General features: G+C 41.4%; 52 protein-coding genes, 6 tRNA genes and 1 other RNA gene (1 of these 59 running past the window's edge). 22 read left to right on the plus strand and 37 right to left on the minus strand.

Translation table 11 applies throughout. The features are described from left to right. The 4 genes from G4420_RS11595 to G4420_RS11610 form a co-directional block, all read right to left on the minus strand. Positions 1-363, minus strand: a 363-nt coding sequence (locus tag G4420_RS11595) for a transposase (protein ID WP_163323816.1), incomplete at its 3' end; no start/stop codon positions are given. 81 nt (positions 364-444) lie between these two features. After that, positions 445-981 (minus strand): hypothetical protein, encoded by a 537-nt coding sequence (locus G4420_RS11600; RefSeq protein ID WP_163323817.1) that lies wholly within the window; start codon positions 979-981, stop codon positions 445-447. Positions 982-1,155: 174 nt separating this feature from the next. After that, positions 1,156-1,230 (minus strand) — tRNA-Pro (locus G4420_RS11605). Positions 1,231-1,242: 12 nt separating this feature from the next. Continuing rightward, positions 1,243-1,329: transfer RNA gene (locus tag G4420_RS11610), tRNA-Ser, on the minus strand. Between the two features lie 399 nt (positions 1,330-1,728). Here G4420_RS11610 and folE point away from each other — a divergent pair. After that, positions 1,729-2,442 (plus strand): GTP cyclohydrolase I FolE, encoded by a 714-nt coding sequence (gene folE / locus G4420_RS11615; protein WP_163323818.1) that lies wholly within the window; start codon positions 1,729-1,731, stop codon positions 2,440-2,442. On the opposite strand, the gene G4420_RS11620 is transcribed toward folE, so the two are convergent. From G4420_RS11620 to trhO, 4 genes are all read right to left on the minus strand, one after another. Next, positions 2,439-3,686: an outer membrane protein assembly factor BamB family protein gene (locus G4420_RS11620; RefSeq protein ID WP_163323819.1), complete on the minus strand. Its 1,248-nt coding sequence runs from the start codon at positions 3,684-3,686 to the stop codon at positions 2,439-2,441. The two genes, folE and G4420_RS11620, sit on opposite strands and share 4 nt — an antisense overlap. A 72-nt stretch (positions 3,687-3,758) precedes the next feature. Beyond that, on the minus strand, positions 3,759-4,175 hold the full coding sequence (locus G4420_RS11625) for a DUF3795 domain-containing protein (RefSeq protein WP_163323820.1): 417 nt from the start codon (positions 4,173-4,175) through the stop codon (positions 3,759-3,761). A gap of 166 nt (positions 4,176-4,341) precedes the next feature. Then, positions 4,342-5,316, minus strand: coding sequence for a tRNA dihydrouridine synthase (locus G4420_RS11630; RefSeq protein ID WP_163323821.1), 975 nt, complete (start codon positions 5,314-5,316; stop codon positions 4,342-4,344). Positions 5,317-5,356: 40 nt separating this feature from the next. After that, entirely contained in the window at positions 5,357-6,385 is a 1,029-nt protein-coding gene (trhO, locus tag G4420_RS11635) for an oxygen-dependent tRNA uridine(34) hydroxylase TrhO (RefSeq protein ID WP_163323822.1), read from the minus strand. Between the two features lie 161 nt (positions 6,386-6,546). Here trhO and G4420_RS11640 point away from each other — a divergent pair, with 161 nt between their 5' ends. After that, a complete protein-coding gene (locus G4420_RS11640) occupies positions 6,547-7,620 on the plus strand; it encodes a serine hydrolase domain-containing protein (RefSeq protein ID WP_163323823.1) in 1,074 nt (357 codons plus the stop codon). Positions 7,621-7,667: 47 nt separating this feature from the next. Here G4420_RS11640 and G4420_RS11645 read toward each other — a convergent pair whose 3' ends face one another. From G4420_RS11645 to G4420_RS23570, 5 genes are all read right to left on the minus strand, one after another. Further along, positions 7,668-8,879: a S8 family serine peptidase gene (locus G4420_RS11645; RefSeq protein WP_163323824.1), complete on the minus strand. Its 1,212-nt coding sequence runs from the start codon at positions 8,877-8,879 to the stop codon at positions 7,668-7,670. Between the two features lie 114 nt (positions 8,880-8,993). Beyond that, on the minus strand, positions 8,994-9,500 hold the full coding sequence (locus tag G4420_RS11650; protein WP_163323825.1) for a TlpA family protein disulfide reductase: 507 nt from the start codon (positions 9,498-9,500) through the stop codon (positions 8,994-8,996). Between the two features lie 107 nt (positions 9,501-9,607). Continuing rightward, positions 9,608-10,558 carry a phosphoribosylaminoimidazolesuccinocarboxamide synthase gene (locus G4420_RS11655; RefSeq protein ID WP_163323826.1) on the minus strand — a complete coding sequence of 317 codons (951 nt, stop codon included), beginning with the start codon at positions 10,556-10,558 and terminating at the stop codon, positions 9,608-9,610. Positions 10,559-10,741: 183 nt separating this feature from the next. After that, a complete protein-coding gene (locus G4420_RS11660; RefSeq protein ID WP_163323827.1) occupies positions 10,742-11,731 on the minus strand; it encodes a PhoH family protein in 990 nt (329 codons plus the stop codon). Between the two features lie 113 nt (positions 11,732-11,844). Next, positions 11,845-11,994: a PspC domain-containing protein gene (locus G4420_RS23570; RefSeq protein ID WP_163323828.1), complete on the minus strand. Its 150-nt coding sequence runs from the start codon at positions 11,992-11,994 to the stop codon at positions 11,845-11,847. Between the two features lie 125 nt (positions 11,995-12,119). On the opposite strand from G4420_RS23570, the gene mazG reads away from it, so the two are divergent. Beyond that, positions 12,120-12,896 (plus strand): nucleoside triphosphate pyrophosphohydrolase, encoded by a 777-nt coding sequence (gene mazG / locus G4420_RS11670; protein WP_163323829.1) that lies wholly within the window; start codon positions 12,120-12,122, stop codon positions 12,894-12,896. 175 nt (positions 12,897-13,071) lie between these two features. On the opposite strand, the gene G4420_RS11675 is transcribed toward mazG, so the two are convergent. From G4420_RS11675 to G4420_RS11725, 11 genes are all read right to left on the minus strand, one after another. Next, positions 13,072-13,329, minus strand: a complete 258-nt coding sequence (locus G4420_RS11675) for a DUF3781 domain-containing protein (RefSeq protein WP_163323830.1) — start codon at positions 13,327-13,329, stop codon at positions 13,072-13,074. Positions 13,330-13,407: 78 nt separating this feature from the next. Beyond that, the gene (locus G4420_RS11680) at positions 13,408-13,986 is read right to left on the minus strand and encodes a flavodoxin family protein (protein ID WP_163323831.1); all 579 of its coding nucleotides are present in this window, start codon (positions 13,984-13,986) and stop codon (positions 13,408-13,410) included. 52 nt (positions 13,987-14,038) lie between these two features. Then, positions 14,039-14,692 (minus strand): DUF4159 domain-containing protein, encoded by a 654-nt coding sequence (locus tag G4420_RS11685; protein ID WP_163323832.1) that lies wholly within the window; start codon positions 14,690-14,692, stop codon positions 14,039-14,041. A 482-nt stretch (positions 14,693-15,174) separates the two neighbouring features. Next, entirely contained in the window at positions 15,175-16,938 is a 1,764-nt protein-coding gene (locus tag G4420_RS11690) for an ABC transporter ATP-binding protein (protein ID WP_163323833.1), read from the minus strand. Beyond that, a complete protein-coding gene (locus G4420_RS11695; protein WP_163323834.1) occupies positions 16,928-18,676 on the minus strand; it encodes an ABC transporter ATP-binding protein in 1,749 nt (582 codons plus the stop codon). The genes G4420_RS11690 and G4420_RS11695 overlap by 11 nt, the downstream gene beginning before the upstream one ends. Before the next feature lie 640 nt (positions 18,677-19,316). Beyond that, entirely contained in the window at positions 19,317-20,426 is a 1,110-nt protein-coding gene (locus G4420_RS11700; RefSeq protein WP_163323835.1) for a GTP-binding protein, read from the minus strand. Positions 20,427-20,673: 247 nt separating this feature from the next. After that, positions 20,674-23,046: an ABC transporter permease gene (locus G4420_RS11705; RefSeq protein ID WP_163323836.1), complete on the minus strand. Its 2,373-nt coding sequence runs from the start codon at positions 23,044-23,046 to the stop codon at positions 20,674-20,676. A 75-nt stretch (positions 23,047-23,121) separates the two neighbouring features. After that, positions 23,122-23,820: an ABC transporter ATP-binding protein gene (locus tag G4420_RS11710; RefSeq protein WP_163323837.1), complete on the minus strand. Its 699-nt coding sequence runs from the start codon at positions 23,818-23,820 to the stop codon at positions 23,122-23,124. Positions 23,821-23,969: 149 nt separating this feature from the next. Continuing rightward, positions 23,970-24,812 carry a hypothetical protein gene (locus G4420_RS11715; RefSeq protein ID WP_163323838.1) on the minus strand — a complete coding sequence of 281 codons (843 nt, stop codon included), beginning with the start codon at positions 24,810-24,812 and terminating at the stop codon, positions 23,970-23,972. Positions 24,813-24,826: 14 nt separating this feature from the next. Continuing rightward, the gene (locus G4420_RS11720) at positions 24,827-25,783 is read right to left on the minus strand and encodes a glycosyltransferase family 2 protein (protein WP_163323839.1); all 957 of its coding nucleotides are present in this window, start codon (positions 25,781-25,783) and stop codon (positions 24,827-24,829) included. An 18-nt stretch (positions 25,784-25,801) separates the two neighbouring features. After that, a complete protein-coding gene (locus G4420_RS11725; protein ID WP_163323840.1) occupies positions 25,802-26,353 on the minus strand; it encodes a DUF4199 domain-containing protein in 552 nt (183 codons plus the stop codon). A 274-nt stretch (positions 26,354-26,627) separates the two neighbouring features. Between G4420_RS11725 and ffs the strand changes: the two genes are divergently transcribed. From ffs to G4420_RS11750, 5 genes are all read left to right on the plus strand, one after another. Beyond that, positions 26,628-26,726: signal recognition particle sRNA small type (ffs, locus tag G4420_RS11730), an RNA gene on the plus strand. 135 nt (positions 26,727-26,861) lie between these two features. Then, positions 26,862-26,935 (plus strand) — tRNA-Thr (locus G4420_RS11735). Between the two features lie 15 nt (positions 26,936-26,950). Then, positions 26,951-27,035, plus strand: a tRNA-Tyr gene (locus G4420_RS11740). 260 nt (positions 27,036-27,295) lie between these two features. Continuing rightward, positions 27,296-27,369, plus strand: a tRNA-Thr gene (locus G4420_RS11745). 15 nt (positions 27,370-27,384) lie between these two features. Then, positions 27,385-27,466: transfer RNA gene (locus tag G4420_RS11750), tRNA-Tyr, on the plus strand. Positions 27,467-27,537: 71 nt separating this feature from the next. Here the strand turns inward: G4420_RS11750 and G4420_RS11755 are convergent. The 11 genes from G4420_RS11755 to pheT form a co-directional block, all read right to left on the minus strand. After that, positions 27,538-27,993 carry a V-type ATP synthase subunit K gene (locus tag G4420_RS11755; RefSeq protein ID WP_163323841.1) on the minus strand — a complete coding sequence of 152 codons (456 nt, stop codon included), beginning with the start codon at positions 27,991-27,993 and terminating at the stop codon, positions 27,538-27,540. A gap of 62 nt (positions 27,994-28,055) precedes the next feature. Next, on the minus strand, positions 28,056-29,855 hold the full coding sequence (locus tag G4420_RS11760; RefSeq protein WP_163323842.1) for a V-type ATP synthase subunit I: 1,800 nt from the start codon (positions 29,853-29,855) through the stop codon (positions 28,056-28,058). After that, the gene (locus tag G4420_RS11765; protein ID WP_163323843.1) at positions 29,852-30,457 is read right to left on the minus strand and encodes a V-type ATP synthase subunit D; all 606 of its coding nucleotides are present in this window, start codon (positions 30,455-30,457) and stop codon (positions 29,852-29,854) included. Before G4420_RS11765 ends, G4420_RS11760 begins: the two co-directional genes overlap by 4 nt. 16 nt (positions 30,458-30,473) lie before the next feature. After that, on the minus strand, positions 30,474-31,592 hold the full coding sequence (locus G4420_RS11770) for a universal stress protein (RefSeq protein WP_163323844.1): 1,119 nt from the start codon (positions 31,590-31,592) through the stop codon (positions 30,474-30,476). Positions 31,593-31,611: 19 nt separating this feature from the next. Next, positions 31,612-32,937: a V-type ATP synthase subunit B gene (locus G4420_RS11775; protein ID WP_163323845.1), complete on the minus strand. Its 1,326-nt coding sequence runs from the start codon at positions 32,935-32,937 to the stop codon at positions 31,612-31,614. A gap of 11 nt (positions 32,938-32,948) precedes the next feature. After that, a complete protein-coding gene (locus G4420_RS11780) occupies positions 32,949-34,721 on the minus strand; it encodes a V-type ATP synthase subunit A (protein WP_163323846.1) in 1,773 nt (590 codons plus the stop codon). 6 nt (positions 34,722-34,727) lie between these two features. Beyond that, on the minus strand, positions 34,728-35,585 hold the full coding sequence (locus tag G4420_RS11785; RefSeq protein ID WP_163323847.1) for a DUF2764 family protein: 858 nt from the start codon (positions 35,583-35,585) through the stop codon (positions 34,728-34,730). 101 nt (positions 35,586-35,686) lie between these two features. After that, entirely contained in the window at positions 35,687-36,313 is a 627-nt protein-coding gene (locus G4420_RS11790; protein ID WP_163323848.1) for a V-type ATP synthase subunit E, read from the minus strand. Between the two features lie 20 nt (positions 36,314-36,333). Then, a complete protein-coding gene (locus G4420_RS11795; RefSeq protein WP_163323849.1) occupies positions 36,334-37,203 on the minus strand; it encodes a universal stress protein in 870 nt (289 codons plus the stop codon). A 165-nt stretch (positions 37,204-37,368) separates the two neighbouring features. Further along, entirely contained in the window at positions 37,369-38,271 is a 903-nt protein-coding gene (locus G4420_RS11800; RefSeq protein ID WP_163323850.1) for a DMT family transporter, read from the minus strand. Positions 38,272-38,344: 73 nt separating this feature from the next. Beyond that, positions 38,345-40,795 (minus strand): phenylalanine--tRNA ligase subunit beta, encoded by a 2,451-nt coding sequence (gene pheT, locus G4420_RS11805; protein ID WP_163323851.1) that lies wholly within the window; start codon positions 40,793-40,795, stop codon positions 38,345-38,347. A gap of 240 nt (positions 40,796-41,035) precedes the next feature. On the opposite strand from pheT, the gene G4420_RS11810 reads away from it, so the two are divergent. The 4 genes from G4420_RS11810 (at position 41,036) to G4420_RS11825 (ending at position 45,007) form a co-directional block, all read left to right on the plus strand. Then, on the plus strand, positions 41,036-43,156 hold the full coding sequence (locus G4420_RS11810) for a M3 family metallopeptidase (RefSeq protein WP_163323852.1): 2,121 nt from the start codon (positions 41,036-41,038) through the stop codon (positions 43,154-43,156). 161 nt (positions 43,157-43,317) lie between these two features. Beyond that, positions 43,318-43,863: an RNA polymerase sigma factor gene (locus G4420_RS11815; protein ID WP_163323853.1), complete on the plus strand. Its 546-nt coding sequence runs from the start codon at positions 43,318-43,320 to the stop codon at positions 43,861-43,863. Beyond that, complete coding sequence (locus G4420_RS11820; RefSeq protein ID WP_163323854.1) at positions 43,817-44,386, plus strand: hypothetical protein; 570 nt, start codon at positions 43,817-43,819, stop codon at positions 44,384-44,386. The genes G4420_RS11815 and G4420_RS11820 overlap by 47 nt, the downstream gene beginning before the upstream one ends. 120 nt (positions 44,387-44,506) lie before the next feature. Continuing rightward, on the plus strand, positions 44,507-45,007 hold the full coding sequence (locus tag G4420_RS11825; RefSeq protein WP_157493791.1) for a DUF4252 domain-containing protein: 501 nt from the start codon (positions 44,507-44,509) through the stop codon (positions 45,005-45,007). Between the two features lie 119 nt (positions 45,008-45,126). Here the strand turns inward: G4420_RS11825 and G4420_RS11830 are convergent, their stop codons facing one another. Next, positions 45,127-45,972 (minus strand): Nif3-like dinuclear metal center hexameric protein, encoded by an 846-nt coding sequence (locus tag G4420_RS11830; protein WP_163323855.1) that lies wholly within the window; start codon positions 45,970-45,972, stop codon positions 45,127-45,129. Positions 45,973-46,309: 337 nt separating this feature from the next. Here G4420_RS11830 and G4420_RS11835 point away from each other — a divergent pair, with 337 nt between their 5' ends. From G4420_RS11835 to G4420_RS11850, 4 genes are all read left to right on the plus strand, one after another. Beyond that, entirely contained in the window at positions 46,310-46,537 is a 228-nt protein-coding gene (locus G4420_RS11835) for a 4Fe-4S dicluster domain-containing protein (RefSeq protein WP_045033398.1), read from the plus strand. A gap of 113 nt (positions 46,538-46,650) precedes the next feature. Then, the gene (locus G4420_RS11840; protein WP_045033397.1) at positions 46,651-47,772 is read left to right on the plus strand and encodes a 3-methyl-2-oxobutanoate dehydrogenase subunit VorB; all 1,122 of its coding nucleotides are present in this window, start codon (positions 46,651-46,653) and stop codon (positions 47,770-47,772) included. A 13-nt stretch (positions 47,773-47,785) separates the two neighbouring features. Beyond that, complete coding sequence (locus tag G4420_RS11845; RefSeq protein WP_045033445.1) at positions 47,786-48,571, plus strand: thiamine pyrophosphate-dependent enzyme; 786 nt, start codon at positions 47,786-47,788, stop codon at positions 48,569-48,571. Between the two features lie 12 nt (positions 48,572-48,583). Further along, positions 48,584-49,135, plus strand: coding sequence for a 2-oxoacid:acceptor oxidoreductase family protein (locus G4420_RS11850; RefSeq protein ID WP_045033396.1), 552 nt, complete (start codon positions 48,584-48,586; stop codon positions 49,133-49,135). 56 nt (positions 49,136-49,191) lie between these two features. Here G4420_RS11850 and G4420_RS11855 read toward each other — a convergent pair whose 3' ends face one another. Next, complete coding sequence (locus tag G4420_RS11855; RefSeq protein ID WP_163323856.1) at positions 49,192-51,276, minus strand: helix-turn-helix domain-containing protein; 2,085 nt, start codon at positions 51,274-51,276, stop codon at positions 49,192-49,194. A 335-nt stretch (positions 51,277-51,611) separates the two neighbouring features. On the opposite strand from G4420_RS11855, the gene G4420_RS11860 reads away from it, so the two are divergent. The 6 genes from G4420_RS11860 to G4420_RS11885 form a co-directional block, all read left to right on the plus strand. Next, positions 51,612-53,339 carry an acyltransferase family protein gene (locus G4420_RS11860; protein WP_163323857.1) on the plus strand — a complete coding sequence of 576 codons (1,728 nt, stop codon included), beginning with the start codon at positions 51,612-51,614 and terminating at the stop codon, positions 53,337-53,339. 10 nt (positions 53,340-53,349) lie between these two features. Next, positions 53,350-54,546 carry a serine hydrolase domain-containing protein gene (locus G4420_RS11865; protein WP_163323858.1) on the plus strand — a complete coding sequence of 399 codons (1,197 nt, stop codon included), beginning with the start codon at positions 53,350-53,352 and terminating at the stop codon, positions 54,544-54,546. 170 nt (positions 54,547-54,716) lie between these two features. Continuing rightward, positions 54,717-55,547 (plus strand): C-GCAxxG-C-C family protein, encoded by an 831-nt coding sequence (locus tag G4420_RS11870; protein WP_163323859.1) that lies wholly within the window; start codon positions 54,717-54,719, stop codon positions 55,545-55,547. 87 nt (positions 55,548-55,634) lie between these two features. Then, entirely contained in the window at positions 55,635-56,165 is a 531-nt protein-coding gene (locus G4420_RS11875) for a DUF4382 domain-containing protein (RefSeq protein WP_163323860.1), read from the plus strand. A gap of 295 nt (positions 56,166-56,460) precedes the next feature. Further along, on the plus strand, positions 56,461-57,102 hold the full coding sequence (locus G4420_RS11880; RefSeq protein ID WP_163323861.1) for a porin family protein: 642 nt from the start codon (positions 56,461-56,463) through the stop codon (positions 57,100-57,102). Between the two features lie 278 nt (positions 57,103-57,380). Beyond that, a protein-coding gene (locus G4420_RS11885; RefSeq protein WP_163323862.1) for a hypothetical protein crosses the window boundary here: on the plus strand, positions 57,381-57,671 show its 5' portion. The gene runs 57 nt beyond the window's last position; the window shows 291 of its 348 coding nt (coding positions 1-291); its start codon is at positions 57,381-57,383; the stop codon falls past the right edge of the window.

Consider the following 57,671-nt stretch of genomic DNA (forward strand, 5'->3'; position numbering starts at 1 on the left):
TAAATCTATAGTTTGTTCGGAACCAATTGCGCTTTTTTTAAGTGCCCTGATATGAAGACTTTGCTCTGCAACAAGCAGTTTTAAGTCAGTGTTTTCGTTCTTTAAATCATGTACCTCAACAGAGTTGGCTTCACGCTTAACATCGCCTGCTAAACGGCTTTTGCCAGCTTCCATAAAATCCTTGCTCCATTTGTAGTATAGGTTGGCATTAATGCCTTCTCGCCTGCAGAGGCCAGCTATACTTTCTTCTCCTCTCAGTCCTTCAATTACAATCCTGATTTTTTCCTCTGCTGAATACTTCTTTCTTGTGTGCCTCTTAATCTCTTTAATCTTGGCTTCGGCACTTTGTTTTTTTACAGTCATTTTTGAACTTTTTAATGGTGATTAAATTAAGAAAACCATCTCTTAATTTTTATACCAACGTGTCCAAATTAGGCTGAAGATTTACAATTTTACGTATTTCTCATCACGCAACATGTTCCAGTAAAGATTGTAATGTCCAACTACCAATTCAATATTGACTATTTGTAAATCGTCTGTAAATTCATGATGTATTGATCTAACGTAGAAGCTCTGTGCTTGCACCTTTTCTTTGAAATAAGGAATAGTAATTTCGTCCCCAACACGAGGTGGTGATGGAAGGTTTCTTAATTTGACGTAAGCCCAATTCCCCAAGAATTCGAGAGAGAAGATATATTCAACGTTTTCAATAGTGTAGTCGATATTATTTGAAAATACCTCAGATAAGTCATCATATAACAGAGAAATCTTTCTCTTAAAGACTGAATAACTAATTTTTAATGTTTCAATTATTTCTTTTACTGAAGGATAGGGGAGATCTTCATCGTAGTAGTAATCTTTTTCGAGAAGTAGTTTAAGGATTTCATCGTAATCTTTCCCTTTACCTATTAATTGCCTTGCGAAGTTACGCTGCGATAAAATATCTATCATCATGCCTTTTGATGTAATTTGATTGTCCATGATTAATAATTTTTAATTCATGGATAATTACTCGTACAGAAGATGATAGTTACAATGAGTGGAGCGTTTTTTGTTTGCAAAAGCTGATTAAAAAATAATTCGATTTGTATGCAAATTATATGCAAACAAAAAAGAGTTACAAGAAATAAATCTTGTAACTCTTTGATTATTAGGTCGGGATACCAGGATTCGAACCTGGGACCCCCTGCTCCCAAAGCAGGTGCGCTAACCGGACTGCGCTACATCCCGAAATATATAATGCGGAGAGGGGGGGATTCGAACCCCCGGTACAGTTACCCGTACGTCAGTTTAGCAAACTGGTGGTTTCAGCCACTCACCCACCTCTCCAAAAGTGAATATCGTTGCCAAATTTTAATTCGCTTTTCAGCAATATTATTAAAACTTATCCCCCAATACTTTTTTTGAACGTCGTTGCTTTGTTAAAGCGTGTGCAAAAGTAGAAATTGTTTTTACACTGGCAAAGAAAAATGAAAAAAAATGGCAAAAAAAATCGAATTCTTTTTTCGCGGTATAAACGAATGGCGATAAGGGATTGAGCCGTTTAAACTTGATTTTTTTGTACGTCTTTTTATGTGATTAAAAACCAGAGAGTTTCATTAGGTGGTTTTGGGAAGTTCATAGGTGTCTTGTAAAAAAGAAGTAGTTTGTTTAATATTTTGTTTTTATAGATTAAACAAAATGGTTTTTGGTCTGTTTATTAACTCGTAGAAACTAGAAACAGAAATTATGAGTTACAGAGAAGAAATAATATTTACCAATACAGGAGCTGTAAGGAATGGTAAAACAAACGGACATGATAAACATGAGACCATAGGCGATAATCACGTTGCAACTTCAATTGATACTCCAATGCGCGCAGACGCTTTTGAACTGAGCGACGAACGAAAAATGGAAATTATTGAAGAGAAGTTTCGCGATATAATGGAAACAATGGGACTCGATTTGAACGATGACAGTTTGAGTGGAACGCCACATCGTGTGGCCAAAATGTTTGTGAAGGAAATATTCAGCGGATTAAATCCGGCCAATAAGCCGAAAGTCTCTGTCTTCGAAAATAAATTCAATTACGGCGAAATGTTGGTGGAAAAGAACATCAATATGAATTCCACTTGCGAGCATCATTTTCTACCGATTGTAGGAAAAGCACACGTAGCGTACATTTCATCGGGCGAAGTGATCGGATTGAGCAAAATCAACCGTATTGTCGACTATTTTGCACGCCGTCCGCAGGTACAGGAACGTTTAACGGTGCAAATTGCCAACGAGCTAAAAACAATACTTAAAACCGATGATGTGGCCGTTGTTATCGATGCCAAACACATGTGCGTATCTTCGCGCGGAATTCAGGATGAAAGCAGCAGTACTGTTACTGCCGAGTATTCCGGAAAATTTAAAGACAAAAGCGTACGCGAAGAGTTTCTGAAATATGTAGAACTTTAAGCCTTATCTTTTATATCGAAAGCCATCAGCACCTGACCATGGCGCTGGTATAAAACACCGTTTTTAATTACCGGGTGCGAGAAGTGCTCCTTTGTTCCCCGGGTAATTTTAAAATCGCTGATCGGATTCATTTTTCCGGTTTCATCGAAACCAACTAATGACAATGTTCCGTTTTGACCATAATAGTATAGCAGATCATCGGCTGAAATAAGTGCGCCCCAACCCAATTTTAGCGAGTCGCTCAATTCGCCACTTGTTGCATCAATGCTTCTGAAAAACTTTTTCGAGGTGGCGCTACCGTATAAATGATCGTCAATTTTTACAATACCGCCCATATAACTGTCGAAACCTGTATTGCGCCACACTTCTTTAATGGCTGTTCCATCTTCCGAGAGTTGAAGTTTTACACCGCAATTTCCGTCTCCGGCGGCGTAGTATAGGTAACCTGAGTCGTAAATGACACAATTGCTGTGTGTATCGCCCATGCCTGGCTGACGTTTGTCGAGCGGAACATTATCCTGCGCATGTGTCCATAACAGTTCTCCTGTCTCAGCATCAAATCCCATCATATTATAAGCAGAGAATGTAACAAAGATATGGCGTGTTGGAAGTTCAATAAGCGTTCCCGGATTGTAGCCCGATCGTTCGCTATGTCCGGCATTGCTCCATAGTAATTCTCCTGTAAAACGGTTTAAACCAACCACATTGTACTCTTTTCCACCGGGTGTCCAGAAAACTTTGTCGCCATCAATTACAGGGGCTTCCGAGTGGCCAAAACGCGGATAGATACCATTAAAATCTGTCATAAATCGTTTTTCCCAAACCAGCTCTCCGTTCGAGCGTTTCAGGCAAAACAAATTTCCCATTCCCGAACCCACATAAATTAAATCGTCGACAATAGTTGGTTGCGAACGCGATCCCGGGTAGCTGCTTACCCATTCTTTACCGAGTGAAACTTCCCATTTTTTCTGCCCGTTTAAATCGATACAGAATAAAGTGGCAGTGCTGTCGAGAGCTCCGGTTATAAAAATCTCAGAATCGGTTATTGTTGGCGTGCCATATCCATCTCCAATACCTTCAATATACCAAAGTTCGGCTGGTCCTTCTTGGGGCCATTCTTTTAAAAGGTTTTGCTCGTTAAAAATCCCTTTGCGGTTTTCGCCGCGCCACTGGTAAATTTCGGTTTTGTTTGAATTACATGAAAAAACAATAAGACAGATGAAAAGCAGGAACAAATTCTTCATAACAGTTATTTCGGTTTTTTAGAAATAAAAGTAGAAGTAAGTGCCAAATAATTACAGTTTTATGAAGAAATTTTAGGCTTTACCTTCAAAATACTTTTTCTGCATTGTGACAACTGATTTGTGAAAATCAGGAAATCTTTTCCAAAGGTCTTTATCACAGTTCTTTAGTTGCTTGCACTGAATGCACGAGTCGAACTGTTTATCTTTGGCACACGCACGAACCGTACAATTAGTAAGAACAACACCGGCAGGCTTATCGGAATTTTTACACCCGAAACAAAATATCTTTTCGGCATCAAATGAAATTCCGTAATGTTCTTCTATTTTCCATTGTTCGTAAGCTTTTTTCTTTAGTTCTACATCATTTTTTTCTGATGCTTCCAGAAACTGACAATCGGCAGGGCAGGTGTAGCCACAATAATTCAGTTTTTTCGGATCGGGAAGTTCATCCTGAGGAAATGTAAAGGCAGAAAGTTTACCGGAAAGCAAAATTGCACAGCCTGTAAATGAACTGTTTCTGATAAACTGCGACGGTTGGATGGATTAGTCATAACTATTGATTTTGGTTTACTAAGTTATGACAACTTATCAAAGGAACACCCTTACTAAGGATGATACTTTTGGTTGAAATGATCTGGTATTTCAGATCGAGCAATTACTCGAAATAAGAATATACCTCGTCATAACATTTCATTTCCATCACATCGGCACGCATTTTTGCCGCACCAGGAAATGAATTGAGGTAGATTTTATAGAAGCGTTTCAGGATATTGAAATTTTTGTCGGGGCTCCAGGTTTGCTCAAAAAGCCGCGTGTGTTCCAGTAATTTAGCAATCCGGTCTTCCATCGAAATTTCTTCTTTCCCGGGATTGAAAAACCAGGGATTGTGGAAAATTCCACGACCGATCATTACTCCGTTTACGCCGGTTTGGTTCACGCGTTCAAGTCCCTGTTGGTACGACATAACATCGCCGTTTCCATGAACGGGAATATGTGGTTTTAAGCTGTTTTTTAGTTGAACGGCTTTTGCAATTTCCTCCCAGCTGGCATCGCCATCCGATTGCATACGTTGCGTCCGGCCATGTAAAATAATAGCTGCCGGATCAACCTCCAGCAGGTTGGCTATCCAGTTTTCGGTAATGTGCTCTTTTATTCCGGTGCGTGTTTTTACACTCACGGGTAGGTGGGTGCCTTCTTTTGTGGCCAGAATTATTTCTTTGGCACGCGCCGGTTCGCCAATCAAAGCGCTGCAGGCGCCAATTTTAAATACCTTTTTTACGGGGCATCCCATGTTAATGTCGATGCCGTCGAAATCGTAATTTTCGGTAATGTATTTGGCAATGTTGTGGTAAATTTCCGGGTTTCGTCCCCAGATTTGCGCCACAATTTTAATGTTGAGTTTTTTGAGCAGAGCCCGTTCCGACTCATTTACGATCAACCGTTCCGAAACACGTTCTCTGCCAACCGGATGATTCATCCCTTCAACAGAAGTGAACTCGGTAAAAACCATGTGTAATTTCCCCGGTGCTGTCATTCCCATTACAATTTCACGAAAAACCGTATCGGTAACATCCTCCATGGGGGCCAGCGAAAAAGCAGGGCCATCAAACTCTTGCCAAAAATTGTTCATGCCACAAAATTATCAAAACATATAGAAGTGCACAACGAAACTATTTCTGTTGCTCGAGTTGCATTAACGAAAGGCTTTTTCTGAACTTGCGGCTGTTGCCAAAACCAATGCGTAAATCGGACGGACGGCCGGTGCCCTGCATTTTTTCGTCGGCACATTGGGGTGTGCAGCAACCGTGGTATTTCTCGGCACACTCGGGGCATTGAATAAACAGTATATGACAACCGTGATTATCGCAATTGGTATGCGAATCGCAGGCTTTTCCGCACTGGTGGCATTTTGAAATAATTTCGCCGTTTACACTTTCGCCCAAACGTTCGTCGAACACAAAGTTTTTACCAATAAATTTTGAATCAAGGTTTTCCGTTTTTATCTGTCGGGCATATTCTAAAATTCCGCCATGCAACTGGTTAACATCTCTAAATCCCTGGTGTTTTAGGTACGCACTGGCTTTTTCGCAGCGAATTCCACCGGTACAATACAACAGCACTTTTTTATCTTTTTTGTCTTCCAGCAAGTCGGTTACAATTTCCAGTTCTTCACGAAAAGTATCCGCTTCCGGGCAAATAGCACCTTCAAAATGACCGATCTCGCTTTCGTAGTAGTTGCGCATATCAACAACGACCGTATCTTCTTGACCAATGTATTCGTGGAACTCTACACCCGACAAGTGTTTACCTACATTGGTAACATCGTAGGCATCGTCGTCCAAACCATCGGCAACCAGTTTTGGGCGCACTTTAATGGTTAGTTTATAAAACGATTTTCCATCGTCTTCAATGGCATATTTAATCGGAATGTCTTGCAGGATTTCATACTTTTTCAAGGACTCCACAAAAGCGTCCCAGTGGTGTTCCGGCACGCTCATTTGTGCGTTAATTCCTTCGCGGGCCACATAAATACGGCCAAAACAGTCAAGCGGAAACCAATCACGAAACAATTCATCTCTAAATTCCTGTGGATTTTCAAGAATGTGATATCGATAAAACGAAATCGTTTTTCGCTGAAAGGTTTCTTCAGCCAGCCTTTTTTTTAGTTCTTCCTTGTTTACCCGGTTGTGTAAAAACATGTTACCTGTGTTTAAAATGCGCGGCAAAAATACACAAATTGACAAAAAGAGCAAAAAAGATGGTTTATTCTTTAATGTGTGCTGTTTTTGAAATGCTGTTTTTCTTGTAACTTTATATAGCTTCTTCGCGTTGCGGAATCAGTAATCTAAATTATACCAAAATGAAAAACCTGTACTATCTGCTAATCTTATTGTTATTCATTGGAACTTCGTGTGCCAAAGAAGATCCAAAAATAAAGGAGGTTAAAGACTACATCGAACAATTACGTGTTGAAAGCGAATCGGTAGGGTGGACTGCAACTGTTTCAATTGATAATGAGATTGTTTTGTCGAAAGGATTTGGTTTGGGCCATTACGAGCAACAGGTGCCTGTTTATCCGAGAAAAACCAAATTCAGAATAGGAAGTATTTCTAAGGCACTTACAGCGGCCGGATTGGGTATTTTGATAGAGGAAGGAAAGATCGATCTTGATGCGCCGGTTCAAAAATATGTACCTGATTTCCCGGAAAAGAAATACGAAATTACTACGCGACAGGTGGCCGGGCATTTGGCTGGAATACGCCATTATAATGGGGATGAATTCCTGTCGTCAAAGTACTATCCAACGGTGAGAGATGGATTGGAAATTTTTATGAATGATACCTTATTGTTTGAGCCGGGAACAAAGTACAGTTACTCGAGCTATGGATTTAATCTTTTAAGTGCTGTAATGGAAGGTGCTTCAGGCGAGGAGTTTCTGCATTTTATGCAGATGCGTGTTTTCGATCCTTTAGAAATGACCGAGACAACTGCCGAACGTATGGATTCGCTCATCCTGTTTCGTGCCGGTTATTATGACATGAATGAGGGGAAAGTTATAAATGCACCATTCGTCGATAACAGTTACAAATGGGCTGGCGGTGGTTTTATTTCAACCTCAGCAGATTTGGTAAAGTTTGGGAATGCAATGCTGAATAATACGCTTTTCCCCGAAGAAGTAAAACAACAACTGATTACACCTCAAACCTTAAAAAACGGAGAAAAAACAACATATGGAATGGGATTCTTTTCGGGGACCGATGAATTTGGACGCGAATATTATGGCCATGGTGGAGGTTCGGTAGGAGGGTGCTCAAATCTTATTATTTACCCGGAGGAGAAAATGGTGGTAGCCGTAATAACCAACGATTCACGTGCCAAGGTGGGGAATGAACTACATAAAATTGCAGAAATCCTGCTAGGCGAAAAACAATAAAAAACCCGGAGTTTAAATCCGGGCTTTGAGCTATTTATAGTACTTAATTACAAATGAATAATCGGATCCGGATCGTTGTCAGGATCTCCGTTAACAGTACCACTTGAACTTGCCGGGCCCATTAACAAAACACCTGCTGCGTGTGGTGCAGCCATCGATGTTCCACTGATGGTATTATAACCTCCGTCTTTCCAGGTTGACTTAATGCGGTAACCGGGTGCACAATAATCAACGGCACTTCCGTAATTCGAGAAATAGGCCCAGTCATCATTACTATCGCAAGCCGAAATGGTGTAAACTTTTGTGCTTTCGTCGCCAATACGTGCGGGAGAATGATTGTTTGCATCATCGCTTTCGTTACCGGCGGCCAGCACAAAGGTGCAGCTTGAAGAGGCTGCTAGCACAGCATTATCGAGTGTAGTAGAAACGCCTCCGCCAAGACTCATATTTGCCACATCGCCTGACGAGGCATTGGCTGCTACATAATTTACTCCGGCTACAACTCCTGAAACTGTACCGCTTCCCCGGCGGTCGAGCACGCGAACCGCAACAACCGTTGCTCCGGCTGCAACGCCCACAACACCTTCTGAATTATCAATTGCCGCAATTGTTCCGGCAACATGAGTTCCGTGTCCGTTTTGGTCATCAGGAGTTGATTTTCCTCCCAAAAATGTCTCACTTCTATTTTTATCTACATTCAAATCCGGATGGTCCTGATCAATTCCGCTATCAATTATCCAGGCAACTTTTCCGGTTCCGTCGTCAGCTCCGCCAACACGGGAAATTCCCCAGGGTGTTTCCTGCGCAGTAGTTCCGCCTCCTGTGTCGCCACCACCACTATTAGGCCCTTTTCCTGGAGGTGGTGCCAATGCAATTACTTTGTCTTGCTCGATGTAAGCTACCGAAGCATCATTTTCGAGTTTCTTTAATTGTCCGGGAGCTATTTTTACTGAGAATCCTTTTAAGGCAGTGCCGTATACGTGGCCAATTTCACCATCGGTAATACCTGCACGTTCCAATATTTTTGCAGAACTGACTTTCACAGCATTTTGTTTCTTTTCGTAACCTTTTAACTGTGCTAATTCTGCCGTTAGGTCGGCATCGTTCAGTACAACTATGTAACTGTTTTTCGATGATGACGCGGATTTAAGTTCTACTGTGTCATCAGCGTTTTCGTCGCTTACAAAGGTGTCGTTACACGAGTAAATTAATGCTCCTGCAAAGAAGAGAACCAGGATTTTTAATTGCAGTTTTTTCATAAAAGTTATGTTTTTAGTGAGTAAATTAATTATCAGCGTTTTGTGTTCATTCTAAAGCATAAAAAAAGCTGCTTGTAAAATACAAACAGCTCTTTTATTAATATTGTTTAAATCCTAGTTTATCAGTTCATTCACCTTCTCAATAATCTTGTTGAATTCGTCTTCATTAAAACCGATAGAAGCGACTGCAATTTTTCCGTCTTTATCGATAATGAAGTTACGCGGAATGTTTTGTTTGGCATATTTCGAAAAGATCTCACGGTCGGCATCAGGGTAGAAGGGGAGTGTGTAATTGTTATCGGTTTTAAATTTATTTACCGTTTCCCAATCGTGTTCGCGGCCAATTACCAAAACCTCAAAATTTTCGTTTTGCTTCAGTTTTAGATAAACTTCCTTTTCAAGATGCGGTAACTCTTTGCGGCATGGCGGACACCAGGTGGCAAAAAAGTTAATCCACACTACTTTTCCTTTCAAATCTGATAGCTTTTTTACCGAGCCATCTTCCAAAGTAATGGAGAAGTCGGGGGCAGTGTCGCCTTCTTTTACCAGGGTGAATTCGTCTTGTGCATAATTATTTAGCGCGAAGAACGCCAGTAAAATAAATATCGTCAGTTTTTTCATGTTGTTGTTATTCTTTACATTTTGCCACTAATGTAACCATATGATCTGAAAACAAAAACACCCGCTTAAAATTAAGCAGGTGTCTTCAGTTTATGATCGTTATTCTTTTAAGCTTGTTTCAAAAAATCATTAACGGCCGATTCAATTCGTTCTTCAATTTTTGAAGTATCCGATTTTACAAATTTGTCGCCGGTGATATTTTCATACAATTCAATGTATCTTTCTGATACCTCGTTAACAAACGACTCCGGAATTTCTGGAAGAACATCGCCGTCGCGGCCCTGGAAATTGTTTTCCATTAACCACTCGCGAACAAATTCTTTCGAAAGTTGCTTTTGGTTTTCGCCTTTGTCAAAACGCTCCTGGTAACCATCGGCGTAGAAATAACGCGATGAGTCGGGTGTGTGAATTTCGTCGATCAGGTAAATCTGTCCGTCTTTTTTACCGAATTCGTATTTGGTATCCACCAAAATCAATCCCATTTCTTTGGCCATTTCGCTACCGCGTTTAAAAAGTGCCAGCGAAATACGTTCCAGTTCTTTATAGTCTTCTTCCGAAACCAATCCTTGTTTGATGATCTCTTCGCGCGAAATATTTTCGTCGTGAGCGCCTTGTTCAGCTTTTGTAGTTGGCGTTAACAGCGGCTCAGGAAAAGCCTGGTGCTCTTTCAAACCTTCAGGAAGTGGAACGCCACAGATATCGCGACCGCCATTTTTGTACAATCTCCACGAACTTCCGGTTAAATAACCACGCACGATCATTTCTACCGGGAAAGTTTCGCAAAAATGCCCAACGGTTACGTTCGGATCGGGTGTTGCTATTTTCCAGTTCGGAACAATATCAGCAGTAGCGTCCAGAAATTTCTCTGCTATCTGGTTAAGTACCTGACCTTTAAAAGGAATTCCTTTTGGCAGCACCACGTCGAATGCTGAAATACGATCGGAAACAACCATCACCAAAAAATCGTCGTTGATGTTGTAAACGTCGCGAACTTTACCTTTGTAGTGGCTTTTTTGTCCCGGGAAATTGAAACTTGTTTTTGTAAGTGCGTTACCCATTTTTGTTGAATATTTATTGTTGTATTTATACTTATTGCCGGCGTTATAATCTGTTTCCGATTTTATTACAAATTTAGCTGGTTTTTGTTTAATTCAGAAAATTGTAAAACTTGATTCTGGATACTCGATTTTTGATACTGGATACAGGATCCTTCGAAATTCAAATTTCTTTTATAGAATGATCTACTGCTTGTTTTTTTCTTTGGCTTCAGTTTTTATCTCAATTTTCTCCTCGTCATGTTTATCGTAAGCTTCTACAATGTCGCGCACCAAACGGTGACGTACAATGTCTTTTTTATCGAAATATATGTTCCCAATATTTTTAATTCCCTTCAAAATTTTCAGGGCCTGTATCAACCCTGAATGACTTTTTCGCGGGAGGTCGATCTGCGTAACATCGCCGGTAATAATAAACTTAGCGTTGAGGCCCATTCGGGTTAAAAACATTTTTAGCTGGTTGACTGTGGTATTCTGTGCTTCGTCGAGAATAACATAGGCGTTACTCAATGTTCGTCCACGCATAAAAGCCAGCGGGGCAATTTGTATCACACCGTCTTTCAGAAATTCCTCCAGTTTTTTCGGAGGGATCATATCCTGCAAAGCATCGTAAAGTGGTTGCAGATACGGATCGATTTTATCCTTTAAATCGCCTGGAAGAAAACCCAGGTTTTCACCGGCTTCAACTGCAGGGCGACTCAAAATTATCTTACGTATTTCTTTGTTTTTTAACGCTCGTACAGCCAGGGCTATGGCGGTGTAGGTTTTTCCGGTTCCGGCCGGACCAATGGCAAAAATCAAATCGTTATTGGCACTGGCTTCCACCAAGCGGCGTTGGTTGGGGGTGCGGGCACGAACAGGTTTCCCGCTGTTTCCAAAAACAATAATATCGGGTTCGCCATTGCTGTTATCTTCAAACGATGACACTCCCGAATCCAATAGCTCGTGAATAATTTCTTCCGAGAGCATATTGTACTGGTAATAATGATCGAGAATGAGGGCGAACTTTTTCTCAAAAGCTTTGATTTCCTTTGGTTCCCCCTGAACGAACAAGGCGTGGCCCCGTGCTGTGATCTTAATTTTTGGGAAAAGCCTTTTTATCAGTTCAATTTTCGAATTGTTTACTCCAAAAAACTCAAGGAGATCAATTCCTTCCAGTAAAATTTGTTTATCCAATGTGTCTTCTTAAAAATTTAAGCACGGCAAATTTACGAAAATAAATTGCCACTATCGAATGTTGGAAGGCTTTGATATTCAATTTCTGACCGATGTGTAAATTGTCGGCTTTTTTATTTCGAGAACATTTTTACGAGCCAAAGTATTAGGTATAAGCCCACTCCAGCACCGGCAAATAATGCAGCAATAACAAATGCAATTCTAATTACTTTAACGCTCCATCCTAGTTTTCCACTAAGCCATTCGCAAACTCCTAAAATCATGTGTTTATATTTATTGTTATACTGGCAAGATAAAATTTATTAATAAATCTGTGAACTTTAAATACCGTTTTTGTTTGTTAAACATCGGAATCCTTAACTTCGGATGAAATTTGAAACCTTATTGAATGGAACGAAAAGTAGAAGAGTTTAAACGCTTACTTGAAATAATGGACGAATTGCGCGACAAATGTCCGTGGGATAAAAAACAAACACTGGAGTCGTTGCGCAAACTAACGATAGAGGAAACCTACGAGCTGGGCGATGCCATTTTGAAAAACGATTTGCAGGAGATAAAAAAAGAATTGGGCGACATTATGCTGCACATTGTTTTTTATGCAAAAATCGGATCTGAAAAAGGTGCTTTTGACATGGGAGATGTGCTGGAAGGCATAAACGAAAAATTGATATACCGTCATCCGCATATATTTGGAGATGTTGATGTTGATGGTTCGGCCGATAAAGTTGCTGAAAACTGGGAAGCCTTAAAACTGAAAGAGAAAGGCGGCAATAAACGCGTTCTGGAAGGAGTGCCTGCTGCCATGCCGGCGCTGGTTAAAGCCAACCGTATTCAGGAAAAAGTGCGTGGTGTGGGTTTCGACTGGGAATATAAAGAACAGGTTTGGGATAAAGTAAAAGAGGAAGTTGACGAGTTGAGCGTTGAGATCAACAAAGCCGATAAAGATAAAATGGAGGCCGAGTTTGGAGATTTACTGTTTGCCGTTGTAAATGCTGCCCGTTTGTACGACATCGATCCGGAAGCAGCGCTGGAACGTACCAACCTTAAATTTATAAAGCGCTTTAATTACCTCGAAAGCAAAACGTTGATGCAGGGAAAAAGCCTTCACGATATGAGTCTTGCAGAAATGGACGAGATTTGGGAAGAAGCAAAGAAAGAAGAGTAGTTTTAAGGCAAAAGTATAAAGGAAAAGGGCAAAAGTAGAGGAAGGATTATTGATAAAGGATTATTGGTGAAGGATTAAGGATTAATTGGGAACAAGTGATTAGTTGCAGTCGGCAGGCACAGTTGACAGTTTATCAATTTGACAATTTATCAATCCATGTAATAGCGTTTTAGATTTATTTCAGTCTGTCTGCGGTAATTATTCTAAACGTGTTTTTATTAATTGTAAGCCTGACCTTACGTGTTTTATTGGTAATGTAGATGTTTTTACCTTTTAGTTGAAGATTGGTTTCTTCGGTTTCGTTTATAATGGAGCAAACCATTTCTTCGATTTTGTCGTTTGGAAGCTCAATATTTAGTTTCTTATTTATTCTGCCATAAACAAGATCAGTGTAACAAATTTTCTCTGCTATTTCATTTTTAAAACTTTTCATAAATCTCTGACAAAGCTTTCAATTAAAACAATTAAGAATTTTATATTCAATCTTTCTTCAATCTATTTCAATCTCCAATCAATCAGTTACAACCTTTTTCATCAGCCAGCTCATATTCTCCGCCAGCGTCCGGATGGTGTTTATTCCTTCTTCATCCTGTAGCACATCGCCCTGGTTTTTGCCAAATGCAAAGTTCCAGTAACTTGAACCGGGAACGATCATCTGGTTAATCAGGAAGAATCGATTCATAGTATCAAAAGTGGGCAATGCACCGCCACGTCGCACTGAAATTACACCGGCACCAACTTTTCGTTTTAGCAAATGACCATTGCCACGTGTAACATAACCGGCCACATCAATTAAAGCTTTAATCTCGGTGCTCACATCGGCAAAATAAACCGGCGTACCCAAAATAATCCCATCGGCTTCAATCATTTTTTCGATGCAAAGATTTAGCAGATCATTTTTAATGTGGCATTTGCGGTCCTGAATTTCGCGGCATTTGCCACAAGCCGTGCAGCCGTGAACGGGTTTGTTTCCCAGCTGAATAACTTCGGTTTCTATTCCTTCCGCCCGAAAGATCTTAAACGTTTCTTCTATTAACAGCGATGTATTTCCGTTGCGTCGTGGGCTTCCGTTAAAGGCTACTACTTTCATGAATTAAATTGCTAAACTGTTAAATTGATAAATTGAAAAACTGATATATTATTTATTGTCCGAATACATAGGCGATAATGTTGGCGCCCATTTTTAACGCTTTTTGGCGCAGGTCCTCCGGATCGTTGTGCACGTCGATATCTTCCCAGCCATCGCCTAAATCGGTTTCGTAAGTGTATAGGCAAACCAACCGGTCGTCGACAAATAATCCAAATGCCTGTGGTGGTTTATTATCGTGCTCGTGTATTTTCGGAATGCCTTCGTTAAAATCGTATTTCTGATGAAAAATCTCGTGCGACGGTGGCAGTTCTACAAACTCCTTGTCGGGGAAAACCTTTTTCATTTCGCGACGGATATATTCATCCAGTCCGTAATTATCGTCGATGTGCAAAAAACCACCGCCTTCAAGGTAAACGCGCAAATTCATTGCATCGCTTTCCGATAAAATAATGTTGCCGTGCCCGGTTAAATGCACAAAGGGGAAATTAAACAACTCGGGGCTGCCAATTTCAATGGTCGATGGCTCCGGATTTATGTTGGTATTCAGGTTTTCGTTACAAAACTCAATGAGGTTGGGCAGGGCAGTGGGGTCGGAATACCAGTCGCCGCCGCCATTGTATTTCAACAAAGCAATTTTCACACTGCTGCCTTGCGCGGCAACACCAAGTGTAAAAAGTAGAAACAGGAACAGAAATGAAAGTTTCATTTGCAAAATTTTCCGAAAAATACGATTCCTCGCGGAGATGAGAAAATACGACATGAATCAATTTGCAGAAAATACTACTTGTTTGTTAATGAATGTGGCAGGTGGTGTTATGTTGAGAGGATAAAAACAAGGTTTCCGCTGGTGCGGAAAGGTTGCCGTTACTTTATTTCATGGTTTCCGCAATCACGGAAAGTTAGCCTGACATTTAAAAGAAGGTTTCCGCGGCTGCGGAAAGTTAGTTTGAAGTTTAAAACAACGTTTCCGGGTGTGCGGAAAGGCTGTCTGTAATTTTTTTCAGGCTTTCCGTAAACGCGGAAAACCTGTTTGTTAATCGAAACCATTGCTTTTGGGGTGTCCGAAATTAGAAACTTAGGAGAAAACAGTTCGTCGGACATTCCCGAAAGGCGAATCTAAAATAACGAATAAGCTGAGCCCGATAATGAACAGGGCAAAATAAGTGTTGAGATTGTGGGCAAACAGCCTTAACTTTCGTTAATTCCCTTCATCAGTAGATCAAGAGCTTTGTCCAGCGAGCCGGCAGCTGTTATTTCTCCCGAGTTTACAAAGAAAATTTCATCGGCATTTTCAATGGTGTTCAAGCGGTGTGCAATGATAACTTTTGATGTTGATGCCGGTAGGTTATTGATGATCGTTTCGAGTTGTTGCTCGGTAACGGTATCGATATTTGCTGTCGCTTCATCAAGAATTAGTAACTCCGGTTTTCGTAAAATGGCACGCATAAAAGCGATCAGCTGTTTTTGCCCCAGGCTTATTCCGTCGCCCGTCATTTGAATGGGCGTTTCCAAACCACTATCAAAACGTTGCAGCAAACTTCCCAACCCTGCTTCTTTAAGCGATTGTTGCAGCTCTTCGTTGCTTAAAGCCGACATGGTTTCGTTGCCATATAAAATATTTTCCCTTACCGTTCCCGAGAATAAAATGGGGTCCTGAAGAATCACCCCGATTTTTGCAGTTCTTTCAGCAGGATCGTATGATTTTATGTCTTTTCCATCCAAAAGGATCGTGCCTTTTGTGGCGTCGTATAAACGTGCAATCAACGATGCGGTAGTTGTTTTTCCGCCACCGGTTGGCCCGATAAAAGCATAAGTTTTTCCACGCTCCAGATCGAAGCTAACTTTGTGTAACACCTCTTTGCCGTTCGGGTAGCAAAACGAAACATCGTTAAAGTTTACCAGCGAAGCATTTTTTTGTATTTCCTTTTCTTTTGCAACTTCCAGATTGTTTTCCAGTGAAAGCAGATACGAGATGCGATCCCACGCAGCCAACGCCTGTTGAAAGTTTGCCCAAAGTATGGCCAGTTGTCGTAATGGGTTATAAAAGTTCATCACATAGGCAATAAAACTGATCAGCAAACCAATGCTAAAATTGCCCTGTATGATGAGGTAGATACCCAGCGCCAAAACAATTAGTTGCCCCAGGTTGGCCGCAAAAGTATAAACCGGATTGAGAATATTGTTGGCAATTCCGGCATAAACCGATTGCTTATAATTTTCCTCATTTACTTCGGAAAAACGTTTTCGGAAATAGTCGCGGCGGTTAAAAGCAACCACCACCTTAAAATTCGCCAGGCTTTCCTGTATTTCGGCAGAAAGGTCGCCCAGACTTTTTAAACTGGCCTCGTTCTTTCTGCGTATCCACGGCGAAATAATTTTAGTAAAAACCAAAAGAAACAGGGCAGGAGAGAGTGCTGCCAATCCAAGTGGAAGGTTGATTACCAGAAGCAGAATTCCTGCACCGGTCATGGTAATAATTCCGCCAATAAAACGCATCAGCGATTGCGAAAAGAACTCGTTTACCTTTTGTGTGTCGTTATTGATACGCGATATCAGGTCGCCCGATTTATTTTGGTTAAAAAAGTCGAGCGGTAATTCCTGCAGTTTATGAAATACCGAGTTACGGAGGCTATACAACATACGTTGCCCGATGCCGCCCATCATAATCATTTGCGCGTAATTCACAAAAAATGCCACCACATACATCGTCAGCAAAATTCCGGCAAAAAGCAATATGCCGTGGTAATCTTTGGTTTGCACATAATTGTCTACTGTATACCCAATTATATATGCGCCTGCCAGACTTAATGCAGCATTTATTGCAATTGCTGCAAAGGCGATAATCAGGTTGCGCCGTTCGCCACTGATAATAGCCACCAGTTTCTTTAGTGATTTCAGAAACGGAAGCTTCTTCTCATTTTTATCGGGTGTGCGATTCAGATTATAATTCATAATGGCTGGTGCTTTTTTGTGAGTTATAAATCTGAATGTATTCGGGCGAATGTTCTTTCAAACGTTCGTGTTTCCCTGATGCAACCACTTCGCCTTCCATCAGAAGAATGATCTGGTCGAATCGGGTGACGGGAGCTATTTTTTGTGTGATGGAAAGCAGCGTAAGCTCCGGGTAATTCTGATGAATATTGGCAAGGATTTTATCTTCGGTTTTTCGGTCGACCCGCGAAGTAAAATCGTCGAGCAAAAGTATTTTTGGGTTTAAAGCCAGTGCGCGCGCCAGCATAATACGTTGTTTTTGCCCACCTGAAAGGCTGGTTCCCCGTTCCGAAACAATGGTGTTTAAACCGTCGGGTAAGGTTTTTATATAATCAGCCAGTTCAGCTGTGGCAATGGCTTTGTTTAAATCTTCCTCCGAAACCTGGTCGTTAAACGCAATGTTTTCACGCAGGCTCATATTAAAAATCACATTATCCTGAAAAACAAAACCAAGCTGTCGGTTTAAAATTTCTGTTGAATAATCTTTAACCGGAATATTGTCGATGGTGATCGAACCGGAATCCGGTGGTATAAGATTGGTAAGCAAATAAAGCAACTGACTTTTTCCGGCAGCTGTTGGTCCGATAATCGCCGTTTTGCTTCCGGCTTTTATCTCGAACGAAATATTTTTTAGCACCGGTTTTTTGTCAAAGCTCAGCGTAATATTCTGAAGTTTAATATCTCCCGATATATCTGTTTCTACAGCACCGTTGTCAACCGGCGGCGGAGCATCCAAAACCTGCCTGATCCGGCCGTAAGAAGCTGTTGCCGAGGCAATAATATTGCTCATAAATCCGATCATCATAATCGGAAAGATCAACATCATTACGTAGCTGTTAAAGGCTGCAAAATTACCCAGCGAAAGGGTGTCCATAACCACAAAATGTCCGCCAAGCGCCAAAATGATGACAATGGCAACGTTGGCCACAAATGTTACGATGGGAATGAGCACCGAAAACAAGCGAACAATGGCAAGTCCCAAATCGCGCGATTCAACATTTTTTTCTGCAAATTTGAGAATTTCAGGTTGTTGCGAATTCAAAACCCGTATAAGAGCCGAGCCCAGAATACTTTCGTTGATAACGCGGTTGAGCGCGTCGATAATCTCACGGCTTTTCTTAAATAGCACTTTTACATTTTTGAAAACAATATAAAAGGCCACCGACAAAATCGGCACGATAGTGAGCACGGCCAACGCCAGTTTCCAGTTAATAGAAATCAACAGAACAGCTACGCCGAAAATGATAAACAACGATGAGATGATGGAAACGAATGCCTGAGATACAAACATTTTTACCGAATCCATATCGGAGGTCAGGTTGGTTAAAAGTTTAGAAGGATTGGCTTTTAAAACAAACGAATAACTCTGTTTTGAAATTTTGTCCGACAATTTATTGCGCAGGTCTTTAGCAACTTTTTCGGCGGCTAATGTTTGCACCACTCCCTGAAGAAAAGTGAAAATAAATATGCCTGATGCGGCCAGAATAAATTCGGTGATAACCGTTTTTGCGTCAAATTGGTTAGCAGTAAATGAGTCGATTCCACGGGCAATAATTCGCGGAATAAGCAGGTTAATCCCGCTACCGGCCAGTGCCATTATAATTAATGCGGTTACCAGTGCTTTGTATGGTCCCAGCACCTGAAACAGGCCTGCCCGCTGTTTTCCTTCGGTTCTTTTTTTTCGTTGGGTTTTGCGCATTTTAAAAATTGTGTTGCAAATCTACCCATTTATAACCGTTTACGCTCTATAATGATTAAACGGATGGCAATAAATTATTAAAAGTTTAGATGCAGTTTTTGTAACGCCCAATAACTCAAAAGTTTCGGCAAAGTTATTTGTTGGCTAAAACAAAACATTCATGATTCCCAATTATCATAAATAGAGATGAAAGTGAGGCCTGTTGACAGCATTTCATAAAAATGGACAGATTACAAGGCGCACACAACGATTGTGCTATTAATAGCTTACTGATTGCGCCTTTAAATTACCGCACACCACCCCCGGGTTTCACCCGAGGTTAGTCACATTTTATCCCTTCGGGATATTGAACTGAATAACAAAGTTAAGACGAGTTTATTGACCTGAATGTCGGAATTGCAAGTTTTTTATGACGCTGGAAGCGTCGAATGTGAATAACCCGGTGCGTAGCGCCGGGATGAAACGACAGAAGGGAAATCGTCCGGCGAAGAAAGCAGATCGAAGCCAGATGGTTCTCCCGGACGAAACGCAAACAGCAATACACATAAAAAGATGGGGGCTTTCAGGAAAAAAAAGTGCATAGCCAATAGCTACACACTTCACGCTCAAACACTTTATTTACAATTACCCTTTTTGCGAATTATTCTTTTCCCAGACAGAACACATTTTTGTACCTGTGGGTTGGTTTTGGATATCCGGGACTAAGGTATTTCCAGGCTTTAATTGTTGTTTCAATTTCAGTTCCGGAAACATCTTCCAGCGTTTCTTTTATTAAGCGGTCCAGCTTTTCAGGCGCAATTTCAACGCGTGCATTTATTGTGAGTTGTGCGCTATCAGATTTGCCCACATTTCCTCTTATCGAAAGTGTTTTGGATGAGCCCGTAATATTTCCGGTGATGTAATCTTGATTGTTTTCAAGTAAAAGTTTTATGTGACCTACACCAATTTGTTTTTCATCGATTTTTGCCGCTAATCGGTTTAAAAAGTCGTTAATAAGTTTGTTCCAGTCAACCTGTTTCCCTTGCAACGTTGCAGATCCGTTGAGCCATCCCAATACAGCTTCTCCCTCGGCATAGGTATCGTAATCAATTTCAACAATACGCTGTCCGGCATTGGTGTTAGTTTCAAGTAACTTCAACCATTCATGTAAACCTTCGCCGGTTTTTGAACTGACGGCAAGTACGGTAGCAAAAGGATAAGCAGCTTCAACTTTTTGTTTCAGTTTGTCCAGCTCATTCTTGTTCAAAAGGTCTGCTTTTGAAATGAGAATAATATCGCTTTCCTCCAGTTGCTTTTTGAAAATATAGGCTGCACTCGGATGTAGTCCGGCAGTTCCGCCGTTTAAAATATCCGTTAGTCGAACAGGATCGGCAAGAACGCTGAGTGGAGAAAGCAACAAATCTTTACTGTAATTTTCTTTTAAAGGCTGCATTAAAGTTGCCGACAGATCGGTGCAACTGCCAACGGGTTCGGCAATAATTACATCGGCAGTAGCGTCATGTTTTACTTGATATACAGAATCGATAAATCCCTGGTAGTTGCAACAAAAACAGCTGCCGCTAACCTCCGCAACATCTACTTTTGTGCGCAACAGAAATGAGGTGTCAACCAGTTCCGATGCCTGATCGTTGGTAACCAAACCCACTCTTTTTCCTTCCTTCATTAACCTTTGGGTGGCATTAAAAAGCAAGGTGGTTTTTCCTGCTCCCAAAAATCCTCCAACTATTATTAGACGGGTTGTATCTTTCATTTTCTGTTTTCTTTTGAACCCCTAATTTTATAAAAATCGTGATAAAATTTGAAATGATGAGACAAATACGAGGTTAAAAGTGATGAATAGCCGAACCTTTTTGTCTTATTTTTTGTGTTGTTACCTGGGATTTTTTTATGAGAAAAGCGGGACTCCAAAGTGATAACAATGGAATCCCGCTTTTATAATTACTTTTTTCTTATTCGTATCGCAGTGCTTCAACCCAGATGCTTTGATCGGAATTTCGTCACTCATATCTGAGTGCCTCAACAGGGTTGCGGGTTGCAGCTTTATAACTCTGCACCGAAACGGTCAGCAATGCAATAGCTATGGTAAGAAAACCTGCCAGTGCAAAAATCGACCAGTGAAGCTCAGTTTGGTAGGCAAAATTTTGTAACCAACTGCTCATTACATACCATGCCAGCGGCGATGCAATTACAAATGAAATAAGTACCCATTTGATAAAATCCTTGTTGAGCATAGCCAGAATTTGCGAAACTTTTGATCCGTTCACTTTTCGAATGCCGATTTCTTTTCGCTTTCGTTCGATGGCAAAAACCGATAGCCCAAACAAACCTATGCAGGCAATAAATATGGCAACAAACGAAAAGTATTGGAACAGTCCTGAGATGCGCAGTTCGGAGTTGTACATGTCCTCCAGTCGCTGATCAAAAAAGCCAAGTTCAATGTTGGAGTCGGGAATAATCGTTTTCCAGTTTTCCTTTATTGCGGCAATTGTCTGACTAAAATTCTCGGGTCGTATCCGCATTATCAAAACATCGGGATTTTGATTTAATGGGATCATTACCATAGGCTCAATTCCGTTGCGTAACGACTCGAAATGAAAATCTTTTGCAACTCCCACAATTCGTGCTCTTTCGCCGCCATTTCTACCAAAGTATTTCTGAATCGGATCGGTCATTTTCATCCGGCGAATGGCTTCCTGGTTAAGGATAACCTCGTTTGAGAATTCACTTTCATTATCTTCTGTCAACTCCGTGGAAGGCGAAAAACTTTGTCCTTCAGCCATTGAAATTCCAAGCGTTTCGAAATACTCACGGTCAACACGCATGGCGCAAATCAATACTTTGTTCTCGGGGTCTTTACCTTGCCAGTCGTAACCCCACGACGAGTTTCCACCCCAAAACGGAAGTTTGTCTGCTTTTGTAAGGTTTTCCACGCCGCTAATATTTTTTAACGATGCCGAAAGCGCCTCATGTTTTGTTTTTGTCGCATCATCAAGATTGATGTAAACCAGGTTATTCTGGTTGTACCCCAAATCGTAATTATTGATGAATTTTAGTTGCGAATTCACTGCAATAGTGCAAATAATCAGAATGATTGATAATGTAAATTGAACCACTACCAGCAGGCTCCTGAAACTGATTCGGCTGGCACTTTTTCGGGCCGCTTTTTTTAATACCCGCGCCGGTGCAAACGACGAAATGTACAACGAGGGGTAGGCCACTGATAAGATGAGTGTCGTAAGGATCATTGCGATCAGCATAAAAATGAGGTATTTGTTACCCAATAACGACAAGGAAATATGTTTGTCGGAAAGTTGTCCGAAAAGAGGTGTAAAAGCCAGTACCAAAGCAGCTCCCAATACGATACTAATTAGAATCATCAGACCTTTTTCGTAGAAAAACTGCGATGTAAGATTCGCTTTTGTAGCTCCCAAAACTTTACGGATTCCAACTTCCGGCCGGCGTGTTTCGGAGCTGGCAGTTGATGAATTCACAAAATTGATAGATGCAATAAGGACAATGATAAGCGCGATAGCCAAAAACTGGTAGATGTATTGTATACGGTTGTTTTCTCCGGAAAAAGTATACAAATGGCGTTTTGCATACGGGAACAGGTAAATGGATGTATTCTCTTGTCCTTTTTCCTGTAGAAAACCGGTGAGTTTGCTCTCCAGTTGATTGGCATCGGTGCCTTCGGTAAGCAGCAGACAGGTGAAAGGCCAGTTGTTTCCCCAGCGCGTGAGATCGGCACCCAGTTGCTCGGCTACTTTTATCGATGCCAAAATATCAAACTGTGTTGACGAGTGGTCTTTGGGATAATCGATAACTGCTCCAACCATAAAGGTGTAGTTGCCGTAAATGGTTAGCATTTTGCCAATTGGCGATTCATTGGGGAAGAACAGCTGAGCAATTTTTGGTGTGATTAAAATTTTATCGGGTGCTTCAATAGCATTTAGGTCTCCTTCAATAAGTTCGAACGAGAAAATATTTACGAACTCCTTGTCGGCCAGGGTCAGACTGATGTCTTTGTATTCGGTGGTTTCGTATTTTACGGGCAAACCGCCAAGGCTGGTATAAGTGGTGGCATTTTCAATTTCAGGATAGGTTTGTTTTAACTCGTTGGCCAATGGAAAAGGAGTGCATCCGGTATGCAGATCCTGCCCGTCGGAATAAACCTGGTGTTCGTAAACCTGGTACATTTGCCCGAGGTTGGCGTTAAATTTGTCGAAACTAAGTTCGTCAACCACCCAAAAAAGGATGAGTGTGGTAACGGCAATCCCGATGGCCACACCACCAATATTTAAAAAGGAAAAGAATTTATTTTTCAGGATATTTCTCCATCCCAGTCTGAGGTTACGTTTAAATTCTGACATGGTAATTGTTTTTGGTTTTTGTTGCGTTCAATCCGGTTAAGTGAAATTAAGCAGTGTTTGTGCGTTGATAAATGATTAAAGCATAATTTCTCCCAATTCTTTTTTTACCTCCTGGGTAATTACCATTCCATCGAAAAGATTGATAATGCGGTGGGCATATTCCGAATCGCGAAGCGAGTGAGTTACCATCACAATGGTGGTTCCTTCCTGGTTAAGCTCTGTAAGAAGCTGCATCACTTCCAAACCATTTCTTGAATCGAGGTTACCGGTGGGCTCATCTGCCAGAATAAGCTTTGGATTAGCTACTACCGCACGTGCAATTGCAACACGTTGTTGCTGACCTCCGGAAAGTTGCTGTGGGAAATGTTTCATTCGGTGACCGATTTTCATGCGTTCCAGCACCTCCTCTACACGCTCTCTACGTTCGCGTGCTTTCATTTTTAAATAAATAAGCGGAAGCTCAACGTTTTCAAAAACAGTTAACTCGTCAATCAGGTTAAAACTCTGAAATACAAAACCAATGTTTCCTTTTCGAAGCATTGTTCGGTTGCGTTCTTTCAATTGTCCAACTTCCTCATTATCGAAAAAATACTTACCTGAAGAAGGATTATCAAGAAGCCCGATAATATTTAGTAGTGTTGATTTTCCACAGCCTGATGGTCCCATTATGGCAACAAATTCGCCACTTTTTACATGCAGGTTAACATCGTTTAGTGCACTGGTTTCAATCTCATCGGTTCGGAAAACTTTTGAGAGCTTGTTCGTTTTAATCATTGTTTATGGCTTTTGTTCGTTATAAAAAGTTGATTTGCTTTTTTATAAGACGACATAAAATGCCACGCGTTACAATGATATTGTAAAAAGTAGTAAAAGCCTGTTCAAAAGAAGTTGCAAAATAACGGGCCTGAGCCACAGAACATTGACTATTCCTGCGGAGCAAGCGGCGTTGTAGGATCGTTGCGCTCGGCAAGATTGAAATACTGAAAAGCCTGAAATGTAAACGGGATAACCAATAAAACAGTAGTGATCACTGATGAAATGGCATTCAGTACCCAATACCAGTTCGGATAATCTGCCGGATTGGTTATCTCAGTTGAGAAAATAGTGGATGAAACGCCCATGATCAACGAAGGAATAGATAGTACAATACCTACTGCATACACAATAACTACGGCAATCAGGTTGATTAGAAGTGTATTCCACCAACTTGAATTTACAAGTTTCCACGAGCGATTGAGTGCATCACTAATTCCCTTCTTCTCGAAAATTAGGATGAAAACAAGCAACGAAAAGGTATTGGCAAAATACAATCCGGGCACAATACACATCATGGCACCAAAAAATACCATGATCACGAAGATGAAGTTGGCTCCGAGCGCCAGCAGGCTGTTGGCGAAAAATTTCGAACTGATATCGGTCAGATGAAAATTACCTTTTCCGTGTTTGATGTAGGCTTCAAGATAACTGTAGTAGGTGCCCATTAACAGCGACTGCACAAAAAGACCAAAAAACATAAACATAAATAGGTTCTGGTAAAAAGGGCCAATATCGGCCATAAGGCTTTCAGGATTGGCAAGGTCGAACTGACTTAACACATTGCGCTGAAAATAAACCTGCGCGCCGGCATATAGAATAATAAAAGGCAAAACATAAATGCCAATCATCCGAAAGATCGGCTTTGCTTCTTGTTTTAAAAAATCAAATGAATCGGAAATTACAACGCCAAGGTCGCGCTGTTTACGAAAACGGATATCTTTTTGCTCCATGAAATAGAAAGGCTTTATTCAAATGTTTTTACATCAATTTGATATTTGTTACGGTCGCTCGAACTTCTCGATACTAATTCGCCAAGGAATCCGGACAGAAAGAACTGAGCTCCGATTATCATCGATGTTAAAGCAATATAAAAATAAGGGCTGTCGGTAACTAAATGTCCGGTAATTCCGTTGTTCAGCTGAATGATCTTTTGAACTCCGAGGTATACCGCAGAGGCAAAACCAATAATAAAGATCAGTGCACCCAGAATACCGAAAAAGTGCATGGGGCGTTTTACAAATCGCGAAATAAACATTACGGAAAGTAAATCAAGCGGGCCACGAACAAAACGTTCCAGCCCGAACTTGGTTACTCCGTATTTTCGTTCGGCATGTACAACCACTTTTTCGCCAATATTTTTGTAGCCGGCCCATTTTGCCAGAACCGGAATATAGCGGTGCATTTCGCCGTAAACTTCAATGCTTTTAATAACGTTTTTACGATAGGCTTTCAGGCCGCAGTTCATATCGTGCAGCTTAATACCGCTCATCCGTCGAACGGTCCAGTTGTAAAATTTACTGGGCAGGTTTTTCGTAAGAACCGGGTCGAAACGTTTTTTCTTCCAGCCCGAAACCAAATCGAAACCGTCTTCTTTGATCATCCGGTACAATTCCGGAATTTCCTCGGGGCTGTCCTGTAAATCGGCATCCATGGTAATTACCACATCGCCCTGCACTGCCTCGAAACCGCAATATAATGCGGCAGACTTTCCGTAGTTACGTCTGAATTTAATTCCTTTAATACAGGAATTTTCTTTTTGGAGCTGTTCTATCACTTCCCACGAGTTGTCGATGCTGCCGTCGTCGATCATCATAACTTCGTAGGAGAAGTTATTCCCGTCCATCACCTTCTTTATCCACGCCGCCAATTCGGGCAGCGACTCTTCTTCGTTAAACAGCGGAATAACTACGGAAATATCCATTAAAAACGCTTTTGAATATTAATATGAATCTTCAACTTTCTTCTTAACAATTGCCGCAACGATCAGCGAAATTATGCCACCGCCAATTATGCCTGAGAGGGCTGCCTGGCGTAACGTTTTTGCAATGGTTGGAATTTCTTTAAACTGTTCCATGGCCTGGTCGATACTTGCATCAGGAACGCCACGGCTTTCCATAAATTCCAGGGTTTTTTGCTGCATGCTTGCCATCAGGTTCTCCATATAATCAGGAGCAATAAAACTGTGGAAAATATAGGTGTAAACAACCAGTATGACAGTTGAAACAATGGTTACCATCATTACAAACTTAAAAGCCTCGGTAAAACTAATGTAGCCTTCAAATTCTTTATTACGGTAATTTTTAGCGAAAATGAAGAGTATTACAAAAGATATTACAAAGGATAGAAGTGCAACAATTAAAGAACCAAAAATTCCTAATGATTCCATGATACCGCCGGCCCAAATTACTACATTAAGGAAAATGGAAATTAAAGCCGCGTAAAGACCATAGGTTAAAGATGATTTAAGTAAAGGTGATGATTTTTGTTCCATGATGTTTGTTTTAATTATAGGTTTGACAAATATAAATGATTTTTTGAAGCATTTGCGTAAAACAATATATAGTTACATAACGGTTTTTGGGCTCGCTTTTTTCACATAATTTCTGAAAATGTTGGGCTTGCCCCTTGTGGCGTAAAAAAATGCTTAAAAATTTTCATTCAGTTGTATTTCATTTTCAATCTGATAAGTCGTTGTGTCGTGTTTAAAATTACGTGATAGAGCGATTTTATTTGGCGGAAGAACAAAATTTTCTACTTTTGTCGCCGGGTAAGTCCTGTGCGACCAGCTCCTGCTGAATCCCCCCAGGGTCGGAAGGCAGCAAGGGTAGGTGGTTGAGCGGTGCGACACAGGTAGCTTACCCACTTTTTTTCAAAAAGAAAAAGCGTTCAAAAAATTGGTGAAAAGTTTAAAAAAGGTATTGCAGAATTAAAAATTAATTCTTTCCTTTGCACCCGCTGATTTGAAAAAGCAACGTTCTAACAAAAGATTGAGATAATAAGCCGAATTAGCTCAGTTGGCCAGAGCACGTGATTTGTAATCTCGGGGTCCCCAGTTCGAATCTGGGATTCGGCTCATTTAAAATATTTTGGGAAGATACCGAAGCGGTCAAACGGGGCAGACTGTAAATCTGTTGGCTCAGCCTTCGTAGGTTCGAATCCTGCTCTTCCCACCAAGGGAATAACTAAACAAGTTGTTCCCTTTTTTTATGGAATTCTATCTTTTGCAGACGCTGGTTTAAATCAGCACGTTCTAATAAAATAATGAAATATTGCCGAATTAGCTCAGTCCCGGTAAACCGGAAATTTTAATTTCATAGTTTATCGAGGATGCTCGAAAATCCAAAAGATTTTCGGCATTGGCCACCGAAACAAAGTTTCGGAACCAGAGCAAGTATTTGAGGTATCAAATCGAAGTTTGGCAAAAAAATAATAAGCCGAATTAGCTCAGTTGGCCAGAGCACGTGATTTGTAATCTCGGGGTCCTCAGTTCGAATCTGAGATTCGGCTCATTTAAAATACTTTGGGAAGATACCGAAGCGGTCAAACGGGGCAGACTGTAAATCTGTTGGCTCAGCCTTCGTAGGTTCGAATCCTGCTCTTCCCACAACGAAAAAGCTCGTCATTTTATGACGGGCTTTTTTCATTTTGTGGCATTTTGAATTTATTATTTGATCCTCACAAACTCATACTAATCAAAAAAGTAGCGGCAAATGCAATAATTGCATACAGTTCAGGGAATACGGCCAGTACCATTGTTTTTCCAAAAATATCGTGCCCCGAGCCAATGCCTGCAATGCCGTTTGATGTTACACTTCCCTGGTTAAGTGCCGAGAAAAAGCCAACAAAACCCAGCGTTAATCCGGCAGCCATTATTGCTACTCCTTGTATCATGGTCATGTCGGCAGTAATTATTCCCTGACTGTTAATGATAAAAAAGCCGGCAAAACCATATAAACCCTGTGTTCCGGGCAAGGCGCTCAATAGCAGGTAACTACCAAATTTGTCGGGTTTCTTCTTTAGTGCGCCAACCGTGGCATTTCCTCCTTTTGAGACACCAACAGCACTTCCAATTCCTGAAAAAATAAGCATTATCGCTAAACCTATGTAGGCTAAAATAACTGCAGTTGTCATAATCGTAGTTGTTTAATGTTTATTTCTATTTGTTTTATCTTTTACCAATTTATCCTTCATCTTTAATCCTTCATCCTTCCAAAGGGTTTATATTCTTCGCCACCGCCTTTAAAACCGGCACTTTTATAAAACTCCACAAAGGTTAAACGCATGGGGTGAACAAACGAGCCGAGCGACGAAATAAGAATATTTAGGGTGTGCCCCAGTAACAGGAATAGGACAAAAAATACCGGGCCTAATATCTTTGACGCTCCTAAAATTTGCAAGCCAATATCGTTGATAACAAAACCCAAAATGGCGCTCGATAAACCCAATGCAAACAGACGGATGTACGAAAGCAGATCGCCAAAAATGCCCGTAACGGTTGAATACACATCCCAAACGCCTTTGCCAATGCGGGCAAAAACATTTACGCCGGGATCGCTGAAAAACAGCACGAAAAATCCACCCAGCGCTATTGTGCCGTATAAAATGGTTTTGTTTTTCGGAATAATTCCGGCACCGGAAAGTAACACATAAGCAATGCTGCCGATAAGAATTACCAGCCAGCCATAAGTTGACAGTGCGTAACTAAAACCGAACTGTTTGGTTTGATTGGCGGCTTTAATAAAAAGCCCGAAAATGATTTGTACGCCACCCAGCACCAGCGAAAGGTTGAACATTTTGTCGGGATTTAGGAAAAGATGGCGAACCTTTTCAGTTAAAGCAAAATCTGTTTCAATAAGGTTAATACCAAAAAAAGTTCCTGAAACGACTCCGAACAAAATTGTTGCAGCGCCTAAAATTTGTATCAGGCTTAAATACGGTTTAAACTCCGCTTTGGCTTTTAATTTATACAAACCGGCGCCAAATACAAACAGTAATCCGTAGCCGGCATCGCCCAGGCAAAAGCCAAAGAACAGCATAAAAAAAGGCGCAAAAAATACGGTTAAGTCGAGCTCTGCATAATCGGGCAATGAAAACATGGAACCAATCGGCTCAAAGAGTTTGCCAAACCGGTTGTTTTTTAGCAAAACCGGAATTTTATCGTCGGGTTTGGCTTTACGCGAAAAATAAACCGCATCACTGTCTTTTAAAAATTGGTTCAGCGCCGGTGTTTTGGTTTGAGGAACCCAACCTTCAAGAACCATTAGTTTTTCCTCAGCCTCTTTATTGGTATTTCGTAATACGTTGTCGAATTCCAGCGATCGGATAAATGTCTTTTTTTCTTCTTCAAGCAAATAAATGGAGTTGTTGGGATAGCTGTTAAAAGTTGTATGAATCGCTTTTATTCGTTCTTCTGTTTCACGAATCTGCTTTTTAATTACAAAAAAGGGCAGAGGTGGTAATTCAAGTTTTTCGGCATCAACTTCAATAACCTCTTCGTTTTGTTGGATGTGCACAAAAAGCACCTGGCTGGCTGTTTCTGAAATTGCCGCTACCGGAAAATTACGTTGTTCCAGTTCGATGTATTTCTTTTTTGTGGTTTGGTAAAATTGCAAACGTATTCCTTCGGTTTTTAGCTGTTCGATTAGCTCGGGTGAGAAATCTCCCCACGGTAGTGCTTTTTGTGCTGCTTTAGACAAGGACTCGAGCCGGGCTTCCAGTTCTTCAAGTTCCTTTTGTTTTTCGGTAAGGTCGTCAATGATCTCCGGTGCCGAATACAACCTGGGTTTTTCCGCTGTTTCACTTTCTCTTTTCTGCAGAAAATTGATGGCTCGTTCGTATTTGTTCAGCTCTGCAACTTTTTTGGTGGTTTCTTCCGAAGGATCAAGACCGAGCCCGGCAATATGCACAAGGCCAAGTCTGTTCAGTTCAATCAGGAAATCTTCGTATTCCCTGTGAAAAACCAGAAAAGTATATTTTAACATCGGAACGATCATACTGCCGTTGCTTTTTGTTTCTGCTGTCGTTTTTTTACAATTTTTTGTGCCGATTTCGAAAGGTTTTCCTCGTCTTCCAGAAATCGTTTTATTTTCCGGATTGCATCTTCGTAACCCGGAATCTGTACCTTTTCGTAGAGATTTACCTTTTGTGTTGTTTTTTTTCTGGCCCTGTCGAGCAGTGCCATTTTGCGCGTATAAAACTCGCGCTCGGTAACAATGCGGGCCAGTTCTTTTATAAACGAGATCCCCGCCGGAAACCAATCGGGTTTTGAAAAAAGGCTAAAGTCTTTCTCCTTAAAAATTATTTCGTTCATAACAGGAATAGAGACTCCAGCAATTTTTTTGCTAGAAATACTAACGTTTTCAATGTTAATCAAATCGGGTAAAAACTCGTTCCACAACCCGACGGAAAGTTCCTCTTCGCTGATCTTCATTTGTAATTGTTCTTCAAGATCAACAGTTTGGTCTTTGGCTTTTTTTACCTCCAAACGTAGAGCAGCTTCCTTGTTTTTTAAGGTAGGCAGCGCCTTCAGCCTGATCTTCAATTGTTTGTTCAGGTTGTGGAGGGACGTTTTATTATATTGAAATTTTATAGCCAATTTTTTATGTTATTGTTTACACCGGAAATACCAGAATCGGAATATTTGCTTTTGCAACAAGTGCTGATAACAGGTCGGAGTGGAACAGTTTGTAAAAGCCTGAGTGTTTTATTTTCGAAAGCGAAATGATATCGATGTCTTTCTGGTCGACAAATTCCTCAATTCCTTTAATCAGGTTTTTGCTCTCAAAAAGCTCACATCTTATATGGTACGCACTGTAATCTCTTTCGAGCATGGCATTTAATTCATTCACTTTTTGCTGGTGCAACTCGTCATTCTGGATGTCAAAGTGAACACAATAGATCTTTTTCTTGATCGGCTCCAGTATCTTCAGTAATTTGTTGAGCGATGAATTATCGGAATCGTAAAAATCGGTTGAGTACAATACATTTATCTCTTCTTTTCCTTTAAAAACAGCAGATAAGGGAACGGCCAAAACCGAGTGATGTGTTTGCTCAATTACTTTTATCAGCGTTTTACCCAAAAACTCACCTTCGGCATGTTTTGTAGCGCGTGTTCCCATTAAAATGATATCGGGATTATAGCGTTTACATGCTGCTGTAATAACGTTTTCAGGCGTTCCTTTTAGCATTCGGTAATGCAATTTTACTGCGTTAAAAAGTTCAGGAGGAACCTGATTCTTTAGCTCCCGGCTAAATTCTACCAGTTTCTGCTGAGCATTTTTATGTGCTTCCTTTAGCTCCATTCGTACGTATTTTTCCCACGAAGCGGTATGGCGGCTGGGTTCGTTAAAATTTGGGTCGGGATAAACGTATAAAACCTTTATCTCAGCATTTTCTTTTAGTGCCAGCCCAATGGCGTATTTACATAAATCGATGCAGTCTTCGCTGAGTTTTACGGGGAGAAGAATTTTTCTCAGGTTCGTAAAACTTACATCATCTTTAACTTTATCGAGGTCGTAATCTTTGTGTAGCTGCAAAAGACGGGCAATGGCTTTTTCCGATTGCCGCGACTTCACTTTTAGTAGCACTTCATCGGGATTGTATCGTTCACCCGGGGTCGTTCCCTCGTTGGTGAAAAAAACTTCAATCCCTTTTTCCTCCAGCTTATCTTTTACAAAAGATCCGAGCTGAGGTGTCGAAATCCTAAGGATTGTAACTAATTGATTTTCCATAACAACTCCATTTAATGTTTCATACTATCTGTTTTCCATATTTCTCTACCAATTCGGCTTTAATACCTGTTTCGGCGTGCGAGAAATATTTATCGAATAGTTTCCATGCCGTATCAATCATATTATCAATTTCAATGTTGATATCAATGGCAAGTAGTTCGTTTGCATAATCTTTTGCAAAACTCATGGTGCGCTTGTCGTAATCGGTCAGATCGAAACCGTTTTCGATTTTGGTTTTGGCGTTGGCGGCATCGGCATACAATCTGATGGCAGCATTCATTACCTGCGGATGATCTTCGCGGGTTTTTTTGCCAATTACCAGTTGTTTCAGGCGCGATAAACTTCGGAACGGATCGATGATAACCTTGCCAATGTCGGTCTCTTTACGAAGGAAAAGCTGCCCTTCGGTAATGTAACCGGTGTTGTCGGGAATGGCGTGGGTAATATCGCCGCCCGAAAGTGTAGTAACAGCGATAATCGTTATCGAACCGCCATCGGGGAACTGCACTGCCTTTTCATAAAGTTTGGCCAGGTCGCTGTACAACGAACCCGGCATACTGTCTTTCGACGGGATTTGATCCATACGATTTGAAACGATACTCAGTGCATCGGCATACAATGTCATATCGGTAAGAAGCACCAGTACGTTTTGGTTTTTTTCTACCGCAAAATACTCGGCTGCCGACAAGGCCATATCCGGAACAAGCAAACGTTCAACCGGTGGATTTTCGGTGGTATTTACAAAACTGATAATGCGGTCGATAGCACCGGCATTTTCAAAAAGGTTTTTGAAAAACAGGTAATCGTCGTTGGTAATTCCCATGCCGCCCAGAATAATTTTATCGGCTTTGGCGCGTAAAGCTACCATGGCCATAACCTGGTTGTAAGGCTGATCGGGATCGGCAAAAAACGGAATTTTCTGACCGGTTACCAGCGTGTTGTTCAGGTCGATTCCTGCAATTCCCGTTGCAATTAATTCCGAGGGCTGTTTACGGCGCACAGGATTTACCGACGGTCCACCAATTTCTATTAATTTCCCGTCTACTTCGGGGCCACCGTCAATCGGTTGTCCGTATGCGTTAAAGAATCGTCCGGCCAGCTCGTCGCCTACAGCTAATTGCGGAGCATGACCTAAAAATACCACTTCTGCATTGGTGGGAATTCCTTCCGTTCCCGAAAAAATCTGCAGGGTTACCAGGTCGCCTTCAATTTTAACTACCTGTGCCAGGCGGTCGTTAACAAGGGCCATTTCCTCGTTGCCAATCCCCGTGGCATGTAACGAACAGGTTGCTTTCGTTATCTGATCAATTTTGGTATGTATTTTCTGAAAAGCTGTAGTTTCCATTCTCTTCGCATTTATAGTTGTTCGGTCTCAACAACGGCTTTTTCGTTTATTATTTCTTCTAATTCCTTTTCAAATTTTTGGAATTGTTCTGATTCAAACTCCGAGTAATTCATCTGTTTCAGCACGTTTATAATTTTTTTGAAGTAGGGATTTACCTCCTCGAAATGTTCGAAACTAAACCGGGTGTTATTGATGGTAAGCACTTTTTCGAGCATGTATTGCTGGCGTTCAATGGGTGTTGATGCATCAATCTTATCAAAAGCATCTTGCTGGAGTATTACAAAATCGATCACCTCCGATTTCCAGAATATTTCATGATATTCTATCGGTACGCCATCATCTCCCAGAATATTTATTTGTTCATAGGTTTCGCGTCCACGTACAAGGCTATTTCGGGCCTGGAGAATATTATCGACCCAGTTTGGTGAAATAGCTTTTGATACATAATCGATATATTCCGGGTATTCGAGGTATTTCGAATAACTTTCCACTGCATCGATAGCGGGATAACGTTTGCTATCGGCTCGGTTTTGCGACAGTGCGTAAAAACACCTTGCTGCTTTTTTAGTGGCTTCGGTAACCGGTTCTTTTAAGTTACCACCGGCGGGCGAGACGGTACCAATAAAAGTTACCGATCCGGTTTCTCCGTTCTTCAGATTTACAAACCCGGCACGCGAGTAAAAGTTGGAGATAATAGCGGGCAAATCCATCGGAAATGCATCGGGACCGGGAAGCTCTTCCATGCGGTTCGACATTTCGCGCAGTGCCTGTGCCCAACGCGATGTGGAATCGGCCAGCAATAATATTTTTAGTCCCATCGATCGGTAATATTCGGCAATTGTCATGGCAGTGTAAACCGATGCTTCACGGGCTGCCACCGGCATATTCGAAGTGTTGGCAATAATGGTTGTACGCTCCATTAGTTTACGACCGGTTCTCGGGTCGTCCAGCTCCGGAAATTCGGCAAATATCTCCACCACTTCGTTGGCTCGTTCGCCACAGGCGGCTACCACAATCATATCGGCATCGGCTTGTTTCGACAGGGCGTGCTGCAGAACGGTTTTCCCTGTTCCGAACGGACCGGGAATAAAACCTGTTCCACCTTCTACAATTGGAGTGAAGCTGTCGATTACCCGGATTCCTGTTTCGAGGAATTTAGCCGGACGTGGTTTATTCTTGTAAGTTTTTATCGGAACTTTAACCGGCCACTTTTGTATCATTGAAACCGGATGATTGTTGCCTTCCTCGTCTTGCAAAACAGCAATTGTATCCTCAATTTTATAATCGCCCGAAGCTACAATTTTCGTTACCTTAAAATCGCCTTTAAAAGTGAAGGGAACCATAATTTTATGGGCAATCCAGTTTTCGGTAACTTCTCCCAGCCACGAACCTGCCTCCACTTCATCGCCAACTTTTGAAAGTGGTTTAAAACTCCAGTCTTTATCCACTTCCAGCGGGTGGGTGTAAGCGCCTTTTTGCAGAAATACACCTTCCATTTTATCAAGGTCGTGTTGCAGGCCGTCAAAATTCTTCGATAATATGCCGGGCCCCAGAATCGCTTCCAACATGTGGCCGGTGAATTCTACCGGAGTTCCGGTTTTTAATCCACGTGTGCTCTCAAATACCTGTATATAGGCGTTTTCGGAACCAATACGAATCACCTCCGCCATCAATTTTACAGCGTCGTGATTAATATAGCAGATCTCGTTTTGCGAAACCGGGCCATTAACTTTAACCACTACCAGGTTTGAAATTATTCCAACTACTTTGCCTGTTGTAGCCATATTGTTTTATTTAGTCAAGCTGAACTCCGCAGGGAATTCATAATTTGTTTTTAACTCGTCAATTAGTTTGTGTAGCAGCTTTTTGCCTGTTTCTTTATCCATTTTCATCCACCGCTCAATAAGCAGGAGTTTTATAGTAAAAGCCAACACCTTCTCAATGGTAAAAAAGTGAAAGAAGGTATTCTCATCCAGGTATTCCCACTTGATTTTGTCAACTGCTTTTTCCTTTTCAATCCATACCCTATTCGATTCGGCAATCTTAAAAAGTTCTTCGTGGTAGGGGAGCAACTCTTCGAAGTAATCCGCTTTAAGTTTGTTTTCAATTAGTAGTGAATAGACAACACATTCGCCTTCAACTTCCAGTAAATGTATTTCCGGCTCGTAGTTGTATTTTTTACAGTTGAAAGCGGTAAATATATTTTTCAGGTTAAGCTCGAAACGAAACCAATTTTGAAGAAATGAATTTGGGCATTTCAATGCGTACTCGAAAAACAAAGTCGTAAGGATATTTTTATCTTCTAAATCAGCCTGATTTTTATCCATACCTTTCATCCAGCATAAAAATGTTTTCATGTATTCCGGTAGCTGAATTTCTTCGTTCTCCGGCGATAACTGAAACTCCAATTCGTGCTTGGTAATGTTGCCGGGGTAGAAGAAAGGCTTGTTTTGCCCGAAAAAAACGTTGAGCAGATTTCGATTGTCGAAAGGTAAAAAAAGGTACTCAATCAACTTAAAGTCAGGCGGACTAAGCTGTTTTTGCAGTTCTTCCCTAAGTACGCTGCCTGTAACAGTCGTTTTGTTCTCGTCGAAGAACAAATCGGGAAGTCCGGCAATCAAACAATAATATTCTCTTTTTATCAGCATAACCGAATTTTAAATGGTCTTCAAAATCATTTAAAGCCCGGTGTAAACAGCTCTTAACTTATGTTTGTATCACAACTCCTGCGATGCCTCTTTTCGGTTTTTTACTCTGTTTCAGCGGCATCAAACAGTAATTTTTTTGTTCCGTCTTTAAAGTATTGTTTAAAATAATTTGCAAAGTCTTGTGCAGTGAAACTGATGAGGTAACTACCATCCTTTGGGCCTATTCTGAAACCTGATTTTAATTTGGTATCTACTGAAATTTCAATGCCCTTGTTCATAGCTTCGCTTGCTCTTTTTTGCAGGAAAGCAGTTAGTTCTTTTTGATCTTCTGGTGGAAGGAGCAGGATGAGATCAATGCTTTTAGCGGTTTTCGGATCCCACTTTTCAATTAATGTGAGTATGATCTTTTTGATAAAATCGCTGTCGTTAAAGGCTTCGTTAACTGGTGAGTTGATTTGGACGGTGCTTATAAGCGCTGTAATTTGCTGTTTTAAATGACTGATAAACTGACGCGCTGTCAGTTGTAATTCAGCTTCCGTTCTTTTTTTGTCTTCCTCAGCTTTTATTTGTGCGTTGCGAATGATCTCATCTTGTTTAAGTTTTGCAGATTGTATAATTGCATCGGCTTTTTCTTTGGCTTCAGCAATCAGTTGGTCGGCATCGTCTTTGGCTTTGATAATGCCTTCGTTATAGATTTTTTGCGTTATTTCTTCAATGCGGTCAGTCATAGATTTTGGTTTTGTAGGTTTTAAATGGCATCCAAATCGTATTTTTGGGTTACACCGCCAACGGTAAAAACCGGTTTTTTACACCCGTGAACGATGGCCGAAACAAAAGTGCCAATTTTTTTACCGGTGAATCTTGATTCCTGGTGTGTACGAATAATTACCATTCCGGCATCTACTTCTTCAATATAATTGAGTACCGCTGTATGGTTTGCCTGGTCGTGTACTTTTAAGATTTGAACCTCGCATTCAACACCCCGTTTTTCAAGCATCGTTTTAATCTTCTCTGCATTTTTATAGGCTAAACTTTTACGTTCCTCAATATTAATGTACAATGCCGAAACAATGTGGATTTTTGCATTGAGTCGTTTGGCGAAAAAAGTGGCCCAGTACAGGCGTTTTTTGATGTGCTGTGAAATATCGATAGGGACTACAATACTTTTGATTTCAGTTACCGGATATTCTTTGTTGACCGACAGTACCGGACAATACGATTTGCTTACATAACGGCTTATATCGGCTGGTGTTAGGTGCTCGTTGTTGGCATGTTTACTTTTGTCGATCATTACAAAATCGTAACCACCACGTTCTGATTCCGCAATCAGTGTGTTGATTATTTTTCCCCACCCGATCCTCAGAATTATGTTATTAGGAATGTCGGTTCCGAGGCTTTTTTTTACAAACTCCGTAAACCTGTTCAGCGCTCCCTGATGGCGAATTTGGTTACGTTTTGATTTTGGATTGTGAAGAAATGCCGGCCCGGTTTTTATTACATCGAGAAGGAAGATGCGCATGTTTAATGCATTTGCAAAAAACAAAGCTTGTTTTAAAATACTTTCTCCATCGCGGTTTTGAGGGATGTGTGTTAGAATACTATTCGATCTATAGTTCATAGCTATTCCTGTTAAAAGTTGTATCCCAATACAATAAGTAAAAAGTTGTAACAGCTCGTTTACGTTTTAGTATATACGAAAACGGGGGAATTAGTTACAGAAATCAGGTTTGAAACATATGTAATAATGATGTTAAAGCAGGGGGTTAGAATGGCGGAGAAGTGCTTAGCGCGATTTATTTTTCCGGGCTACCAGAACGGCACCCAGAAATACCAATGCTGCACCAACAATTGTTATAGCCGAAAACCGCTCGTGTTCTACCCATGAAACATTGAGCTCGGTTAAAATTCCCATGGTAATAAAAGTGATCATCGGGTTTAATATGATGATGATACTTACTTTGTTGGCTTCGGCGTATTTAAGGGCTTTCCCGAGGCAGGTATAGGCAATAAAAGTGTTGGCACCCAAAAACACAAGAAGCAACCACCAGCTCCAGCTTAGTTCGAGTAAGGGACGAAATTCAACAAAAGGAATGTACAACAGCGCAGGAAGTCCGAACAATACGAGGTTTAGGCTGTCGACCGAAAAAGTACGAACCAGTTTTTTTTGCAAAATGGCATAAACCGACCATGCAAGGGCTCCCGATATGGTTAGCAGAATTCCGAGTTGGTAAGTATCGGCACTTTCGAAAAATGCCTGCAACTGGTCGCGGTAGAAAAATGAGAACCCTAACAGCGCTATTGAAAAACCGATAATCTGGTTGCGGAGCAGCTTTTCTTTAAATATAAGAAAGCCTGCAATGGCTAAAATAAGCGGTCCGGTTTGTATAAAAAGTTGCGCATTGCTGGGGGTTGTGTGGTGGATACCCAGCATGTAACCCATATAGTTCCACGAAAGGGCCAGCGCGGCCAGTATTAGCAGAACGGGCGGTTTTAGAAGAATTCTGAACGATGCCGGAGATTTAAAAGACTGCCAGCCGGATAGAATAATAAATGCTACCACAAAACGAATCCATACCACAGTAACCGGGGCGACCTCGCGCACGGCAACTTTTAAGGCAATGGCTAAAAAGCCCCAAAAGAAAGCAGTTATTGCTGCGTATATGATTCCTTTTGTGTGGTTTTGCATACAATGTAGTTGCTTTAAACAAACATCCCGGAAATAAATCCGGGATGCAAGTTAGTTTATATGTGGTAATCTTTTAGCGTAATTCAGCACCAAAATCCCGTTCAAAAGCCATAATCAGCTTTTGCATCGTTTTGTCTATTTGTTTGTCTTTTAGCGTTTTGCTATCGTCGCGCAGAATGAAACTAACAGCATACGATTTTTTACCGTCAGGCACGCCTTTGCCTTCGTAAACGTCAAACAGGTCCACTTCGCGTAATAGCTGGCGTTCCATTTTAAAGGCCGTTTCTTTCAGCTGGCTAAACTTCACCGATTTGTCGAGCAGCAAAGCCAGATCGCGACGAACAGCCGGGAATTTTGGCAACTCGCTAAACAGCACTTTATGTTGTTTGTGTGCTTTAAATACATTGTCCCAATTGAAGTCGGCGTAATAAACCGGGTTTTCAACCTCGAATTTCTTCAGCCATTTTCCGGCAACAATACCCAATTTAAGTACAACTTTGTTGTTGGAGGTGTATGCCAGTGCTTCGCTGAATAGTTCGTCTTCACAATCGTCAATCTGCATATTATCAGCAGATAAACCAAGGCGTTTCAGAATGTTTTCAGCGTATGATTTTAATCCGTAGAACGATGCAGCTTCTTCTTTCATCGTCCAGCTTTCAGCCTCTTTATTTCCGCTTATGAAAAGTCCAAGGTGATTTTCTTCCCAATAATTATTGGCCGGCTGGTCTTTTAACTGCGTTCCTTTGTAAAAGTAAGTGTTCCCGAATTCGTATATCTTCAGGTTTTTATTCTGGCGATTGGCGTTGTATGCAATACATTCAAGCCCGCCGAATAACAAGGTTTGGCGCATTCCGTTTAAGTCGGCACTCAACGGATTCAGCATTTTTACCGATTGCTCGTCTTTGTACTGTTCCAATCCTTCGTAGTAGCTCGATTTTGTTAACGAGTTCGACCAGATTTCGTTAAAACCTTGTGAAGTCAGCATTTCTGCAACCAGGTTTTTAACGCTGTCAGGGTTTGGTTTGTCGGCAGTTTGCAACGACGATTTTACCTGTGTAGGAATTTCAATGTTATTGTATCCGTAGATTCTCAGAATCTCTTCAATTACATCGGCATCGCGTTTTACATCAACACGGTAAGCCGGCACAAGCAATTCCAGGCCGGTTTCGTTTTCGCTTTCAATTTTAATTTCCAGCGATTCCAAAATGCTTTTTACGACATCAGCACCCAAATCTTTACCGATTAAACGTGTGATGTTTGCGTACGAAACACTCACTTTAAAATCTTCAATCGGTGTAGGGTAAATATCAATAATGTCAGAAGAAATAGTTCCTCCGGCGATTTCTTTAATCAGTAAAGCTGCACGTTTAAGTGTGTAAACTTGTCCATTCGGATCAACGCCGCGCTCGAAACGGAAGGATGCATCAGTATTCAAACCATGACGACGGGCAGTTTTACGAATATAAACCGGATCGAAATAAGCACTTTCCAAAAACACGTTTTTGCTTGTTTCTTTTATGCCCGATTTCATTCCTCCGAAAACACCACCTATACACATGGCTTCTTCGGTGTTGCAAATCATCAGGTCGTTCTCGTCCAGTTCGCGTTCCACTTCATCAAGCGTAGTGAATTTTGTTTTTGCAGGCAAGGTTTTTACAATCACTTTTCCGCCGGTAATTTCGTCGGCATCAAAAGCATGCAGCGGCTGGGCAGTTTCAAATAACACGTAATTGGTAATATCAACCACATTGTTAATTGGTGTCAGCCCAATCATTTTTAAACGGTTTTGCAACCACTCCGGCGACTCTTTCACTTCGATGCCTGAAATCGTTACAGCAGCGTAACGCGGGCAAGCCTCCGTATTTTCTACCTCTACGGGAATAACCAAATCGTTGTTGTCAACTTTAAAGTCGTCAACCGATGGTTTTGTATATTCAATATCCTGTGTTTTTTTCAGAAAAGCGGCCAAATCGCGGGCTACTCCAATTAGCGAAGCTCCGTCGATACGGTTGGGTGTAAGGTCGATTTCAATTACCCAATCTGACTCCACGTTGAAAAAATCTTTTGCCGGTGTTCCCACTTTGGCGTGCGGATCGAGTACCATAATTCCGTCGTGACTTTGTCCCAACCCAATTTCATCTTCGGCGCAGATCATACCCATTGACACTTCGCCGCGTATTTTCGATTTTTTAATTACAAATTCCTGGTCGCCATCATAAAGCGTAGTTCCAACAGTAGCCACAACAACCTTTTGTCCGGCTGCTACGTTTGGTGCGCCGCAAACGATTGGCAACACTTCGTCGGTGCCAACATTTACAGTTGTTTTGCTTAAATGATCTGAATTAGGATGTTGTTCGCAGGTAATAACTTCGCCAATTACCAAACCCGCCAAACCTCCTTTTACAGTTTCAACCTCTTCCAAACCGCCAACTTCCAAACCGGTTTGCGTTAAAATGTCGCAAATCTCTTCGGGCGATTGTTCCAGTTTAATGTAATCTTTTAACCAGGAATATGAAATTTTCATCTTATAATGATTTTTCTGTCAATTTTTTTTTTGAATCGCACAAAAGTACTGATTTTTATAACATATACATAAGCAGCTTTCTGCTAATCACAAAGAATTAAAACTTGAAGTAGTGTTCTTCCCGAAAATCAGAAAAAAGCGAAGCTAATCAGTTGAAAAACTTGAATTCTGTCATTTATGAATGAGGCGAAAAATAGTATCTTGCGCAGCTAAATTTGAATTATCATAAATATTTGGGAAATGAAAAAACTGCTATTTTTTGTTTTTATCCTGGGTTTGGTGGTCACATCGTGCCAAACACAGCAAAAGGAAAGTACAAATAACATGGAGAATCCGTTTTTTAAGGAATGGAACACACCATTTGGTGTTCCGCCGTTTGATCAGATTGAAAACGAACATTTTCGCCCTGCTTTTGCAGAGGGAATGCGTTTACACAAGGAAGAGATTGATGCAATTGTAAACAATCCGGAAGAGCCAACTTTTGAGAATACAATGGTTGCGCTCGACAAGTCGGGAACGTTTTTAAATCGTGTAAATAATGTGTTCAGTAACTTGAGTGGCGCTGATACTAACGACAGTATTCAGGCCATTGAAAAAGATATTGAGCCGCTATTATCGGCACACTACGACGATATCAACCTGAATGAAGGTTTATTCAAAAAAGTGAAAGCGGTTTACGAGCAACGTGAAAACCTTGATCTTTCAACAGAAGAAGCTCGTTTCCTGGAGAAAAAATACAAGTCGTTTGTACGCGGTGGTGCTGAACTTCCGGCAGATAAGAAAGCACGTATGCGCGAGATTAACGGTGAACTGGCAACTCTTTCGGTCCAGTTTGGCGAAAACGTTTTAAAAGATAACAATGCTTTTAAACTGGTTATTGAAGATGAGGCTGATCTGGAAGGTCTGCCGGCGTCTTCGGTTTCGGCTGCTGCAGCCACTGCAAAAGAAGAAGGACAGGAGGGGAAATGGATTTTCACCATTAGCCGCCCGAGTTTGTACCCGTTTCTTACCTATTCGCCAAACCGCGAATTGCGTGAGAAATTGTACAAAGGTTACATCATGAAAGGCGACAATGGCAATGAGTACGACAACAATAAAATTGTAGCCCGAATTGTTGAATTGCGCAGCGAACGTGCAAAACTTTTTGGTTACAACAACCATGCAGAGTACATTCTGGTAGAGAACATGGCAAAAAATCCTGAAAATGTGTACGATATTTTAACACAGGTTTGGGAGAAAGCTTTGCCGGTAGCTAAACAAGAGGTGGCCGACATGCAGGCCATTGCCGACAAAGAAGGCGCCAATATTAAAATTGAAGGCTGGGACTGGTGGTACTATGCCGAGAAAGTTCGCCAGGATAAATATGCATTGAGCGAAGAAGATGTAAAACCTTATTTTCAGGTTGACAACGTACAACAGGGAATTTTTACTTTAGCGAATAAACTTTGGGGAATCACTTTTAGCGAAAGAACCGACTTGCCAAAATACCATAAAGACGGAAAAGTATTTGAGGTGAAAGAAGCTGATGGAAGTACCATTGGTATTTTTTACACCGATTATTTTGCTCGTCCAAGTAAACGCGGTGGCGCATGGATGAGTTCTTTCCGCAAACAGGAAATGCGTGACGGCGAAAATGTACTTCCGGTAATTACAAACGTTTGTAACTTCCCGGCTCCAACTGATGATATTCCGTCGTTGTTGAGCTTGGATCAGGTAATAACAATGTTCCACGAGTTTGGTCATGGTTTGCACGGATTACTGTCTGATTGCGAAACCAGAACATTGTCGGGAACTTCGGTTTCACGCGACTTTGTTGAGCTGCCTTCGCAAATTATGGAAAACTGGGCTTTCGAACCAGAAATGCTGGCATTGTATGCCAAACACTATAAAACAGGTGAAGTAATTCCTGATGAATTGGTAGAGAAAATCAACAATGCAGCCCACTTTAACCAGGGATTTGCAACCATTGAATTTTTGGCAGCCGGTTTATTGGACATGGAATTCCACACCTTGAATAAAGTGGAACCGAATATGGATGTTGCGGCTTTTGAAAAAGAGTCGATGGACAAATACGGATTGATTTCGCAAATTGCACCACGTTACCGCAGTACCTACTTCTCGCATATTTTCTCAGGAGGTTATTCATCTGGTTACTATGCTTATTTGTGGGCCGAAGTATTGGATAAAGATGCTTTCCAGGCGTTTAAAGAAAATGGTTTGTTTGACCAGGCAACAGCTGCTTCGTTCCGCGAAAATGTATTGTCGAAAGGTGGATCAGACGATCCGATGAAATTGTACCTGCAGTTCCGCGGTAAAGAACCGGGAATTGAGCCACTATTGAAAGGCAGAGGTTTATTGTAATAAGTGAAAAGTTTTTTCAAGAGATATAAGAAAGGTCGCCAATGGCGGCCTTTTTTGTTGATATAATGTTTTTGATGAAAAAAATTACATAGTGATGTAATGCTTTTGTAAGCCCCGCGTCTTAACTTTGAAAACAAGCAAAAACAAAAACAAAGGAGCACATGGTTGCCAAGGATTTTAAAACAAATGTACTACCTGTCAGTAATAAGCTGCTTCGCTTTGCAACGCACTTTTTACACGACGAAGATCAGGCACGGGATGTAGTGCAGGATGTGTTCCTGAAATTATGGCAACGAAAGGAAACGCTCGACGAAGTGGAAAACATTGAGGCCTTTGCGATGCGGATGACACGGAACCGCTGCCTTGATGTAATAAGAGCAAACCGAACAGTTCCGATAGATGAAGACACTGACCGAAGATTAAAGGCGAAAACGATAGACGTTCATTCAAAAGTTGAGTTAGGTGAGTCGGCAAAACAGATTAAAATGCTGATAGGGCAACTGCCCGAATTGCAGCAAAATATAATGCATATGAGAGACATTGAACAACTCTCGTACGACGAAATTGAAGAGGCCACCGGACTTCAACGAAATGCGATAAGGGTAAACCTTTCGAGAGCACGAAAAAAAGTGCGCGATGAATATTTAAAAATGAATAGAAATGATGGAAACACAAGAAATACTACGATTACTGCAACGCTACTTTGATGGCGAAACAACAGAGGCTGAAGAGCAACAACTGAATGCCTATTTTCAGTCGGGCGACGTGGCCGAAGAGTTGGCAGAGTACACCGAATTTTTCGGAGGTATATCAGAGTTAGCGGAAAAAGCCAATGATCCGACCATTGAAGACGATGTGATGGATTACATTCTGGAAAACGAGCACCGCGATAAAACGAAATACCTCACGATGTGGAAAACGGTTACCGGAATTGCCGCAACAGTGATCATTGTTTTGGGTGGTTTCCTGTTCTACCAGGAGCAGCAAAAACCTTTCGAGGATACGTTTAAAGATCCGAAAGAAGCTTATGCTTACGCCGCCAAAACACTACAGTTTGTTGGCAGTAAATACAACGAGGGAATGGTGCATTTATCGGAGTTCGAAAAGCTAAGAAAAGGAAATGAACCTGTTAAAAAAGCCACCGAGCCGGTAGTAGAGTTTTACGAAGGAATTGAAAAAATAGAAGCAACAGAAGCTAGTAGCCCGTTGCAGGATATCGACAGCCTGTAAGAAGCCAACAGCTTCGACTTAAAATAGAGAAATAAACATTCAGAAACGATGTAGTTGGCGCGCAGTCTGCAAGTTCTGAGTGGAAACAGAAAAGTACAAACAATTAAAAAAACGAATATCATGAAGAAGTTATTATTGATTTTAGCAGTTGTATTGCCCATGGCAGTATTTGCACAAAAAAGCCCGGTTGACAAGCTCTTTGAAAAATATGCCAACCAAAAGGGAATGACCACCGTAAATATTTCGGGTAAATTACTGGGATTTGCCGCTCAAATTGAAACAGGCGACAAAGACACACAGGAATTATTGTCAGGATTAAACGGAGTTCGAATTTTATCTGTAGAAGATGACGCGTTGAACGAAAAACTCGATTTTTACAAAGAACTGGAAGCTGATGGTTTTTTCAAAAACAACGATTTTGAAGTGTTGATGGAAGTAACCGAAGACGATGAAATTGTTCGTTTCCTGGCACGCGATGCCGGTAACGGTAAAATATCAGATCTGATTCTGGTAGTAGGAGGAGATGACAATGCATTGATCAGCATCAGTGGAATAATCGATCCGCAAAATATTGGTAAGATCACCAAAGCTGTTAATGTTGATGTAGGTGATTTTGAATAAATGAGTTACCATCAAATCTAACCATATCTGAAAAAAAAATCCGGGGAAAACCCAGATTTTTTTATGCTTGATTTTACTGTCACACTGAGCGAAATCGAAGTGTGAGTTCACTTCTAAATTTAAAACGTTACAAAATTCGCCTCATTTTCAATAAAATGAATGGGCACACCTTTTACAAATCCTTTTAGCCACTGTGCACAATAATCCATGCCGGCCTCTTCCGATTTTATATGCCCCAGAAAAATAACTGCTTTGTTATTTCCCAACGTTGTAGCATCGTTTGCATAAAGATAGGTTTCCCATTCGTTGGCTTCGCCGGCAACCATTACTTCAACGTCGGGCATATTCAGCATTTGAATCTGGCGTGCGCCGCCCGGTGCTCCAACAGCCAGTCCTACTTTTGTAAATTTCATTTGGGGGTTGCCGATCACTCGCACCGTTTGCAAACCCAGTTGCTTTTTTAATTCTCGAGCAAAGTCTGCTAATTGTATCTCCGGCATTTTATATAATGTACCCCGATCATTAATGGCATAGTCTTTCCAGCCCAGTTTTTCAATCATTCCGGCATAAATTCCATCGGGTTTAGTCATGTGAATGTGATCATGAAACCGGAATACAACTAACTTGTGATCTTCAATAAATTGGCGTTTTTCTTTATAAACCGGATCGTTTGCATAAGCTTCGGTTTCATCAAGGTGATTGTAGAAAACAGGTTCGTGGGTGATAATAAAGTTGCAATTCATTTCAACCGCTTTTTGCAGGGTTCGCATATCGGCAAACATACATATGGCAATTCCTTTTATTTCGGTGTCCGGATTGCCAGCTTTAAAAACATCAACTGTTGTTTCGGCCCAATCACAGGTTACATTTTCTTTTATTTGGTTTACCACCGAGCGGGGAGTTGTTTTATTTTGTGCGAATGTGCAAAAAGGAATAAGTATTACGAAAAGCAGAAGTTTTTTCATTGGTTTAATTTTTAAATGGTATTGATGATTTCAAAAGTAAAGATTTTTTATTTGCCATTGTACCGTATATGTGCTACAGCTGGTGTAAAACATAGATATTGTTCAATATCCGAAATTAGAAAGCAACTATTGTTGCACACATTTTATGTTGTATAAAATAGTTTTGTCAGCAGAGTAGAAACTCAAAATAATTTACGGTGATAAAATTCGAATCTGAAAGAAAAAATCCATTAAAAATTAAGAACTCAAACCACTGGTTATAAAAGTCTGATAAGCTGATTTTTATAGGTTTTTTACGTTGTTCAGATTGTTAATTTTGTTGTAAAATCATTATAAAATGGCAAAAGTAAAAGGAGCAGTTGTTGTTGATAAGGAGGGCTGCAAAGGCTGCAGTCTGTGTGTGGAGGCTTGTCCGCACGATGTATTGGCATTACACAAAGAGGTAAACAGCAAAGGATATCATTATTCGTATATGGAAAATCCTGATGCCTGTATCGGATGCGCCAATTGTGGTGTTGTTTGTCCGGATACCTGCATAACGATTTACCGAGCAAAAGCCAGCTAGAACTTAAGGGCTGAAGAAATGAGGGATTGAAGGAATGATTTAACTCTTGCATCCATCGTTCTTCATCTGGTATCAAGTATCAAAAATCAAGAATCAAAATTAATTACCGAGATATGGGAGAATTAAGATTAATGAAAGGAAACGAGGTGTTGGCCGAGGCCGCCATCCGCTGCGGATGCGACGGCTATTTTGGCTATCCCATAACACCTCAGTCGGAAGTGATGGAAACACTTATGGCGCGCCAGCCCTGGAACGAAACAGGAATGACTGTATTACAAGCCGAAAGTGAAGTTGCTTCGATAAACATGGTATACGGAGCTGCGGCTACCGGCAAAAAAATTATGACTTCTTCATCGAGCCCGGGTATTAGCCTGATGGCCGAAGGAATCTCGTACATTGCCGGAGCAGAACTGCCATGTTTAATTGTAAACGTACAACGTGGTGGCCCCGGACTGGGAACCATTCAACCTTCGCAGGCCGATTATTTTCAGAGTGTAAAAGGTGGTGGTCACGGCGATTATAAAATGATTGTGCTTGCTCCTGCATCGGTTCAGGAAATGAACGATTTTGTTGATCTTGGTTTCGAACTGGCGTTTAAATACCGTAACCCGGCAATGATTTTGGCTGATGGAGCCATTGGTCAAATGATGGAAAAAGTAGAGCTGGCCGACCAAAAGCCACGCTGGACAAAAGAGCAGATTCTGGAAATGAGCAGCGACTGGGCTACGACCGGAAAAACTGCCGACCGCAAAAAGAATATTGTTACTTCGCTGGAGATGGATTCCGACAAAATGGAAGAAAACAACCGTCGATTCCAGGAGAAGTACCGCAAAATGGAAGAAGAAGAAGTACGCTACGAAGCCATTCAGTGCGACGATGCCGAGTTTGTAATTGTAGCATTCGGAACGTCGGCGCGTGTGTGCCAAAAGGCAGTGGAAATTGCCCGTGCAAAAGGCCTGAAAGTTGGATTGCTTCGCCCGATTACTTTGTTCCCGTTCCCTAAAAAAGCCATTCAGGAACTGGCACGCAAAGCCAAAGGATTCCTTTCGGTTGAAATGAGTGCTGGACAAATGGTGGAAGACATTAAACTGTCGGTTTACGAGGCCGGTAGCAATGCCCGTGTTAACCATTTTGGTCGCATGGGAGGAATTATACCTACACCAACAGAGGTAGTTGAAGCACTGGAAGAAAAATTTTCGTGGGAGTTGAGTTATGGAGTTAAACGTAGTTACTAAACCGGAGGAAATTATGGACATTAAAGAAATTATAAAGCCGGAAAATCTGGTTTACCAAAAGTCGGAAGTTCTGAACGACGATATTATGCACTACTGCCCGGGGTGTTCTCATGGTGTGGTTCATAAAATACTTGCCGAATTGATTGAAGAAATGGGCCTTCAGGAAAAAACCATTGGTATTGCACCGGTGGGTTGTGCCGTTTTTGCTTACAATTATATCGATATCGATTGGCAGGAAGCTGCCCACGGTCGTGCACCTGCAGTAGCAACCGGCGTTGCCCGTGTAAATCCTGATAATTTTGTGTTTACCTACCAGGGCGATGGTGACCTTGCATCGATTGGAGCAGCTGAAATAATGCATGCCTGTAACCGTGGCGAAAATATTCTTGTGGTTTTCATCAATAACGGAATTTACGGAATGACCGGTGGACAAATGGCACCAACAACACTGGAAGGAATGGTTACAGCTACTACTCCTTATGGACGTAATGTTGATTTGAATGGTTATCCGATGAAGATCACCAATTTGATTGCTCAGTTGCCCGGAACATCGTATGTTACACGCCAGGCGGTACACACTGCAGCAACAGCACGTAAATGCAAACGATCGCTGAAAAAAGCCATTCAGAATGTACTGGATAAAAAAGGAACTTCATTTGTTGAGGTGGTTTCAACCTGTAACTCGGGTTGGAAAATGAGCCCGGTGGAAGCCAATAACTGGATGGAGGAGAACATGATTCCTTATTATCCGTTAGGCGATTTGAAAGACAGTGTAAAAGGTGAACATTCGGAAAATTAAAAAATTGAAGCTATGACAGAAGAAATGATAATTGCCGGATTTGGAGGACAAGGTGTGCTTTCAATGGGTAAAATTCTTGCTTACTCGGGCATTATGGAAGACAAGGAAGTTACCTGGTTCCCGTCGTACGGACCTGAAATGCGTGGTGGAACAGCCAACGTAACCGTAATTGTTAGCGATACCCGCATTAGTTCGCCTATTTTGCAGGAGTTTGACACCGCCATTATTCTGAATCAGCAGAGTATGGACAAATTCGAAAAAGCGGTGAAACCCGGTGGAACTTTATTGTACGATCCGAATGGAGTGATCAATCCGCCAACACGTACCGACATCAACATCTATAAAGTTGAAGCCACAAAAACGGCTGTTGAAATGGGGAATCCAAAAGTGTTTAATATGATTGTTTTTGGAAGTTACCTGAAAGTGCGACCAATTCTTTCGTTGGATAACGTTGAAAAAGGTTTGGAAAAATCGCTTCCGGAACGTTACCACAAATTAATTCCGCTAAACCTGGAAGCCATTAAAAAGGGCCAGGAAATTGTTGCTGATGTGCAATTGGTATAGAATAATTGAAGCTAATTATAGAAAGCCCTTCACTGGTTGAGGGCTTTTTTTATGCGCTACAAAAGCCCTTTTTCCTCCAGCGATTCTTTTATGCGTATGTGGTTTGCGTTAAATTTGTTTTCAATCTCACGGAACACATTTTTATATTGCGGATGTTTCAATAGATTATCCATCAGCGGATCTATTGGGGTAAAAAGAATGGTCCAGTAGTGAAAGTTGTCCTGCTGCGAAAAAGCCTTTAAATAATCGATGGCTTTGTTGTTATCTCCGTTATAAGAGTAGTAGAATGCCAGCGAAAAGTTACTGTATATCGACGGATCATTTTCTGCCCATGTTTTGTACTGTTCAAAATATTTATCCGCCAGTTCCTGCTCGCCAACTTTATCAAAGGTTACAGCTATTTTCCCGTTTTCCGATCGGTAAATATCAAGCTGATACATTTCCCGGGCATCAACAAAGGCTTTGTAATATTTTGCTGCGCTTTCAAAATCGCGCAGATAGTAATATGATTTTGCGACTTCCTGCAAAATATCAAGTCGGGTTTTGTCCTTCTCAAAGGTAGCCAGCAAGCTTTTATTCAGCTGGTTCAGGTCTTCGTTCTGCGCATATTGTATATAAGCCTTTACATATTGCGAGTAAAGGTTTTCAGGAAAATAACTGAGTGAGCGTTCAATATATTTTTCAGCTTCATCAACAAAACCCGATTGAATAAAAGCATTGCTGATGTGCAGGTAACTGTAACTTGCAGCGGATGAATCGTAGGCCGCAACAATATCGATCTCAAGGCCTTTCAAAGCATATTCAAGGTACTTCTCTGTGTTGGGCAGGTAGTTTACATACAGTTCAACCAGGAAAATTAAAACCACATCAGAGTTAGGGCTGATCTCCAAAGCTTTTTCAAGATAGGGAAGAGCCAGCTCGTATTCGCTGTGCTCCATATAAAAAAGCGCTTTGGCAGTTAAACTCTGTGGTAGTTTCGAGTCGTGAAAAAGTGCCTGGTCGGCATAATAATTTATCGAATCGGCAAACTGTTTTTCCGTTTTATTCTGGTCTAAAAGATAGAAAGCAATGGCAATTCCGGCATAGGCACGGGCAAACTCGTTATCGTGTTTAATGGCTTGTTTGAAATACGGGATTGCTGCCCGAAGGTTTTCTTCGCTTGGTTTACCAAGCAAATCGTATCCTTTCAGAAACAGGTCGTACGCCACCAGGTTTTTGGAAGGAGCTTTTTCAATGCGTTTTATTTCTTCCGGTGTAACAATGGCTTCTATTTGTTCGGCAATATTTTTTGCCACATCGGCCTGCAAGGTAAAAATGTCCTCCGTGTCACGCCGGTATTGCTGGCTCCACAAATGTTTATCTGTTTCAGCTTCAATCAACTGAATGTTCAACAGTATCTGATTTCCGATTTTTTGTCCGCTGCCTTCAACCAGGTAGGTGGCATTTAGTTCGCGCGCAATTTCGGGTGTTGCTTTTGGATTGTTGCGGTACTGCTCAACCGAAGTGCGGCTAATCACCCTCAGGTCCTGAATTTGTTGGAGGTTATTCAATGTGGCCTCCATCAGACCGTTAATGATATAAACATTCGTGGTGTCGTTGCTGTCGTTTAGAAATGGTAATACGGCAATTGATTTCACCTTATTACCAGTGTCGGACCCGGGGCGTAATACAAAGTACAACACCAGAGCAATAACCGCAATTGCCAAAAATGAGATCAATAAAACCGGAAACTTCTTTTGCCGATCGGGGGCCTGTAGCTCCTGCTCCGTTTCTATTTCCTGGGTTTGCTGTTCTTCCGTTTCTTCGTGCGTACTCATTTCGCCGGGAGGGTATCCGTACAGCTCGCGAAAGCATTTTATAAAATACGAGGGGCTGCCAAAACCCACCTTATACGAAACTTCCGAAACCGTGTACGATCCTTCCTGAAGCAACTCGCCGGCATATTTTAAACGTACGTTGCGAATAAACTGACTTGCCGACAATTCTGTTAATTTTTTGATTTTGCGTAACAGGTTCGAGCGACTCATTCCAACCGCATCTGCCAACTCCGAAACACCAAACTGCTCGTTGGAAATGTTCTCCTCAACAAGCTGAGTTATTTGGTTTAGAAAGTTTTTTTCTGCGGTGTTAAGATTCGGCATCGTTGTTAGCTTCGGATAAATACGATCCTAAAAATACAAATTATGTTTGTTTGTCCCTTATACTATCCTTTCTTTCGATGATATTTTATTTTGAGAACCCGGTTTCTTCTATGTTTTTATGCACGCTTTAAAACGCTTATTCAGCAGGCTTTTCAGGGCTTTGCATCACGTGTTGCATCATAATTTATATGCTTGCGTCATAAGTTTTAAGCCTTCAGCAAACTTCATATTCCTGGCTGCATAGTTCATTAGACTTGCGTCACGCTTCACCCGACCTTTACACTAACGAAAAACTTCGGACTGCGGGCTTCCGTCTTCCGGCTAAATAAAAAATCATGAAAACACGAATTTATTTTCTCGACCATTTAAGAACATTAATGATCTTTCTTGTTGTGGTGCTACACTCAGGTTTGGTTTATGAACATGTTTTGCAAAACTCCTGGATCGTTGTTGATCCCGTAAAAGCAAATTCAATCGGAATGATCCGTTTGTATCTCGACCTTTTTATAATGTTTACGATCTTCTTTATCTCCGGATATCTGGTTCCGATGTCGCTGAAGTCAAAAACTTCAATCGAATTTATTAAATCAAAAGTGAAACGCATTTTAATTCCCTGGGTAATCGCCGTTTTCACCTTGATTCCTGCGTACAAATTCATCTTTTTATATTCACGAGGATTGCCACAGGAAGAGTGGTTCTCGTACTTTCACTTTTTTGAAAGGGCCGGTAGCGACCTGAGTTTTTATGCCAATAACCCGGCACAAAACTGGTTGTGGTTTTTACCTGTGCTGTTTCTGTTTCAGGTGATTTACCTGGTACTTGCAAAAACAAAAGTACTGTCATTAAAAATAAACCTGAAAACAGCTGTAATCGTAATGTTTGTAGTTGGAGTTGTTTACAGCGTTACAATTGCTCAACTCGGACTTAACGGCTGGTACGATTCTGCCATTCTGCATTTTCAACGCGAGCGCCTGCTGGTTTATTTTATGTCGTTTTTGCTGGGTACACTTTGCTACAAGTTAAAGGTGTTCGAATCAACAAAAAAGAACAAACGCCTGTATATTATTGCAAATGTAGTGCTGACTTTCACTCTGGGTATTTTTACCGCGGTTGCCCTGAATACCTTTTTTAATATCATCGATCCGCAACGTAATTACTATTTCATTTCGCAGTTTGCCGACCGTGTTGCTTATTATGCTTTTGGCCTGGCATCGCAACTTACTTTGCTGTATGTATTCCTTTACGGTTTCCGCCACAGCCTAAATAAAAGGTATGCACTTATGGACGAACTGAACAGAAATTCGTACTCGGTTTATATCATACACACTATTGTACTTGGTGTGGTTGCACTTTCGCTAATGGCATTACCTATTCCGCCGATGGTAAAATTCCTGATGGTTACCCTATTAACCTTTGCTCTTTCAAACCTGCTTATTTACTCGTGGCGAACAATCCGTCAGCGCGAGATTAACACAAAAACCGTTGCTACTGCAATACTATCGGTAGTAATTGTAATGGCTGCTTTTACTGCATATCCCGGAACAACTGAAAACAATGAAGAACAGAAAACAGAAACAACAGAAACAAGAACAGCGCCTCAAAGCGGGAACAGCATACATGCAGCAGTAATTGCCGGCAACATTGAAGCAGTACAATCAATAATTGCAGCGGGAGCCGACTTGAATGAAAAAGAACCTGCAGGTGGATCAAGTCCGTTAATGACCGCCTGTGTATTCGGAAAAACAGAAATTGCCCAGGTATTGATCGACGCCGGTGCCGACCTGAACGTAACCAATAACGATGGTTCTACCGCACTGCATACCGCTGCTTTTTTCTGCCGGACCGAAATAGTTAAAGCATTATTAAACAAAGGTATCGATACTTCCGTAGTAAATAATTCAGGTGCCACAGCTGCACAGTCGGTTATGGCCCCTTTTGAAGCAGTAAAAGGAATCTATGAATATTTTGCCAAAGTATACGAGCCGCTCGGACTCCAACTCGATTTGAACAGGATTGAAAAAACACGTCCTGTAATTGCTGAAATGATATCAACTAACTCATAAGCTAAAAATCATGAAACTGCTGATCGGAAGAATGTTACTTATGTTGGTTATACTGCAGGCAGTATTGGGAGCCAGCTCGTGTAACAATAAAAAAGCGGAGGAGGTTATTTTAACTCCTCCGGCAGAAATGAACGACGGAATACATGTGGGCACACCGGTTGACGCGAATATTGATGAGCGTTTTATCCAGGATGCTATCCGGAAAATCTACGCAGGGAAATTTGGTGAAATTCACTCCATGTTGATCTATAAAAACGATAAACTGGTTGTTGAACAGTATTTTCCGGGCCATTTGTATGCATGGGACAAACCTTATTACCATGGCGAGTACGTGGAATACGGTCCGGAAACCATGCACAGTGTGATGTCGGTAACAAAAAGTTTTGTGTCGGCATATATCGGAATCGCCATCGATAAAGGTTTTATCGAAAGTGTAGATCAATCGATTTTTGATTACCTGCCCGAACATCAACACCTGAAAACCAATAACCGCGAATACATTACCATCGAACATCTGCTTACCATGACTTCTGGATTGGCCTGGGACGAATGGAGCGCCGCACACGGTACAGAATCGGCCAACGACATGGATCGTTTGTACTTCGATTGCAACGAACCGGTAACTTGTGTTTTAGATCGCGAATGGTGGGCCGAACCCGGAACATTTTTCACCTACAACGGCGGTGGTATTGTTATTCTTGGTGAAATTTTAAGAAACGCAAGCGGCCTTAATCTCGACGAATTCTCAGAGAAGTATTTGTTTGCTCCGTTGGGAATAAAAAAAGGCACGTGGATGAAATACCCAAACAGCGTTGTAGTTGAAGCAGCCAGTTCACTGAGCATTACGCCGCGCGACATGTTGAAACTGGGAGTTACATACCTCGATAACGGAATGTGGAATGGCGAGCGCATTCTGTCAGCCGATTGGGTGGCAAAAAGCTCAACCGTTTACAACAACAATGTTGGGATAAATCTCCCTATTGAAGATTCGGGTAAAAACGGTTACGGCTACACCTGGTGGCAAAGCGATTTGTACCACAGTGGCAAAAACATAAAAATGTATCGTGCCAATGGCTGGGGCGGACAGGTAATTATGGTTTTCCCCGAGCTGGACATGACCGTGGTATTTACCAGTGGAAACTGGGCCGGTAAATCGAAGTTGTTTAAGCTGGTGCGTGAGTATATATTGCCTTCGATTGAAATGTAAAATGAAAGAGTTAATGTGTTATAATATGAAACAGTTTTTATTGTCATTTCGACGAAGAATGAGGAGAAATCTCTCAACAATGAAACAGATTTCTCATTCGTACCTCATTCGAAATGACATCTCTGTTTATCTAATATTACAACCAAAGCAATCCAAAACGATTTTATAAAATGAAAAACACCTGTTCAACCAGAAAAGAAGCCCGCAGCCTCCTGTTTAAACTGGGGTGCACAGGGGCACTATTTGCGGTGGTAAATAAGAATTTCGGACAGCGCGACAGTGAAGTTGAGAAGGCAACCGGGCCGTTATGTGGCGGAATTTTGCAAGAGGGGCATCAATGCGGAATGCTTTGGGGAGCCGCTCTTGCCGCCGGTGCCGAGGCCAACCGAAGGACGAATGACCCAAGTGCTGCCACTTCGCTGGCTATTTCAACCGCCCGCGATCTGGTTGATTCATTTAGCCGCAGAAAATCAAGTGTGAATTGCCGCGATATTACAAACTGTAACCAGAAATCAATGCTGGGGCAAATTAAATTTTTTATAAGCGGGAAACCGCTGAATTGTGCCCGTTTGATTGGCCGTTGGGCACCGGAAGCCGTTTCAACGGCAGAACGAAGCCTGGCTTTAACGCCCGAAAGTTCTGACATGCCCGTTGTAAGTTGTGCCAGTATTGTGGCCGAAAAAATGGGTGCCGGCAAAGAAAAAGCAATGATGCTGGCCGGTTTTGCAGGAGGGATAGGACTCAGTGGCAATGCCTGTGGTGCACTTGCTGCAGCTGTTTATCTGGGTGCCGAAAAGTGGTTTCGTGAGAATCCGGGTGAGGTAAGGTTTATCGTCCCCGGAGTGGAAGAAATGATGCGCGATTTTCTGGTAGAAAACAGGGGAGAGGTGCGCTGTAGTAAGATATGTGGGAAAACTTTTGCTACGGCAGAAGAGCACTCGGAATATATACGAAATGGCGGTTGCAGTAAGCTGTTGAATGTGTTGTCGGGAACAGGTTAGCTGAATCATTTTTGCAGTTGGAATGATGATGTTCTCAACATTTTTCAATAATTTGCGTTATATTTTTTTAATAAACACAAAACCATCATGAAGAAATTTATTACAGTTTTTATTATTGCAGCAACATTTTTTGTGGCTTGCAGCGACGACGACAACAAGGCCGGAACCGGTACCTTAAAAGTAAACTTAACCGATGCCCCGGCAGAATACAGCAAAGTACTTGTTGATATCCAGGGCCTGCGTATTAATGTGAACGATGCCGATACTACTGAAGGCAACTGGATGGATCTGGAACTGGATACCATGGGACAGATCGATTTGCTGGAGTTAATGAACGGTGTAAGTATTCAGTTATCTGATGACGAAATTCCGGCTGGATACCTGTCGCAAATACGTTTGATATTGGGCGAAAACAACCAGCTTGTAATTGGCGATGATACCCTGGATATGGATACGCCTTCAGCACAACAATCAGGGCTGAAAGTAAATGTACACGACTCGGTTGCCGATGGCGAAACATTTAGTATGATGCTCGACTTTGATGCTGAAAAATCAGTAGTAGACAAAGGAAACGGAAGCTATTCGTTAAAACCCGTTTTAACTGTTATTAAAGACTAAGTATTAAATACAAAATAGAACAGGAAAGGTCGCTTATTAAGCGGCCTTTTTTTATGCAAATTACTCTCCTTGCAATAATAAGATCAATCACCCAGAGATCGCTAAACTTTTCGCAAAGCAACCAAGTTAAACGTTGTAATGAGTTAAAACCTCTACGATCGTTGTGCTTCCTAATTCCTTTGCGTGAAACGATATTCATATTCTTGTGTTCCTGTTGATTCATTGTGCTTTTTTTACACCAAAACATATATCGATTCAGGCACGTATAGAATGCTATAAGCCAAAATCAAAGGTTATGAAAACGTTTACCCGGTTAGTAGCAATGCTTGCTTTTACTTTCTTTTCAGTTGGTTTGCTGGCACAAACCATTGGAATAAAAGCCGGATATACCTTGTCGGATATGTTGATTGAAACGGACGGTGAAATTTTAACCGACCCGTTGGATATGAGATCGGGGTTTCACTTTGGGCCAACATTTGAATGGGGAATTAACGAAGGTGCGGGTATTGAAACGGCGCTGTTGATGACCACAAAAGGCATAAAAGTAAATCAGACGGAGACCGTTGACGATATGTGGTACAGTGCCAGCTCGAAAGTCAACCTGTGGTACCTCGATATTCCGGTGTTTGGGAAATTGTATACCAATGTAAACGACATAAAATTGTACGGAATGTGTGGCCCTTACCTTGGCATTGGCCTTAGCGGCAAAATAAAGTCGGAAAATGGCAGGGACATGGTGTGGGGACCCGACGAGGACGATGATTTGCAGCGCCTGGGATTAGGTTTGGGCGTTGGCGGAGGTTTTGAGTTTAATTCGTTTTTGATTGAATTCACTGCTCATTTTGCGCTGAATAACATTGCACCCAAAGCCAACCCCGATGTAACAATGCGCAACCGTTCGTTTATGTTTTCGCTGGGGTATAAGTTTCGGAAGTAAAATATTTATGTATTTCCGTAATCACCAATAGAACTGAAAGCAATACAATTTTCAGCTAACTCTCCCTCATTCCCTCTCTTTTCAAAAAGAGAGGGACGATTGTGTCGAAGGCACAATCAGGCTGAGTTTAAAAAACGTTGCGCCAAATTTTGCTTTTGATTCTTCCATTTGCCCCTCGTTACAAACGAGGGGTAGAGACAAAAACTTTGTGAACTTCGAGTCGTAGTAGTTTCTTCCCACAAACCGGAAATTTGCTAAGTTTGCGCAAAATTACAACGATGAATATTTCAGGGAGCTGGACATACAACGAAGATTTTGAATACGGAAATTCAGTAGGAGAGGTGGAGCTAATCCAAACCGGCGACGAGGTTAGCGGCGTATTTTCGTTTACCGAAGAGGTGGAAAACAACTACAGCATTCAGGTTACCGAAAAGGTAAAAGGCACCCTAAGCAACGGAAAACTGCTGCTGGAGAGCGTTGAAGTAAAAGCCCTGCAGAACGGCCGCGAAATCAGTTACCTGCCCAATACTTTCGAAACACACCGAATTACCGAAACCCAAATCATCGGC

The sequence above is a fragment of the Draconibacterium mangrovi genome, from assembly GCF_010586825.1.
GTDB classification, from domain to species: Bacteria; Bacteroidota; Bacteroidia; order Bacteroidales; family Prolixibacteraceae; genus Draconibacterium; species Draconibacterium mangrovi.

Coding starts and splice junctions, on each gene's coding strand:
- G4420_RS11850 (WP_045033396.1), top strand. CDS start 48,584: ATGACAGAAGAAATGATAATTGCCGGATTTGGAGGACAAGGTGTGCTT.
- G4420_RS11785 (WP_163323847.1), bottom strand. CDS start 35,585: ATGCTGATAAAAAGAGAATATTATTGTTTGATTGCCGGACTTCCCGAT.
- G4420_RS11695 (WP_163323834.1), bottom strand. CDS start 18,676: ATGCGCAAAACCCAACGAAAAAAAAGAACCGAAGGAAAACAGCGGGCA.
- G4420_RS11675 (WP_163323830.1), bottom strand. CDS start 13,329: ATGAAAAGTTTTAAAAATGAAATAGCAGAGAAAATTTGTTACACTGAT.
- G4420_RS11810 (WP_163323852.1), top strand. CDS start 41,036: ATGAAAAAACTGCTATTTTTTGTTTTTATCCTGGGTTTGGTGGTCACA.
- G4420_RS11630 (WP_163323821.1), bottom strand. CDS start 5,316: ATGAACAATTTTTGGCAAGAGTTTGATGGCCCTGCTTTTTCGCTGGCC.
- G4420_RS11795 (WP_163323849.1), bottom strand. CDS start 37,203: ATGAACTATAGATCGAATAGTATTCTAACACACATCCCTCAAAACCGC.
- G4420_RS11880 (WP_163323861.1), top strand. CDS start 56,461: ATGAAAACGTTTACCCGGTTAGTAGCAATGCTTGCTTTTACTTTCTTT.
- G4420_RS11790 (WP_163323848.1), bottom strand. CDS start 36,313: ATGACTGACCGCATTGAAGAAATAACGCAAAAAATCTATAACGAAGGC.
- G4420_RS11645 (WP_163323824.1), bottom strand. CDS start 8,879: ATGAAAAAACTGCAATTAAAAATCCTGGTTCTCTTCTTTGCAGGAGCA.
- G4420_RS11710 (WP_163323837.1), bottom strand. CDS start 23,820: ATGATTAAAACGAACAAGCTCTCAAAAGTTTTCCGAACCGATGAGATT.
- G4420_RS11650 (WP_163323825.1), bottom strand. CDS start 9,500: ATGAAAAAACTGACGATATTTATTTTACTGGCGTTCTTCGCGCTAAAT.
- G4420_RS11700 (WP_163323835.1), bottom strand. CDS start 20,426: ATGAAAGATACAACCCGTCTAATAATAGTTGGAGGATTTTTGGGAGCA.
- G4420_RS11835 (WP_045033398.1), top strand. CDS start 46,310: ATGGCAAAAGTAAAAGGAGCAGTTGTTGTTGATAAGGAGGGCTGCAAA.
- G4420_RS11705 (WP_163323836.1), bottom strand. CDS start 23,046: ATGTCAGAATTTAAACGTAACCTCAGACTGGGATGGAGAAATATCCTG.
- pheT (WP_163323851.1), bottom strand. CDS start 40,795: ATGAAAATTTCATATTCCTGGTTAAAAGATTACATTAAACTGGAACAA.
- mazG (WP_163323829.1), top strand. CDS start 12,120: ATGGAACGAAAAGTAGAAGAGTTTAAACGCTTACTTGAAATAATGGAC.
- G4420_RS11860 (WP_163323857.1), top strand. CDS start 51,612: ATGAAAACACGAATTTATTTTCTCGACCATTTAAGAACATTAATGATC.
- G4420_RS11685 (WP_163323832.1), bottom strand. CDS start 14,692: ATGAAACTTTCATTTCTGTTCCTGTTTCTACTTTTTACACTTGGTGTT.
- G4420_RS11845 (WP_045033445.1), top strand. CDS start 47,786: ATGGACATTAAAGAAATTATAAAGCCGGAAAATCTGGTTTACCAAAAG.
- G4420_RS11655 (WP_163323826.1), bottom strand. CDS start 10,558: ATGGGTAACGCACTTACAAAAACAAGTTTCAATTTCCCGGGACAAAAA.
- folE (WP_163323818.1), top strand. CDS start 1,729: ATGAGTTACAGAGAAGAAATAATATTTACCAATACAGGAGCTGTAAGG.
- G4420_RS11830 (WP_163323855.1), bottom strand. CDS start 45,972: ATGAAAAAACTTCTGCTTTTCGTAATACTTATTCCTTTTTGCACATTC.
- G4420_RS11825 (WP_157493791.1), top strand. CDS start 44,507: ATGAAGAAGTTATTATTGATTTTAGCAGTTGTATTGCCCATGGCAGTA.
- G4420_RS11775 (WP_163323845.1), bottom strand. CDS start 32,937: ATGGAAACTACAGCTTTTCAGAAAATACATACCAAAATTGATCAGATA.
- G4420_RS11875 (WP_163323860.1), top strand. CDS start 55,635: ATGAAGAAATTTATTACAGTTTTTATTATTGCAGCAACATTTTTTGTG.
- G4420_RS11800 (WP_163323850.1), bottom strand. CDS start 38,271: ATGCAAAACCACACAAAAGGAATCATATACGCAGCAATAACTGCTTTC.
- G4420_RS11820 (WP_163323854.1), top strand. CDS start 43,817: ATGATGGAAACACAAGAAATACTACGATTACTGCAACGCTACTTTGAT.
- G4420_RS11780 (WP_163323846.1), bottom strand. CDS start 34,721: ATGGCTACAACAGGCAAAGTAGTTGGAATAATTTCAAACCTGGTAGTG.
- G4420_RS11760 (WP_163323842.1), bottom strand. CDS start 29,855: ATGATCGTTCCGATGTTAAAATATACTTTTCTGGTTTTTCACAGGGAA.
- G4420_RS11870 (WP_163323859.1), top strand. CDS start 54,717: ATGAAAAACACCTGTTCAACCAGAAAAGAAGCCCGCAGCCTCCTGTTT.
- trhO (WP_163323822.1), bottom strand. CDS start 6,385: ATGTTTTTACACAACCGGGTAAACAAGGAAGAACTAAAAAAAAGGCTG.
- G4420_RS11715 (WP_163323838.1), bottom strand. CDS start 24,812: ATGGAGCAAAAAGATATCCGTTTTCGTAAACAGCGCGACCTTGGCGTT.
- G4420_RS11725 (WP_163323840.1), bottom strand. CDS start 26,353: ATGGAACAAAAATCATCACCTTTACTTAAATCATCTTTAACCTATGGT.
- G4420_RS11720 (WP_163323839.1), bottom strand. CDS start 25,783: ATGGATATTTCCGTAGTTATTCCGCTGTTTAACGAAGAAGAGTCGCTG.
- G4420_RS11855 (WP_163323856.1), bottom strand. CDS start 51,276: ATGCCGAATCTTAACACCGCAGAAAAAAACTTTCTAAACCAAATAACT.
- G4420_RS11840 (WP_045033397.1), top strand. CDS start 46,651: ATGGGAGAATTAAGATTAATGAAAGGAAACGAGGTGTTGGCCGAGGCC.
- G4420_RS11815 (WP_163323853.1), top strand. CDS start 43,318: ATGGTTGCCAAGGATTTTAAAACAAATGTACTACCTGTCAGTAATAAG.
- G4420_RS11865 (WP_163323858.1), top strand. CDS start 53,350: ATGAAACTGCTGATCGGAAGAATGTTACTTATGTTGGTTATACTGCAG.
- G4420_RS11600 (WP_163323817.1), bottom strand. CDS start 981: ATGGACAATCAAATTACATCAAAAGGCATGATGATAGATATTTTATCG.
- G4420_RS11620 (WP_163323819.1), bottom strand. CDS start 3,686: ATGAAGAATTTGTTCCTGCTTTTCATCTGTCTTATTGTTTTTTCATGT.
- G4420_RS23570 (WP_163323828.1), bottom strand. CDS start 11,994: ATGATTTTAGGAGTTTGCGAATGGCTTAGTGGAAAACTAGGATGGAGC.
- G4420_RS11770 (WP_163323844.1), bottom strand. CDS start 31,592: ATGGAAAATCAATTAGTTACAATCCTTAGGATTTCGACACCTCAGCTC.
- G4420_RS11680 (WP_163323831.1), bottom strand. CDS start 13,986: ATGAAAGTAGTAGCCTTTAACGGAAGCCCACGACGCAACGGAAATACA.
- G4420_RS11640 (WP_163323823.1), top strand. CDS start 6,547: ATGAAAAACCTGTACTATCTGCTAATCTTATTGTTATTCATTGGAACT.
- G4420_RS11690 (WP_163323833.1), bottom strand. CDS start 16,938: ATGAATTATAATCTGAATCGCACACCCGATAAAAATGAGAAGAAGCTT.
- G4420_RS11755 (WP_163323841.1), bottom strand. CDS start 27,993: ATGACAACTGCAGTTATTTTAGCCTACATAGGTTTAGCGATAATGCTT.